At 41.7% G+C, this 56,855-nt stretch carries 62 protein-coding genes (2 of these 62 only partly in view); 31 read left to right on the plus strand and 31 right to left on the minus strand.

The features are described 5' to 3' along the window. Nucleotides 1-383: the 5' portion of an AEC family transporter gene (locus C3F34_RS04235; protein ID WP_044740066.1), read on the minus strand. It extends 496 nt beyond the left edge of the window; 383 of the gene's 879 nt are visible here — the first part of the coding sequence; its start codon is at nt 381-383; its stop codon lies off the left edge, out of view. Nucleotides 384-534: 151 nt separating this feature from the next. Between C3F34_RS04235 and tatA the strand changes: the two genes are divergently transcribed. The 4 genes from tatA to C3F34_RS04255 all read left to right on the plus strand — a co-directional run bounded on the left by tatA (nt 535) and on the right by C3F34_RS04255 (nt 4,347). Continuing rightward, nucleotides 535-753, plus strand: coding sequence for a Sec-independent protein translocase subunit TatA (gene tatA, locus C3F34_RS04240; RefSeq protein ID WP_016168241.1), 219 nt, complete (start codon nt 535-537; stop codon nt 751-753). A gap of 18 nt (nt 754-771) precedes the next feature. Then, nucleotides 772-1,236 (plus strand): Sec-independent protein translocase protein TatB, encoded by a 465-nt coding sequence (tatB, locus tag C3F34_RS04245; protein ID WP_044740067.1) that lies wholly within the window; start codon nt 772-774, stop codon nt 1,234-1,236. Beyond that, nucleotides 1,233-2,015 (plus strand): twin-arginine translocase subunit TatC, encoded by a 783-nt coding sequence (tatC, locus tag C3F34_RS04250; protein ID WP_044740068.1) that lies wholly within the window; start codon nt 1,233-1,235, stop codon nt 2,013-2,015. The genes tatB and tatC overlap by 4 nt, the downstream gene beginning before the upstream one ends. A 157-nt stretch (nt 2,016-2,172) precedes the next feature. Further along, nucleotides 2,173-4,347: a PhoX family protein gene (locus C3F34_RS04255; RefSeq protein WP_044740069.1), complete on the plus strand. Its 2,175-nt coding sequence runs from the start codon at nt 2,173-2,175 to the stop codon at nt 4,345-4,347. A 40-nt stretch (nt 4,348-4,387) separates the two neighbouring features. Here C3F34_RS04255 and C3F34_RS04260 read toward each other — a convergent pair whose 3' ends face one another. Beyond that, entirely contained in the window at nt 4,388-5,182 is a 795-nt protein-coding gene (locus C3F34_RS04260) for an NRDE family protein (RefSeq protein ID WP_044740070.1), read from the minus strand. Between the two features lie 93 nt (nt 5,183-5,275). Here C3F34_RS04260 and lgt point away from each other — a divergent pair, with 93 nt between their 5' ends. From lgt to C3F34_RS04275, 3 genes are all read left to right on the plus strand, one after another. After that, nucleotides 5,276-6,088, plus strand: a complete 813-nt coding sequence (gene lgt / locus C3F34_RS04265) for a prolipoprotein diacylglyceryl transferase (RefSeq protein WP_016168246.1) — start codon at nt 5,276-5,278, stop codon at nt 6,086-6,088. Nucleotides 6,089-6,180: 92 nt separating this feature from the next. Beyond that, nucleotides 6,181-6,555 carry a hypothetical protein gene (locus C3F34_RS04270; RefSeq protein WP_044740071.1) on the plus strand — a complete coding sequence of 125 codons (375 nt, stop codon included), beginning with the start codon at nt 6,181-6,183 and terminating at the stop codon, nt 6,553-6,555. Nucleotides 6,556-6,562: 7 nt separating this feature from the next. Continuing rightward, the gene (locus C3F34_RS04275) at nt 6,563-6,934 is read left to right on the plus strand and encodes a hypothetical protein (protein WP_044740072.1); all 372 of its coding nucleotides are present in this window, start codon (nt 6,563-6,565) and stop codon (nt 6,932-6,934) included. A 99-nt stretch (nt 6,935-7,033) separates the two neighbouring features. Here C3F34_RS04275 and C3F34_RS04280 read toward each other — a convergent pair whose 3' ends face one another. Next, complete coding sequence (locus C3F34_RS04280) at nt 7,034-7,543, minus strand: peptidoglycan amidohydrolase family protein (RefSeq protein WP_044740073.1); 510 nt, start codon at nt 7,541-7,543, stop codon at nt 7,034-7,036. Between the two features lie 410 nt (nt 7,544-7,953). Between C3F34_RS04280 and thyA the strand changes: the two genes are divergently transcribed. The 5 genes from thyA to msrA all read left to right on the plus strand — a co-directional run bounded on the left by thyA (nt 7,954) and on the right by msrA (nt 11,656). Continuing rightward, nucleotides 7,954-8,796, plus strand: a complete 843-nt coding sequence (thyA, locus tag C3F34_RS04285; RefSeq protein WP_044740074.1) for a thymidylate synthase — start codon at nt 7,954-7,956, stop codon at nt 8,794-8,796. Between the two features lie 68 nt (nt 8,797-8,864). Further along, entirely contained in the window at nt 8,865-9,377 is a 513-nt protein-coding gene (locus tag C3F34_RS04290) for a dihydrofolate reductase (protein ID WP_044740075.1), read from the plus strand. 24 nt (nt 9,378-9,401) lie between these two features. Then, nucleotides 9,402-10,439, plus strand: a complete 1,038-nt coding sequence (locus tag C3F34_RS04295) for a DUF4105 domain-containing protein (protein ID WP_104441120.1) — start codon at nt 9,402-9,404, stop codon at nt 10,437-10,439. Nucleotides 10,440-10,558: 119 nt separating this feature from the next. Beyond that, a complete protein-coding gene (locus C3F34_RS04300; RefSeq protein ID WP_016168253.1) occupies nt 10,559-11,014 on the plus strand; it encodes an META domain-containing protein in 456 nt (151 codons plus the stop codon). Nucleotides 11,015-11,131: 117 nt separating this feature from the next. Further along, the gene (gene msrA, locus C3F34_RS04305) at nt 11,132-11,656 is read left to right on the plus strand and encodes a peptide-methionine (S)-S-oxide reductase MsrA (protein ID WP_104441121.1); all 525 of its coding nucleotides are present in this window, start codon (nt 11,132-11,134) and stop codon (nt 11,654-11,656) included. Nucleotides 11,657-11,710: 54 nt separating this feature from the next. On the opposite strand, the gene C3F34_RS04310 is transcribed toward msrA, so the two are convergent. The 5 genes from C3F34_RS04310 to C3F34_RS04330 all read right to left on the minus strand — a co-directional run bounded on the left by C3F34_RS04310 (nt 11,711) and on the right by C3F34_RS04330 (nt 15,388). Then, on the minus strand, nt 11,711-12,115 hold the full coding sequence (locus C3F34_RS04310; protein WP_016168255.1) for an ExbD/TolR family protein: 405 nt from the start codon (nt 12,113-12,115) through the stop codon (nt 11,711-11,713). Continuing rightward, nucleotides 12,115-12,738 carry a MotA/TolQ/ExbB proton channel family protein gene (locus C3F34_RS04315; RefSeq protein WP_044740076.1) on the minus strand — a complete coding sequence of 208 codons (624 nt, stop codon included), beginning with the start codon at nt 12,736-12,738 and terminating at the stop codon, nt 12,115-12,117. The genes C3F34_RS04310 and C3F34_RS04315 overlap by 1 nt, the downstream gene beginning before the upstream one ends. Before the next feature lie 19 nt (nt 12,739-12,757). Continuing rightward, nucleotides 12,758-13,531: an energy transducer TonB family protein gene (locus C3F34_RS04320; RefSeq protein ID WP_044740077.1), complete on the minus strand. Its 774-nt coding sequence runs from the start codon at nt 13,529-13,531 to the stop codon at nt 12,758-12,760. 216 nt (nt 13,532-13,747) lie between these two features. Then, nucleotides 13,748-14,614: a formyltetrahydrofolate deformylase gene (gene purU, locus C3F34_RS04325; RefSeq protein WP_026440903.1), complete on the minus strand. Its 867-nt coding sequence runs from the start codon at nt 14,612-14,614 to the stop codon at nt 13,748-13,750. 81 nt (nt 14,615-14,695) lie between these two features. After that, nucleotides 14,696-15,388: a TetR/AcrR family transcriptional regulator gene (locus C3F34_RS04330; RefSeq protein ID WP_016168259.1), complete on the minus strand. Its 693-nt coding sequence runs from the start codon at nt 15,386-15,388 to the stop codon at nt 14,696-14,698. Nucleotides 15,389-15,504: 116 nt separating this feature from the next. On the opposite strand from C3F34_RS04330, the gene C3F34_RS04335 reads away from it, so the two are divergent. From C3F34_RS04335 to C3F34_RS04350, 4 genes are all read left to right on the plus strand, one after another. Continuing rightward, nucleotides 15,505-16,953, plus strand: coding sequence for a coniferyl aldehyde dehydrogenase (locus tag C3F34_RS04335; protein ID WP_104441122.1), 1,449 nt, complete (start codon nt 15,505-15,507; stop codon nt 16,951-16,953). A 165-nt stretch (nt 16,954-17,118) separates the two neighbouring features. Then, complete coding sequence (gene rpmB, locus C3F34_RS04340; RefSeq protein ID WP_000048256.1) at nt 17,119-17,355, plus strand: 50S ribosomal protein L28; 237 nt, start codon at nt 17,119-17,121, stop codon at nt 17,353-17,355. Nucleotides 17,356-17,371: 16 nt separating this feature from the next. Next, nucleotides 17,372-17,527 carry a 50S ribosomal protein L33 gene (gene rpmG, locus C3F34_RS04345; protein ID WP_003654787.1) on the plus strand — a complete coding sequence of 52 codons (156 nt, stop codon included), beginning with the start codon at nt 17,372-17,374 and terminating at the stop codon, nt 17,525-17,527. Nucleotides 17,528-17,672: 145 nt separating this feature from the next. Beyond that, nucleotides 17,673-19,391, plus strand: a complete 1,719-nt coding sequence (locus C3F34_RS04350; protein ID WP_104441123.1) for a cation:proton antiporter — start codon at nt 17,673-17,675, stop codon at nt 19,389-19,391. Between the two features lie 62 nt (nt 19,392-19,453). Here the strand turns inward: C3F34_RS04350 and C3F34_RS04355 are convergent, their stop codons facing one another. From C3F34_RS04355 to C3F34_RS04415, 13 genes are all read right to left on the minus strand, one after another. Next, entirely contained in the window at nt 19,454-19,732 is a 279-nt protein-coding gene (locus C3F34_RS04355) for a hypothetical protein (RefSeq protein WP_016168262.1), read from the minus strand. Between the two features lie 109 nt (nt 19,733-19,841). Further along, nucleotides 19,842-20,345, minus strand: coding sequence for a DUF6586 family protein (locus tag C3F34_RS04360; RefSeq protein WP_016168263.1), 504 nt, complete (start codon nt 20,343-20,345; stop codon nt 19,842-19,844). Nucleotides 20,346-20,420: 75 nt separating this feature from the next. Next, nucleotides 20,421-20,783 carry an ASCH domain-containing protein gene (locus C3F34_RS04365; protein WP_044740079.1) on the minus strand — a complete coding sequence of 121 codons (363 nt, stop codon included), beginning with the start codon at nt 20,781-20,783 and terminating at the stop codon, nt 20,421-20,423. Nucleotides 20,784-20,825: 42 nt separating this feature from the next. After that, nucleotides 20,826-21,086 (minus strand): RNA recognition motif domain-containing protein, encoded by a 261-nt coding sequence (locus C3F34_RS04370; RefSeq protein WP_044740080.1) that lies wholly within the window; start codon nt 21,084-21,086, stop codon nt 20,826-20,828. A gap of 98 nt (nt 21,087-21,184) precedes the next feature. Next, nucleotides 21,185-23,173: an ATP-dependent helicase gene (locus C3F34_RS04375; protein WP_044740081.1), complete on the minus strand. Its 1,989-nt coding sequence runs from the start codon at nt 23,171-23,173 to the stop codon at nt 21,185-21,187. 387 nt (nt 23,174-23,560) lie between these two features. Continuing rightward, entirely contained in the window at nt 23,561-24,703 is a 1,143-nt protein-coding gene (locus tag C3F34_RS04380) for a glycerate kinase (protein WP_044740082.1), read from the minus strand. A gap of 94 nt (nt 24,704-24,797) precedes the next feature. Beyond that, entirely contained in the window at nt 24,798-25,370 is a 573-nt protein-coding gene (locus tag C3F34_RS04385; RefSeq protein ID WP_104441124.1) for an HdeD family acid-resistance protein, read from the minus strand. Between the two features lie 134 nt (nt 25,371-25,504). Continuing rightward, nucleotides 25,505-26,263, minus strand: a complete 759-nt coding sequence (locus C3F34_RS04390; RefSeq protein ID WP_104441125.1) for a hypothetical protein — start codon at nt 26,261-26,263, stop codon at nt 25,505-25,507. A 5-nt stretch (nt 26,264-26,268) separates the two neighbouring features. Then, nucleotides 26,269-27,072, minus strand: coding sequence for an NYN domain-containing protein (locus C3F34_RS04395; protein ID WP_104441126.1), 804 nt, complete (start codon nt 27,070-27,072; stop codon nt 26,269-26,271). A 96-nt stretch (nt 27,073-27,168) separates the two neighbouring features. Then, complete coding sequence (gene topA, locus C3F34_RS04400) at nt 27,169-29,814, minus strand: type I DNA topoisomerase (protein WP_104441127.1); 2,646 nt, start codon at nt 29,812-29,814, stop codon at nt 27,169-27,171. A gap of 36 nt (nt 29,815-29,850) precedes the next feature. Beyond that, complete coding sequence (locus C3F34_RS04405) at nt 29,851-30,300, minus strand: ammonium transporter (protein WP_104441128.1); 450 nt, start codon at nt 30,298-30,300, stop codon at nt 29,851-29,853. A gap of 70 nt (nt 30,301-30,370) precedes the next feature. Beyond that, on the minus strand, nt 30,371-31,363 hold the full coding sequence (locus C3F34_RS04410) for a hypothetical protein (protein WP_104441129.1): 993 nt from the start codon (nt 31,361-31,363) through the stop codon (nt 30,371-30,373). A 132-nt stretch (nt 31,364-31,495) separates the two neighbouring features. Beyond that, nucleotides 31,496-31,741 carry a SlyX family protein gene (locus C3F34_RS04415; RefSeq protein WP_016168273.1) on the minus strand — a complete coding sequence of 82 codons (246 nt, stop codon included), beginning with the start codon at nt 31,739-31,741 and terminating at the stop codon, nt 31,496-31,498. Nucleotides 31,742-31,774: 33 nt separating this feature from the next. Between C3F34_RS04415 and C3F34_RS04420 the strand changes: the two genes are divergently transcribed. Then, nucleotides 31,775-33,685: an ATP-binding cassette domain-containing protein gene (locus C3F34_RS04420; RefSeq protein ID WP_104441130.1), complete on the plus strand. Its 1,911-nt coding sequence runs from the start codon at nt 31,775-31,777 to the stop codon at nt 33,683-33,685. Between the two features lie 114 nt (nt 33,686-33,799). Here the strand turns inward: C3F34_RS04420 and C3F34_RS04425 are convergent, their stop codons facing one another. Continuing rightward, entirely contained in the window at nt 33,800-34,771 is a 972-nt protein-coding gene (locus tag C3F34_RS04425; RefSeq protein WP_104441131.1) for an acyltransferase family protein, read from the minus strand. Between the two features lie 360 nt (nt 34,772-35,131). Here C3F34_RS04425 and C3F34_RS04430 point away from each other — a divergent pair, with 360 nt between their 5' ends. From C3F34_RS04430 to C3F34_RS04440, 3 genes are all read left to right on the plus strand, one after another. Beyond that, complete coding sequence (locus C3F34_RS04430) at nt 35,132-35,764, plus strand: LysE family translocator (RefSeq protein WP_104441132.1); 633 nt, start codon at nt 35,132-35,134, stop codon at nt 35,762-35,764. Nucleotides 35,765-35,894: 130 nt separating this feature from the next. Next, a complete protein-coding gene (gene lpxL / locus C3F34_RS04435) occupies nt 35,895-36,830 on the plus strand; it encodes an LpxL/LpxP family Kdo(2)-lipid IV(A) lauroyl/palmitoleoyl acyltransferase (RefSeq protein ID WP_044740092.1) in 936 nt (311 codons plus the stop codon). A 95-nt stretch (nt 36,831-36,925) separates the two neighbouring features. Then, nucleotides 36,926-38,032 carry a glycosyltransferase family 4 protein gene (locus C3F34_RS04440; RefSeq protein WP_044740093.1) on the plus strand — a complete coding sequence of 369 codons (1,107 nt, stop codon included), beginning with the start codon at nt 36,926-36,928 and terminating at the stop codon, nt 38,030-38,032. Between the two features lie 298 nt (nt 38,033-38,330). Here C3F34_RS04440 and C3F34_RS04450 read toward each other — a convergent pair whose 3' ends face one another. After that, entirely contained in the window at nt 38,331-39,449 is a 1,119-nt protein-coding gene (locus C3F34_RS04450) for an endonuclease/exonuclease/phosphatase family protein (RefSeq protein WP_044740094.1), read from the minus strand. 188 nt (nt 39,450-39,637) lie between these two features. Here C3F34_RS04450 and asd point away from each other — a divergent pair, with 188 nt between their 5' ends. The 5 genes from asd to truA all read left to right on the plus strand — a co-directional run bounded on the left by asd (nt 39,638) and on the right by truA (nt 45,558). Continuing rightward, on the plus strand, nt 39,638-40,756 hold the full coding sequence (asd, locus tag C3F34_RS04455) for an aspartate-semialdehyde dehydrogenase (protein WP_044740095.1): 1,119 nt from the start codon (nt 39,638-39,640) through the stop codon (nt 40,754-40,756). A gap of 120 nt (nt 40,757-40,876) precedes the next feature. Then, complete coding sequence (locus C3F34_RS04460) at nt 40,877-42,343, plus strand: hypothetical protein (protein WP_228155328.1); 1,467 nt, start codon at nt 40,877-40,879, stop codon at nt 42,341-42,343. Nucleotides 42,344-42,410: 67 nt separating this feature from the next. Next, nucleotides 42,411-43,724 (plus strand): hypothetical protein, encoded by a 1,314-nt coding sequence (locus C3F34_RS04465; protein ID WP_104441134.1) that lies wholly within the window; start codon nt 42,411-42,413, stop codon nt 43,722-43,724. A 46-nt stretch (nt 43,725-43,770) separates the two neighbouring features. Next, nucleotides 43,771-44,742: an asparaginase domain-containing protein gene (locus C3F34_RS04470; protein WP_104441135.1), complete on the plus strand. Its 972-nt coding sequence runs from the start codon at nt 43,771-43,773 to the stop codon at nt 44,740-44,742. Nucleotides 44,743-44,760: 18 nt separating this feature from the next. Next, nucleotides 44,761-45,558 carry a tRNA pseudouridine(38-40) synthase TruA gene (gene truA / locus C3F34_RS04475; RefSeq protein ID WP_104441136.1) on the plus strand — a complete coding sequence of 266 codons (798 nt, stop codon included), beginning with the start codon at nt 44,761-44,763 and terminating at the stop codon, nt 45,556-45,558. Nucleotides 45,559-45,611: 53 nt separating this feature from the next. Here the strand turns inward: truA and C3F34_RS04480 are convergent, their stop codons facing one another. Then, nucleotides 45,612-46,619 (minus strand): AraC family transcriptional regulator, encoded by a 1,008-nt coding sequence (locus C3F34_RS04480; RefSeq protein ID WP_044740099.1) that lies wholly within the window; start codon nt 46,617-46,619, stop codon nt 45,612-45,614. Nucleotides 46,620-46,848: 229 nt separating this feature from the next. On the opposite strand from C3F34_RS04480, the gene infA reads away from it, so the two are divergent. After that, complete coding sequence (infA, locus tag C3F34_RS04485) at nt 46,849-47,070, plus strand: translation initiation factor IF-1 (protein WP_001284370.1); 222 nt, start codon at nt 46,849-46,851, stop codon at nt 47,068-47,070. 141 nt (nt 47,071-47,211) lie between these two features. Beyond that, nucleotides 47,212-47,604, plus strand: coding sequence for a hypothetical protein (locus tag C3F34_RS04490; RefSeq protein ID WP_052662104.1), 393 nt, complete (start codon nt 47,212-47,214; stop codon nt 47,602-47,604). A 64-nt stretch (nt 47,605-47,668) separates the two neighbouring features. Here the strand turns inward: C3F34_RS04490 and leuB are convergent, their stop codons facing one another. The 4 genes from leuB to leuC form a co-directional block, all read right to left on the minus strand. After that, nucleotides 47,669-48,748 carry a 3-isopropylmalate dehydrogenase gene (gene leuB / locus C3F34_RS04495; protein WP_016168287.1) on the minus strand — a complete coding sequence of 360 codons (1,080 nt, stop codon included), beginning with the start codon at nt 48,746-48,748 and terminating at the stop codon, nt 47,669-47,671. Between the two features lie 42 nt (nt 48,749-48,790). Continuing rightward, a complete protein-coding gene (locus tag C3F34_RS04500; protein WP_104441137.1) occupies nt 48,791-49,354 on the minus strand; it encodes a hypothetical protein in 564 nt (187 codons plus the stop codon). A gap of 101 nt (nt 49,355-49,455) precedes the next feature. Beyond that, complete coding sequence (leuD, locus tag C3F34_RS04505; RefSeq protein WP_016168289.1) at nt 49,456-50,106, minus strand: 3-isopropylmalate dehydratase small subunit; 651 nt, start codon at nt 50,104-50,106, stop codon at nt 49,456-49,458. Between the two features lie 21 nt (nt 50,107-50,127). Next, nucleotides 50,128-51,546, minus strand: coding sequence for a 3-isopropylmalate dehydratase large subunit (gene leuC, locus C3F34_RS04510; RefSeq protein ID WP_104441138.1), 1,419 nt, complete (start codon nt 51,544-51,546; stop codon nt 50,128-50,130). Between the two features lie 227 nt (nt 51,547-51,773). Between leuC and C3F34_RS04515 the strand changes: the two genes are divergently transcribed. Then, entirely contained in the window at nt 51,774-52,016 is a 243-nt protein-coding gene (locus C3F34_RS04515; protein ID WP_104441139.1) for a DUF2061 domain-containing protein, read from the plus strand. A gap of 123 nt (nt 52,017-52,139) precedes the next feature. Continuing rightward, entirely contained in the window at nt 52,140-52,997 is an 858-nt protein-coding gene (locus C3F34_RS04520; protein WP_104441140.1) for a LysR family transcriptional regulator, read from the plus strand. Nucleotides 52,998-53,055: 58 nt separating this feature from the next. Here the strand turns inward: C3F34_RS04520 and C3F34_RS04525 are convergent, their stop codons facing one another. The 3 genes from C3F34_RS04525 to C3F34_RS04535 form a co-directional block, all read right to left on the minus strand. Next, nucleotides 53,056-53,562, minus strand: coding sequence for a DUF2628 domain-containing protein (locus tag C3F34_RS04525; RefSeq protein ID WP_104441141.1), 507 nt, complete (start codon nt 53,560-53,562; stop codon nt 53,056-53,058). A gap of 63 nt (nt 53,563-53,625) precedes the next feature. After that, nucleotides 53,626-53,880, minus strand: a complete 255-nt coding sequence (locus C3F34_RS04530) for a DUF2789 domain-containing protein (protein WP_016168294.1) — start codon at nt 53,878-53,880, stop codon at nt 53,626-53,628. A 151-nt stretch (nt 53,881-54,031) separates the two neighbouring features. Next, nucleotides 54,032-54,685 carry an HAD family hydrolase gene (locus C3F34_RS04535; RefSeq protein ID WP_104441142.1) on the minus strand — a complete coding sequence of 218 codons (654 nt, stop codon included), beginning with the start codon at nt 54,683-54,685 and terminating at the stop codon, nt 54,032-54,034. 182 nt (nt 54,686-54,867) lie between these two features. On the opposite strand from C3F34_RS04535, the gene C3F34_RS04540 reads away from it, so the two are divergent. Next, on the plus strand, nt 54,868-55,350 hold the full coding sequence (locus C3F34_RS04540) for an RNA pyrophosphohydrolase (RefSeq protein WP_016168296.1): 483 nt from the start codon (nt 54,868-54,870) through the stop codon (nt 55,348-55,350). Between the two features lie 83 nt (nt 55,351-55,433). After that, nucleotides 55,434-56,855, plus strand: partial view of a phosphoenolpyruvate--protein phosphotransferase gene (gene ptsP / locus C3F34_RS04545; protein ID WP_104441143.1) — the 5' portion only. The gene runs 876 nt beyond the window's last position; only the first 1,422 of its 2,298 coding nucleotides appear in the window; it begins with the start codon at nt 55,434-55,436; the stop codon falls past the right edge of the window.

Here is a 56,855-nt window from a genome sequence, read left to right on the forward strand (position 1 = left end):
ACAGCAGTGACTGCCCAAAGGTTACCAAAAATAGAACCACCGACATACAACGCCACCATAGCAGGGCTGATTTCTGTGCCGAATAGTGCAATCGCAAAAGGAAAGCCCAACCATGCCATGTTGACATAACTAAAACATAAGGCATTCAACTTATTCTTTGAAAAATAGAGGAAAAAATAAAACAATAGAACAGCGACGCAAAAGCTAAATAGCATCAAGCTAAGGCTACCTACCTGATAAAACACCATGTTGTAAATAATCACAATAGGAATAAAACACCGGGCCAATAAACTAGATAGTATTGTTTTTAATTGCGTAGCAACTGGCGTTGTGGCAAGAAGTAAACCTGTTAAAAATGCCAATAGCGGCAACAACAAAGCCACATCGATATTCCTTGAAATTTCACCTAATCATCATAACACTCATCGGTTTTTTTTCCAGAAAATCGACTGTCTTGAAATTGCAATCCTATCGTCACACCGCTGTCATGTTGAACTGTTGAGATATGGCATAAATAGAAAAGAGGAAAACAAGATGGCAGGTTTATCGATTTGGCATGTGCTAATTTTTGCAATTGTCGTGATCTTATTATTTGGTACGTCTAAACTAAAAAACTTAGGTAAAGATGTCGGCGGTGCCATTAAAGACTTTAAAAAGTCGGTTAAAGAAGATGAGACAACCTCATCACTCAATGAACCACGTACTTTAGAACACCAAAGTACCGCGGAAGTTAAAACGTCAACACGATCATAAGCCACAGGTATTTACCCAATGCTCAATATTGGAATGACTGAACTGTTGACCTTCGGCATCATTGCATTATTGGTGCTAGGACCAGATAAACTGCCTGAAGCGGCACGTTTTGCAGGTAAATGGTACGGCAAGTTCAAACGTATGATCAGCAATGTTCAAAATGACATAGATCGCGAATTACGCATGTCTGAGTTACGTGAACAAATGCAAAATGAGATGAAACGGATTCAAGAACTTGAGCTTAAAATGCAGGCTCAGATGCAAGAATTACAACAACAAAGTCATAGCGCGATCGAACAACAACAGCAAAACAGCGTTACTGAAAATAAAAATTTATTTTTGACTTATATTCCACTCACACAGCAAAAATATTCAATGCTATATCGACATCCATTACCTTCAGTAATGCCTTGTACGAATAAAATGGGGGCTGCTGTAGTGGATTGTCTTGAACAATTACCCGAATTAAAGGTGGCGGTATGAATATACCTATAGAATCCAGTCACTTGCCAAGTTCATTACAGCAAGAACAAGCACCACTAGAAGAAATGCCAATCACCAAACATCTAGTTGCATTAAGACAGCATTTGTTCAAAGTTGTTGGTTTATTGCTTGTGCTATTTTTTTGCCTACTGCCGTTTGCCAATCATACCTATCAACTCATGTCCGAGCCATTGCGTGCGCAGTTGCCTATTTCATCATCCATGATTGCGACAGATGTCACTGCGACTTTTATGGCCCCTTTTAAGCTGAACTTTTTTGTGGCGCTGATGTTGGCCATGCCATTTATTTTTTATCAAATCTGGGCCTTTATTAAACCTGCACTGTATGAAAAAGAAAAAACGCTCGCACTGCCCTTACTGGTCGGTAGCATTGGTTTATTCTATGCAGGAATTGCCTTTGCCTACTATGTGGCTTTGCCCTCAATCTTGCATTTCTTTATGAGTGTAACGCCTGAAACGGTTGCACCCATGACCGACATCAACAGCTATCTCACCTTTTGCTTAAAACTGTTTCTGGTCTTTGGTCTAACCTTTGAAATTCCAGTAATTACTTTATTGCTGATTTTGATTGGCTTGGTATCGACACAGCAGTTGGTGGAAAAACGGCGTTTTATTGTGGTCGGATGCTTTTTTATTTCCATGTTCATCACTCCACCCGATGCTTTATCCATGATTATGCTGGCAGTTCCCATGTGGATCCTGTTCGAACTGGGTTTGTTTTTTGGCAAACTGATTGAAAAGAAACGAAGTATTGCATAAAAACAATCGGTTTAACTCAGCAGACCTCGGTCTGCTTTTTTTTCATCAAAATGACTTCATTTTTTCACCAGATTTTCACTATTTGGTAAAAGTCTTGTCACATTAATTTCCTAAGTTAATGACGACTTTATAACTTATTGACGAATTAGGAAAAAACATGACCGAGCTGACGCCATATCATGAAGATCAGGAACTAGATAACAACACCTCTGATAATGTTCACTTCAGTGACATTTTAGAACAGCGTATGACACGCCGCAGTCTTATTGGTAAAACTGCAAGTGGTGCTGTAGCACTTGCATTAGCATCATCATTAACTGCGTGTAGTGATGATGATAACGATAATGCAACACCGCCAAGCAAACCTGTAGATTCTAATAAAAAACCAACAGAACTCACCTTCTCTGTAGTGAATAAAAACTTAGATGATATTGTGACTGTACCAGAAGGCTATCAAGCCACTGTACTGTATGCACTAGGTGACTCGATCAATCCAAGCTATGCCGATTGGGATGATAACAATATTCCTTCAGGCCCAAGCTTCCAGTTCCGTTCTGGAGATTGTCATGATGGTATGCACTATTTTGGTTTAAGTAGTAACAGCAAATTTGATGACACGGTGTCGACGGAAGGTTTGCTGGTGATGAACCACGAATATATCAACCAAACTTTCCTGCATCCTACAGGTGCCACTAAAGTTGATGGTCGTCGCCCAGAAGAAGAAGTCATTCGTGAAACCAATGCGCATGGCGTATCGGTTGTACATATTAAAAAAGACAGCGCTACGCAAAAAGTTGAGATCGTCAAAAATTCGCTTTTTAACCGTCGTATTACGGCATCAACGGTGATGGATTTTGCGGGTGCCGCAGCAAGTTCAGATTTGGTCAAAACCAAGTTCTCTCCTGCGGGCAAGCAAACTCGTGGTACGCATAACAACTGTGGTAATGGCTATACTCCTTGGGGTACTTATCTCACCACGGAAGAAAACTTCATTGGTTATTTTGCGCGCAGTGCAACGGATGATGCCAACCGCAGTGCAGCCGAAATTGTCGCACTAAAACGTTATGGTCTAAAAGCAGGTTCAAGCTCACGTTATGGTTGGGAAACTGCGCTCGGACAACTTGAATCGCAAGATCTATATGACCGTTGGAATGCCAGTGTTGTGGCTGATCAGGCAACAGCAGACTATCGTAATGGACCGAACACTTTTGGTTGGATGGTCGAAATTGATCCTTTTGACCGTGGTCAAAACCCTGTGAAACGTACATCTTTAGGTCGTTTTGCCCATGAAGATAGTGCTTGTCGTGCTGTACAAGGTGAACCTTTAGCCTTCTATATGGGCGATGACTCACGTGGTGAATATATCTATAAGTTTGTTTCCGCTGCCAACTGGGATAGCAAGGATGTTAACGGTGGTTATACCGCTGGTGACAAATACATGAATAACGGGACCTTATACGTCGCCAAATTCAATAGTGATGGTTCAGGTCAGTGGTTAGAACTGAGTTATGGTAAAAATGGTTTAGATACCTCAAACAGCATCTATCCATTTAGTTCACAAGCCGATGTCGTGACTTTTGCGCGACTTGCAGCAGATGCGGTGGGTGCAACCAAAATGGACCGCCCTGAGTGGGCAACGGTCAACCCTGTCAATGGTGAAGTTTATGTTACGCTGACCAACAACTCTAAGCGTGGACTTGACTACCCAACAGACGCTGCCAACCCGCGTAACTACGCTGATCCTGAAGGTGGCAAAGGAAACGTCAATGGTCACATTATCCGTTTTAAAGAAACAGATAATAAAACCACAGCAACAGCCTTTACGTGGGACATCTACCTATTTGGTTCTGAAGCCGCTATGGCAGCCAATATTAACTTGTCAGGCTTGACAGATAATAATGATTTGTCTTCACCTGATGGTATGTGGTTTGACCCACGTGGTGTACTGTGGATTCAAACCGATGATGGTGCCTATACAGACGTAACGAACTGCATGATGTTAGCAGCATTACCTGGACAAATTGGAGATGGTGCAGCAACCACAGCTATCAATGGTCAAGCCACCATTGCGGGTGCTCAAGTCACGGATAAAACCTTACGTCGTTTCTTAGTCGGACCTAAAGAGTGCGAAATTACAGGGATTGCCATGACACCTGATTACAAAGCCATCTTCATTAATGTACAGCACCCTGGTGAAGATTCAGCTAGCTATGATGCAGCAACTAGCCATTGGCCAGCCACACAGACGGATCCAAAGAACAGCACAGCGCGTCCACGTTCTGCAACGGTTGTCATTACCCGTAAAGACGGTGGCGTCATCGCAGGTGCATAATCTAGCATAATAAAAAATGCCGACTCCATGTCGGCATTTTTTATGTTTGATTGCTTACATACAAAGGCATTTGTACTTGCACAATCTGCCCTTGCAATTCACCTTGTTGTGACTTTTCCAACCAGTTCCAACTGTCACTACTCATTCTTAAGAAATTAGAGCAACGCGTACCATAGGCAGGACTCTGAATAAAGGTGGAAGACAAGAGTGCCTCCATCTCAGGGCTAATGCCCGTATCTGGTAAAAGTTCAGGAATAATTTTGCGTTCATCTTCCAAAATATCCCATACCGCATATTGCAGTTCCACTTCTGAACTTTCTCTACGCTGCAACATCGGCAATAATTCTTGGGTAAAGCGCTTACGCAAATGCCGAGTTTTTTCCCAATGCTCTGTCATCAAGCCATTCGACACCACATATACGCCTTTGGCGAGCACTTGCGGTGCTTCACCACGATTACTCATATAAATCGCTTGCTCCCGATCTCCCAAGAACAAATTAAAACCTGCATATTCGCGTTGTTGCTCTTCGAGCTGTTTTGCAAAGCGAATTGGTGCCAAATCTGATTCTAAAAATGCTTGTACCAAATGCCCACGTGAAGTTGGATAGCTTTGCAGATCTCGCCCGTCTCGAAAATTGGTCACAACCGCCCAACGACCTGTTGCTGTTACGCCCATCCAAGTCCCACCCGATTGCAGATCTTTGCCTGCGATGACGGGACTGTCTGACCATTGAAACAAGGCTTGTGTAGGACGATGATAGAACTCATCTCGGTTTGAAATTAGGCATAACGGCGTTTGCTCTAAAATATGCCATGCGAGTGCCACAATACACATAACTTTTGCTCTATATCTTTACACATTGAATGTACAACATTTTTCATTGTATTCCGCTAAAATCTCTACAAAACATAATGACTAGGAACAGGAATGCTCACCTATCCAAATATTGACCCGATTGCGATCTCATTGGGCCCCTTACAAGTCCATTGGTATGGACTGATGTATTTATTGGCTTTCCTTTTTGCATGGGGGCTCGCCACATATCGTGCCAAACTCAGAACGGGCTGGACTTCAGACATGGTCTCCGATCTGATTTTTTATGGCGCGCTTGGGGTCGTGATTGGTGGTCGTGTCGGTTATGTGTTCTTTTATGGCTTTGAACAATTTCTTGCCAATCCTTTATGGTTATTCCAAGTCTGGACGGGTGGAATGAGTTTCCACGGTGGTTTTCTTGGAGTGATGATTGCCATGTTACTTTGGTGTAAAAAGTACCAAATGACGTGGTTCCAAACCTTAGACTTTATTGCACCATGTGTCCCGACAGGCTTAATGTTTGGTCGTATTGGTAACTTCATTGGCGGTGAACTTTATGGTCGCCCTGTCTCTGACCCTAACTTTGCTTTAGGAATGATTTTTCCGACTGACCCGCTACAACTAGTTCGCCACCCCTCTCAGCTTTACCAAGCGCTATGTGAAGGACTGATTCTGTTTATTGTCCTGTGGTGGTTCAGCTCTAAACCTCGTCCTCGTATGGCGGTATCTGCACTGTTCCTGATTGGTTATGGCATTGCGCGCTTTGTGGTCGAGTTCTTCCGCGAACCTGACAATGGTCAATTATTTATTGCATGGATGAGTAAAGGACAATTCCTAACCATCCCAATGATTCTGATTGGCTTCTGGATGATGTGGTATGCCTATCAGAAGAAAGTCTACGACTGGGGACCCCTTAAAAATAATTAATTCTGTATGTCTTTGCCCTAGAGTACGATCCGTGCATCGTGCTCTAGCTTGTGCTAAAGTTTCAATTCTCTTGCTACCCCCTCTTAAAATTTATGCTCGAATTCTGGTTTGATCCTAAAATTGCAGTGTTCAAAAAACTGACACTGTTTGTACTGATTGGCTTGGTAACCGCTGGGCTGTATTGGATGCAACCTTTAACACTCGATGCCATTTTAATGTTCATGGGAACAGGAATTGTGTTTCTGATCTGCCGCTATTGCAAAACCCATTTTGCTAGTAGCAATCCTGCCGGGCTACTGTATCGTTTATTCACATGGATTCCATTGGCATTGCTTTTAGCACTGATCTTTATGCATTTAAAAACTGGAGACATTCTCATTCCTGGTGCACAGGGTATAGGCTTTATGGTGTTATCCATCTGTCTATTTTCGCCCCTATCCTTGCTCAACCAACATCAACAGGATTAACGCCAAAATGCTCGAATTTTGGTACTCAGAACGCTGCTCCCGTGAAATCAGACTCATTTGTAGTATTGGGGTATGCATCAGTATTTATTTCTGTTCTCGCATTGCGCAACTTGCACCACTATGGGTAGGATTAAGTCTGTTGTCGGGAATGCTGATGCATATCCTGTTTACACAATATCTCAAATTAGCAACTTCACATCCTTATCGAATCACGCTTCGTAATGGAATTTATATATTCCAATTGTTTGCACTTTTAAGCTTGATTTATCTATTACCAGAACCGCATAAATGGGTGCTGTGGTTACAATGCTTAGGCTTTCATGCACTAGGCTTATTCTTGGTTTCAATCTATCTCAACCGTGCCAAACGTTATGATTAGTATGATGAATAGTGATGGAACCTCATATTATCCCTATAAAAAAAGACCGTTTATCTCGATATAATAAACGGTCTTTTTTTATGCTTATCACGCTGTTATTTAGTGATCTAAGCGGTAATAACTATATTGCACATTGGCATTTTTATAAACGGCGTAACCCGTTTGTTTAAAGTCAGAGACCCAACCTGAACCTGAATAACCTGCAATATGCCCATAAGTATGACCTTTGGTGCGGTCAATAATATAGATATCGCCTTTTTTCGGTTGGTCAAACGATGGGCTAATACGACGGTAGCCTAATCGCTCGAGTGTATTGCCCCAATCCGCAGCAGCAACAGGATGACCCTGTACATTTGCACCCGCAGACTGTAATGCCAGACGAATACTCTTGGCACATTTCTGGGTGCTGGTACGGCGCGTGATACTGCTTAATTTCTGCGTGAATTTATCAATATCAACACGCTGAGCATTGCTTGACGTATAATTACGGCTGCGTTCTGTGTTTGAGCGTTTGTTATCTGGTCTTTGTTGCGCATTGGAACGAATAATGATTTGTGTTTCGGCAGGAGCATGAACATCACTCATACCCGTATTAACATCATAAATCATCCTTAAAACCTCAAACTTCTTACATCAAACACAAAAAACTGAGTGCTGATAGTAGCCCGTGAAACTTAATTTTTCACACGTAAAATGTAAAAAAATATAAACATGTAACTGAGCAACCGTTAACTTACTCTTTTTTTAGAAATTGCATGGCGGCTTTAGTCAATCTTTTTGAACAAAAAATAATCAACACTCTAATTTACTTCTCGCTCGAAACCGCTTGTAATCTGCTTGATTCAATACTTTTCACATAACTTTTTATCGGATTGGTCATCCTGAATGACCACACCAATCTTGGGTGCGTTCTAGTACACAATTCAGTATAATCATCCGCATATTTTAGAATTTATATTGGGAAGATTAAGCTAATCCGTGACAGATTTGCTTGCCCAAATGGCTTATTTGAGAGTTTTATGAAGACGTATTTAGACCTGCTACAACACATCCTCGATCACGGTGGTGATAAAGGCGACCGTACTGGTACAGGTACGCGCTCGGTATTTGGTCATCAAATGCGTTTTGACCTAAATCAAGGCTTCCCTTTACTGACCACCAAAAAAGTTCATTTCCGCTCGATTGTGATTGAACTGTTGTGGTTCCTTAAAGGCGACACCAATGTAAAATATTTACAAGACAACAAAGTCAGCATTTGGGATGAATGGTCAACCGCAGAACAAACGGCTCGTTTTGGTCGCCCTGAAGGTGAACTCGGTCCTGTCTATGGCCATCAATGGCGAAACTTTGGTGCAACCAAACTTGAAAATGGATTGTATGAGCAAGATGGTTTTGACCAAATTTCATGGTTGATCAATGAAATTAAAACCAATCCAAATTCACGTCGCTTAATTGTGTCTGGTTGGAATCCACAAGAAGCAGGACAAGTTGCGCTGCCGCCATGTCATACCTTGTTCCAGTTCTTTGTCCAAGATGGCAAATTGTCTTGTCAGTTATATCAACGTAGTGCCGATGTGTTTTTAGGCGTGCCTTTTAACATTGCCAGCTATGCCTTGCTGACGCATATGGTGGCGCAAGTGTGTGGTTTAGGTGTGGGTGATTTTGTTTGGACAGGTGGCGATACCCACCTCTATGCCAACCATTTTGAGCAAGCCAAACTACAACTGAGCCGTGAACCGCTCGGTCTGTGTCAATTAAAACTCAATCCTGAAATTCAAGATATTTTCGATTTTAAATTCGAAGATATTGAAATTGTCGGCTACGAATCGCATCCTGCAATTAAAGCCCCTGTTGCCGTTTAAGCTTCAGGACAGATGCTTTCTGCACAGAGAGCATCTTTTTTCCAAATATTTCCACAGGCTAGTGATTAATGACATTCCAGAATTTAGAAGTTGTGCATGTCGTGGCGATGGATCAGCAACGCTGTATCGGCAAAGCCAATGATTTACCTTGGCATATTCCTGCCGACCTTAAACACTTTAAAGCCATCACTCAAGGTGGCGTGGTGGTCATGGGGCGTAAAACCTTAGAGTCTATGGGACGCACCTTGCCTAAACGTGTTAATTGGGTCATTACCCGTGATCCAAACTGGTCTTTTGAAGGCACAAAGGTAGCCTATAGCATTGAGGAAGCACTCACACACGTGATAGCAGATGTACAAGCTTCAGAAAAGCCTGAAAGCATCTTTATTATTGGCGGTGGTGAAATTTTTAAACAAACCATGAATATTGCAGACCGTCTGGAATTGACCCACGTTGAACTTGATGTACAAGGTGATGCGTATTATCCTGAAATTCCGACTGAATTTAAAAAAGTAAGCTCGGAAAAACATCGAGATGAAAATACTGGGATCGTGTTTGAGTTTGCAACCTATACCAAATAACTATTCAAAAATGAGTGGCTGAGTATGCAGCAAAAAGGATCAGGTACATTGTTGTTCAAAACACTGCAATGGTTGATCCACTGTATTTTCAGCCTGTTTGTACTGTTATCTTCAATTTGGCTATGCCTTGCGCTCTGGATTCAACAACCTATTCATGCTGTTGTGACTTATACCCTCATTTTAGTGTGGGCCTGTTTTTCACTCAGTATCTTAGGCATTTATTTTAGTCAGCACCTCATCAGTCGCAATAAAGATATTCTGCTGTATCTTTTTGGCTTTGTATTGGCATTAGCATGGTACTTTGGCTTAGAAGCTCGACAAGACCGTGATTGGAATCCCGAAGTTTCTCGTTTGCTGAGTTATCAAATTAACGGGCATCAAGTCACTTTGCACAATGTTCGAGACTTTCACTGGCATGCCGATGGCAGTTATAGCGCTGCATGGCAAACGCGAGTTTTAGATTTAAATCAAATTACTGGGGTAAACATTATTACCTCGTACTGGACAGGCCCACAGATTGCCCATACTTTGGTCAGTTTTGATTTTGCCGATACCGCCCCGCTCACTTTTTCCATCGAAATTCGCAAGGAAAAAGGTGAAGAATTTTCCGCAATTGGCGGCTTTTTCCGTAAGTATGAACTGAATTTAGTTGCTGCCAATGAAACTGACATCATCTATACCCGTAGTAATATTCGGCATGAACAGGTCTATTTTTTCCCGATCAAGATGTCAAAAGCACAAAGCCAAGCTTTATTTCTCGAGTATCTGAATAAAGCCAGTGAACTGGCACAACAACCCAAATGGTATAATACGCTGAGCAGTAACTGCACCACGCTAGTATTTGACATGATTCAGGCCGTCACACAAAAACCACTGCCTGTAGATTACCGCCTATTGGCTTCGGGCTATTTGCCTAACTACCTCTACGACTTGAATGCAATTTCACACCATTACAGTATGCGTGAATGGTATCGTCAGGCACACGTCAATCCCAAGGTTCAATCTTTAGGGTCAATCCAAGACTATTCCAGAACCATTCGTCAAAGACTACCAACCCATTAGGTGCTGCGTTCTGTCTTCACAAGGTAAAAGTACAAGAAGAAATACGATAATCAACTAGAAATTTAAATCTGCTTTGTTTATAAAATAAAAAATAAAGTTAAAAAAATTGGAATTACAACATGTTAAAAAAGACCTTAAGTGTTGCCCTACTCGGCTCAGCATTACTATTCGCTGGCTGCCAGTCCACACCAAGCTCTTCTGCTGCCGAGGTCAATAACTTACAAACACTACAAAACCGTACGTGGATTGCAACTCAAATTGGTTCGCAAATGCTCAAAACCAATCCAAGCGCACGTAATATTCCCGCACTCCAGTTTGATGAAGCAACAAAACGTGTTTCTGGTGCCGATGGTTGTAACCGTTTGATGGGCACCTATCAAGCCACGGGCAATACCTTGGTACTTTCACAAATGGCATCTACTAAAATGGCATGTATTGATAATACCCTGCCGAATCAATTTAACACTGCACTAGCGAATGTGACCAACTATCAGGTGTATAACAACACCCTGAAATTACTGGATCGCAATGGCAACCTATTGGTTGAATTTAAGAGTGCAAAACAACCTCGTTAAAATTTTAAGATAAGGGTCTGTATTACAGACCTTTTTTCATTTATATAACAAACATTACATCTTGGTGCCACAATGTTCTCTTATAGTGGCGAGCAAGATTGAATTAAGGAAATTGTCATGCAACAAGCATTATTGGGTGGTGGCTGCTTTTGGTGTGTTGAAGCGGTATTTCTTCAATTAAAAGGGGTGACTCAGGTGGTCAGTGGGTATGCTGGTGGCACAACAGAAAATCCAAGCTATGAAGACATCTGCCGAGGCAATACAGGACATGCAGAGGTCATCCTGATTGATTTTGATGAAAGCCAAATTCAATACTCACAATTGCTTGAAGTATTTTTTGCAACGCATGACCCAACAACACTAAACCGTCAAGGCAATGATATTGGTACACAATATCGCTCAGTGATTTATTACTTCAACCCAGAGCAACAACAAGCGGCTGAACGAATCATTCAGGAATTAAAAGCCCAAGGCATCAATATTGTCACCGAAGTGACCCCTGCACCACAGTTTTACCCTGCCGAAGAGTATCACCAAAATTACTTTGCTCGGAACCCAGCCCAAGGTTACTGTAATTTCGCTATACCGCCAAAACTGCTGAAATTACACAGCAAGTTCCAATCACTGCTAAAAACTGAATAAGTCAGCAATAAAAAAAAGCGACCAATATGGTCGCTTTTCTCGCATCATCAATGCTTAATTTTCACTGACAAAAGCAATATCACTGAGTCCGGCTTCACTCGCACGTGACATCACTTGTGCAACAGTATCATAGCGTGATTCTTTATCTGCGCGTAATTGTACCGTTGGCTTCTGTGCGGCTTGACCTGCATCATTAAAACGAGTCTGTAACTCATCTAAACTAATAATTTGGTCATTCCACGCCACTTCACCATTGGCATTAATACTGACTGTAATTGCTTCAGGTGGTGGATCAACAATATCCGCAGTGGTTTTTGGCAAGGTTAATGGAATTGATGGGTTGGCAACGGTCGCAGTCACCAAGAAGATGATCATCAATACCAACATAATATCGATGAGCGGAATGAGATTCATCTCATTCATGCCCGAATCGTTGTCTTCCCCCAATTGAAAAGCCATTAAGCTTGACCTCCAACTAAACCTTGTTGTGTCGCTTTCACTTCAACTTTTTGTGTTGTTGTTTCTTGTTGCAACATGGTGTCGATCAATAAGCTGTGTGCTTGATCTTGCAGCTCATTAGACAAAGTACGGTTAGCACGTACACAAATGTTGTACGCCAATACTGCAGGAATCGCAACCGCCAAACCTAAACCCGTCATGATCAGTGCTTCACCCACAGGAGTTGCCACTTGAGCTAAACCTGCTTGTCCACTTTTACCTACAGCAACCAGAGCATGGAAAATACCCCAAACGGTACCAAACAAACCCACAAACGGTGCAATTGAGGCAATTGTACCTAAAACAGATACACCTTTTTCAGCATTGGCTTTTTCAACCGAAATTTGACGCAATAATGCTTGTTCTGCAACCGCTTTACGCTGTTCAAAACTTAAAGGTGCCAATTTTGCTTTCAGCTTAGTGAGTGCTGCTGCAAGTTGAGCATGTGCTTGTTGTTTAAGTTGGCGTGTGCCCATCAGACGTAAAATAAAAATCGTCCATGTTGCGATAGACATTGCCAATAATACGAAATACAGGGTTTTACTCACCGCATCCGCATGTTGCCAATAAACTGAAAAGTTCATACTCGAACTCCTGAAATAGTTAGCCGTTAGGATTCAATGTCAATTCAAATGGTTGCTCTGCTCGAATAGGGTAAGCAACACCATTTTCCTTGTACGGTTTGAATTTTGCATTACGCACAGAGCGTAAAATCTTTTCATCTAAAGCGGAAACACCTGTCGACTTGGTCACACGCGCATTAGTAATTTTCCCCTTTTCATCGGCCTCAATGAGGATGATGATGCTACGTGTTTCACCCTTTAAGTCACTATTGCTATAACTTGGCTTTGGCGAACGACTCCATTGCACCCCTGAACCACCAATTGAAACACTTCTGGTTGTTGGTGTTGGCGCAGGTCTTTCCACCACTGGTTGAGCTACAGGTGCAGGTCTACTCACCACTCTGGTTTCAACCGCTGGAGTACTCACCACAGCTGGTTTCTGCGGCTGTACGGTAGGCTGTGTAACAGGTTTAACAGTTTCTGCTTTTTTAACTTGTTGAACTTTTTCCACCTTCTTCGGAGGTTGTGGCTGAGGTTTTTCCACCACTTTGACCTCTTTTACTTCCTTTGGCTTGGGCTGTTCTTTTTTCGGTTCAGCTTTTGGCTTTGGCGGTAAAGGTTTCGGTTGTTCTTGAATTTTGACAAATCGTACTTTTAATGGTTCTTTTTCCACTTTAGGAAGTTCAGGCGCTTTCATTTGGCTGACCGCCCACAATACCCCAACATGCCCAATGGCAACCGCAATTAAGGCTGAGATGATTTTCTTTTTCATCGGATTAGGAGCTTGCATAGAGGGGGTAGAAAGTTGACTCATTAGAATCTATGACCTAAAAGAAGCGACTGCTCACGACAGTTTAATCGTGGATTTAACAATCAAGCTCATCGGTTAGTACAATTAAAGTATCGCAATAATAAATGAGAAGTGTTTTCATTTGCAACTATTAATTTCACTGTTTTAATGAGTTTTTTGAATCAAAATAAAAAAAGGACCGTTAAAAAACTGGTCCTTTTTCGCATAGGCTAAAAATAGTTATTGGAAAACAACTGTTTTATTGCCATCAACAATAATACGGTCTTCTAAATGCCATTTTACTGCACGCGCCAAAACATTACGTTCAACGTCTTGACCCAATTCACGCAATTGCTCAACAGTAAAGTCGTGATTCACACGCTCAACATCCTGCTCAATAATTGGACCTTGGTCTAAATCTGCCGTTACGTAATGCGCCGTAGCACCAATCAGTTTCACGCCTTTCTCATGTGCTTGTTTGTATGGATTTGCCCCGACAAAAGCAGGTAGGAAAGAATGGTGAATATTGATGATTTTCATTTCCCAATGCTTCACAAACTCTTCATCCAGAATTTGCATATAACGCGCTAAAACAAGCAAATCGTTGCCCTGCATCAATTCATCAATTTTTGCATAGGCCTCACGTTTGTTTTCTTTGGTCACAGGAACCACTTCAAACGGGATACCGAAGTTCTCTACTGCTTCACGTAAATCAGGATGATTGGAAACTACCTTCGTGATTTCACATGGTAAACCACCACGCGCATGACGCCATAAGAGTTCAAGCAAAGCATGGTCAACTTTAGAGACCAAAATACCTACTTTTTTCACATCGCTAACCAAGGTCAAGCGCCATTGCATAGCGTAGCGTTCTGCAACATTTACCGCAAAAGTCTGGATCAAACTTTCTTTACGTGTTTGCAAATGGTCTAATTCAAACTCAACACGCATGAAATAACGCCCGCCAGAAGCTTCCGTTGCGTACTGATCAAGTGCGGTAATATTTGCTCCCTGATGATACAAAAAGCTCGATACAGCCTGCACGATCCCTGGCTTATCTTCACAAGTAATCAGTAAGCGTGCTGTGTTGGCAGTTGTCATGTTCATGTTGGTTCTTGTTACACCTAATTTAAATAAGCCGAGTATTCTAGCGCGTTTTACACGCTGACTAAATAGCTGGTTTCAGCTTCAATTGTTTTTCACATGTGAGAGACTGGCAAATAGCTCAGAAGGGCCAAAACTTTCCAGTAATCGCTCATAGGTTTCACGGCTTTCACCACGTAAATAGGCCCCTTCAAGGAACACCATTTGACGTAAAGCTTGCCACACCCACTTTTCTTCCAAATGGTTAGAGTCACTGATGTGCCCAGACATATATAAGAAGTTGGTCCAGTTGGTCAGTACAATCCACAAGTTAATGACCAAGGCTTCAATTTCTGAAGACGTCATTTGCATTAAACCTGCATCCACAAAGGCCTGATAAATTTTCTGACCTTGTTGCATGACTTGTCCCGCAAAACGAGGATACATTTTTCGAAAATCTTCATTGTTTTCAACCAAATGATAAACATCACGGTGCAAAAAGCGATAAGCCCACAACTGGTTGCTTAAGACTTGAAAATAACTAATTTTGTCATTCACATCCAAAGCACGGTCATCGGGTAGCGCGAGCATTTCCAGCGTTTCTTTCTGGTACTGCTCCATCAACTCTTTAATAATTTCATTTTTATTGCGAAAGTGGTAATACAAATTGCCTGGACTCATGCCCAATTCAGCAGCAATATGATTGGTTGTGACCGAGCGTTCACCACGTTCATTAAACAACTGCAAACTCAATTGCAAAATGCGTTCTTTGGTTTTCACCGTTTTGGAGTGAGACATCCTAAAGTAACCATATATTCAATGGGTTAGAAAACTAACACAGTAAGTGACTTGACTATTTAGAGTATTTGCTCTAAAAAATTAATTATCCGCTTTAATGTAACTGGTAGTGCGTCATGAACAGTCAAACAAAAACAACAGCAATGACACCGCATGCTTTTGATCTTCAATACTTACACGACGTACTTGAACAACAAAAGCATGCTTACCAACGTTATCCTTTACCAACAGCAAAGGAACGTATAGATCGTTTAGCACGGCTTAAGCGTATCTTGGTTAAGTACCAAGATCAATTCGCAGAAGCAATCGACCTCGATTATGGTAACCGTTCTATTGCCGAAACCAAAATCGGTGAATTACTCACCTGTCTTGAACAGATTAAGTATTATAGCAAGCATTTAGCAAAATGGATGAAGCCCTCCAAGCGACACGTCGGAATCATCCATCAACCTGCTAAAGCTTGGGTGCAATATCAACCTTTAGGTATCATTGGTATTATTGCGCCTTGGAACTATCCTTTATTGCTCTCGGTTGGTCCTCTCATTTGTGCTTTAGCTGCGGGCAACCATGCCATGATTAAAGTCTCAAGCTCATCCTCTAACTTTGGACGTGTACTTGAACTGGCTTTATCTGAAATCTTCCCACAAGAGTTGGTGGCTGTCATAAATGGCGGTGGTGCCATTTCAGATGCCTTTAGTCATCTGGCTTTTGATAAAATTGTATTTACTGGCTCCACCAATGTTGGCAAAACTGTGATGGCAGCCGCTTCAGAAAATTTAGTTCCCGTGATTCTTGAACTGGGCGGTAAATCACCTGTATTGGTACACCCGTCTATTGACTTAGAAGATGTCGCACAGCGCGTTGCCGTCGGCAAACTGTGGAATGCAGGTCAAACTTGCGTTGCACCTGACTTTATGTTTCTACCAAAAGGCAAAACCCAAGAGTTTATTGAAAAGTTTCAAGCTTGCGTTTTAGAGATGTACCCACATTTCAAAGATAATCAGGATTACACTTCTATTATTAATGATAAGCAATACCGACGTATTCAAGGTTATTTAGAAGATGCTCAAGCGCATGGCGCACGAATTATTGCGATTAACCCATTGCATGAAGATTTACACGAAGTACGTAAAATTGCACCAACCATTGTCGCAGGCGTGACGCCAGACATGCAGATTATGCAGAATGAGATCTTTGGTCCTCTATTACCAATCATGGAATATGATCAAATTGATGATGTAATCGACTTTATTAATAGCCGTCCTCGCCCACTTGCTTTATACTACTTCGACTTTGATCAGGCGCGTGCGGATTATGTCGCACAGCGTACCCATTCAGGGCATTTTGGACAAAACACGGTATTAACCCATGTTGCACAAGACGATTTACCATTTGGTGGCGTTGGTGCATCAGGAATGGGTAAGTATCATGGTCCAGAAGGTTTCTTCAGTTTGTCGCATGAACGGTCTATGATGTCGAATCCAAAGCTGTACAGCTTTAAATACATTCTCCCACCGTTTAATAAGCCGATTCACAAATTGATTTTGAAAACTCTTCTTCGCTAAGTGATCAAGGCATGATCTATCGCATTGGGTCATGTCCCGTTTTATCAAAAATCGCTTGTCTTTTAAGCGCATTTTTGATATAAAACGCCCCTTGAATGAATTCAATCCGTTTATTTTTGACTGGCCATACAGATTTGCTGTTGGCTAAATCAATGGAGTTACACCATGTCTAAGGTTTGCCAAGTTACCGGCAAGCGTCCAGTCGTTGGTAACAACGTCTCACACGCCAACAACAAAACTAAGCGCCGGTTCGAGCCGAACCTGCATCACCACCGTTTCTGGTTAGAAAGTGAAAAACGTTTCGTACGTCTTCGTTTAACCACTAAAGGTATGCGTATTATCGACAAATTGGGCATTGAAAAGGTTGTTGCTGACCTTCGTGCTCAAGGTCAAAAGATCTAAGTAAGGAGTCAGGACAATGCGTGATAAGATTCGCTTAGTTTCTACAGCTGGTACAGGTTATTTCTATACCACTACTAAAAACAAACGTACTATGCCGGAAAAAATGGAAATCAAAAAATTTGATCCAAAAATCCGTCAACACGTAATTTTTAAAGAAGCTAAAATCAAATAATTTTGGTTTCTTAAAAGAAAACGACCTAATCTTAGGTCGTTTTTTTTTGCATTTTTTTTATGCATCTTGATAAACTTAAATAAATTTTTGGCATTCTTTGTGCTTATTTCTTTTCACCCTTAACTTTCTGTTTAAGGAGTTTTTAGTGCCACATAATGTAGACCTCATCATATTACTGGCTTTTGGATTTGGACTTGCACTTGTTTTTGGTTACCTTGCGGCTCGTTTACGCCTCCCTCCGCTGATTGGGTATTTAATTGCAGGTATTATTATTAGTCCGAACACCCCAGGAATTGTTGCGGACATTCAACTTGCCAACCAACTTGCCGAACTGGGTGTCATGTTCCTGATGTTTGGGGTCGGCATGCACTTTTCACTAAATGATCTCCTACAAGTCCGACGCATCGCACTGCCTGGTGCCATTTTACAAATTGCAGTCGCAACACTGTTAGGCATTGGGGTTTCCATGCTTTGGGGATGGAGCTTTGGTTCCGCACTGGTGTTTGGTCTGAGTTTATCTTGTGCCAGTACAGTCGTATTACTCAAAGCCTTGGGGGATCGAGGTCTACTCAATTCGGTCAATGGTAAAATTGCAGTAGGCTGGCTCTTGGTTGAAGATCTGGTCATGGTCTTGGTGTTGGTGTTACTGCCTGCAACAGCAGTATTGCTGGGTGGCGAATCAATGACTACTCATGGTGGCAACGATAACATTTGGCTCACCTTAGGGCTGACGTTATTAAAAGTTGCAGGCTTCATCGCCTTTATGCTGATTGTGGGTAAACGTCTTGTCCCGTTGATTATGCAGTTTGTTGCCCGTTTAGGCTCACGTGAGTTGTTTACCCTCACCGTGGTTGCTGCGGCTGTTTCGATTGCTTTTGGTGCCTATAAAGTCTTTGGCGTTTCTATGGCACTTGGTGCATTCTTTGCAGGTATGGTCGTTAAAGAATCCGACTTTAGCCACCGTGCCGAAGAGGAAACTCTACCTTTACGTGAAATCTTCTCGATTCTATTTTTCGTTTCGGTTGGTATGCTGTTTGATCCGCGTATTTTATGGGAACAGCCTGAACATGTCTTGGCGGTCGTTGCAATTATCATGATTGGTAAAACCATTGCAGCGATGGCACTGGTACTGTTTTTCCGCTACCCGATCAATACAGCCCTGACTGTGGGTGCAAGTTTGGCACAAATTGGAGAATTCTCCTTTATTCTTGCCACTTTGGGACTGTCCTTAAAACTCCTTTCCCTCGAAGGGCAGAATTTGATTCTGGCAGGGGCACTCATCTCCATTACCTTAAACTCCTTTATTTTCTCTGCAATCGAACCCCTTCAAAACTGGATTCGCGAGCGCTCTTCACTGGCACGTTTGCTAGAACGTAGTGGCGATCCGCTTGCGATGTTACCTGATGAAGTTTCACAAGATTATCTGCGTGATCAAGTCGTGATTGTCGGACATGGCGAAGTCGGACGTCGCATCACCAAAACCCTGATGGCAGAAGACATTAAAGTGGTGATTGCGGAAGAAAACCGAGAAATCGTAGAAAACCTACGTGAAAAAGGTATCGCTGCTGTCTCTGGTGTTGCGACTGAACCAGGCGTACTGATTCAAGCCCATATTCAACATGCACGATTATTGGTGCTATCCCCTATGGATATTATTGATATCCATAAAATTGTTGGTATTGCTAAAACCTTAAATCCGCAAATTCAGGTCTTGATTTGTGCTGAAAGCAAACAAGAAGCCGAAGTGATCCGTAAGGAAAACATCGGCGACGTCTATTTTGCCAAAGAAGAAATGGCGAAAAATATGAGCAATCATATTCTTAATCAAATTGAAATTGCTCATCATCAAGCACCTAGCCATTAAGCTACCACTTCATTCTAAACATAAAAAAGCGCACCTCATGTGCGCTTTTTAGCCAATATGGATTAGCTCATAAACTGTGGTTTTTCGTCCACAACCTCGGCTTGCCATTCATTCACTTGTTTTTCAAGCAAGCCAAATAAAGCTGCCTGAATCATGTGCTGTGCAATCACGGCTGTTTGGTCACCCAATAACGCTTTAACTTCATCGTTAAACTGAATTTTGACCAAAGGTTCTTTTTCTGAGCCTGCATTTCGCAACGCCAACTCACCACCTTCAAGTTGAACCAACTCTAGAACCGCTTCCTGATTCCCAAATAACTCTTTCAATTGCTCTATAGACATATGTTTCTCCATGTTCAACATGGTGGCAAAGACCTGTTGCACTTTGCATTGCTTAGACTAATTAATATCGGGTCAAAAAACTAAACTTCAAGCGCACGCCATCTTTTCCTTAAAATTCGACCATTTCGTTACGAAAGCCATCAATCAATTGGGTTAAATCACGATGCCACTCACGTAGAATTTTGGTATCTGGCAACCATGCCTGAGGGGTCTGGGTAACCTTAATAATCAAATTAGACGATGTTTCATCTTCTGGTTCTGGTGCACTGGGTTCTGGTGCGTACTGGCACATGCGATAGGCGCGTTTCAGCTCTGCAATAAAGCCATCTTTAGAGAGCTGCTGCATAACCACCACCTCAGGAGAAACCTGCCCCTTGGCAGCCATTTGTTCTTCAATTGACTTTAACGTCGGCTGTAAGTCATTTAAACGGTAATAACGCACCAACTCCTGCAAGAACGCAAGCACTGCCCCATGCAAATGAAAAACCGCAGCTTCACGGTAAGCTTGGGCTTGTTGAATATGATCGATTTGCTCTGCTTGCTGACACGACAAACGTGCAAAATATAATTTCTGGTTGGTTCGGTCGGCATGAAAGCGAGCTACACGAGACATACAATTTTCCTAATTTCTTGGCATGTGTTACAGGCTTAAGATTAAACTTAATTGAATTCAATGCACAATAAAAAATTACACCGCATCCAATTCTACCCAATAAATTTTTCTTCGAGCTGGTATATCCACAGGAGGATGAATAGGCCTAACATTTTCAATGACCCAAGCCCAATAGCCATCTTCCCAATAGTTTGCTTTAGCCTGCTCAATCTCACTTTTCTGCCAAGCATGAACAGATGAAATATCCACCCATGCAACCGCTCGACCTAATTCCTCATCTCCATCCTGATTCAGATAATGTGCATTTTCAACAATAACTAAATCTTTAAGAGGAAGCTCATTGGGGCGCCATGAACGTATTTCCAAGGTTTTTATCCCTTCAGCAATATAGCTTCCCGATGGCGCAACAATCGATATAGCAGGATAAATTCTTCTCATGATTTTCCCATAAAAAAAGGAGCATCAATTGCTCCTCTTTACTTATGCTTCTGGCTTCTCAGGCTTATTTTCGGCCTGTTTTACACGAATACCTGTCCCATGTAGACGTAAGGTATTTAAACCTTTAATCGCTTTCACAGCTTCACGACCATGTGGCATCTCCACAAAAGCAAAGCCTTTAGATTTACCTGTTTCGGCATCTAAAACCAATTGGCAGGTTTCTACTGTGCCATATTGTTGAAACAGTTTCAGTAACTCAGCTTCTGTGACAGTACGTTCTAAATTACGAACTAAAATTTTCATTTAACAACCTTCAAAAATAGGCAAAATCATCAAAAAGCAATCGCCTACGCTACTTTCTGAACATTGCACATCAACCACCACAATGTAATTCGCTTAGTTTAATCGAGATTAATCCCAAAATCTAAATTAATCGACTGTCGTTCAATTAAGGCGCTTTTTACCGTTTGCTGGCGGGGTTTATGATGCGTTTCCAAGGTGCATAAATTGCGGGTGAGATCATTTAAGAAATAACTTTCAACTTTACGCCCTTGTTCATCCACTACATCTCGCGCCCACAGATTCAGATTTTGCTTGGTAAGAATAAGTTCATTCTGTGCACGAGTCAGCGCAACATAGAGCACCCGACGTTCTTCCTCGACCGCGTCAAAGTCCCCCTGAGCACGCGCATGTGGGTACTGACCAGCCGTCACATTTGCAACGTAACACACTTTCTGCTCCGTACCTTTGGCAGAGTGAATGGTAATTAATGTGACTACATCTGTATCCGACTGACGTTCAATTTCAGAAATGGAAACAGGGTCAAGTACATATTCCTCAAGAAATTCGCTTAATTGTCCATGTTTGGATGCCAATTGTTTAACCAACTCAAAGTCACCTTGGCGACGGTTCCAGTCTTTTTTATAGTTCTCGGCCAATTGTGCTTCAATTGCTTGAATACCCAAACTAACACACGCTTGTACTTCCTGCTTCAGCACCATCATCTGTTTCATCATCAATAAGGTTTCAACAGGAATACGTCCAAATTGTTCTAATTGATTAAAAATCAGTTCGAATTCAGGTTGAAGTAACAACTGTTGTGCCAGACGACTTGCCCCCACATCACCCACCCCATTCCATAGGGTAAGAAAGCGCATCCATGCAATATCATCCAAAGGATTGGCAATCACACGCAATAAACTGAGTAAATCTTTTACATGTGCTGTTTCAAGCAGTTTCATCCCCCCAATAAAGCGATACGGGACATTGGCTGCAATACATGCCGCTTCAATATGCCGCGCAGCAAAGCTAGAACGGACCAAGACCATATGATCCGACCAGTTATGCCCCTGCAAATAATGACGCTCTTTAATATCAATTGCGATCCATTTGGCTTCATCAAACTCATTCGGGAAAATATGCATGCGCGGCTTAATTCCCTCACCTCGATAGGCATCAAGACGCTTGTCATATTGAATTTCAGATTGATCGAGCAACCAATTGGAGAGGTCTAAAATTTCTTGCGTGGAACGATAGTTTTGCTCAAGTTTAAACACTTGGGCATTCGGCACACGCTCTTTAAAATGATGAATATTTTCAAAATCGGCACCGCGGAAACCATAAATGGACTGCGCATCATCGCCAACACAGAACAGACTCACTTGATCTTTCAAGGGTTCAAGCAATGCCCACTGTAAGGGATTGGTGTCTTGCATCTCATCCACCAACATGTGCTTACAAATCGATGCGACATAATCAACCAAGCCTTCAGATTGATCGAGTGCTGAGGCCACAATCGCCAAAATATCATCATAGTCCAGAAAGCTACGTGCACGCTTGCGTGTCTCATACTCTTGCATGATCTTGGCGATTTGATCCTTAAATGCCAAATATTCAGGATGTTGCTTTTCTAAAGCATCACTCAATTTCTGGCGGGTATTACGCGCAAAAGAATACAAATCACACAGCTCTTGTGGCTTTGGAAGTTGATTTGGATTCTTCTTATCATCTTTACCGCGAATCAGGCGGAACATCATCAGTTGATCATCCCGATCAATAATCGAGAATTGCTCTAAACCAAAGGCTTTTGGTACACGGCGCAGCAGGTACATACAAAAAGTATGAAAAGTCGATGCGCGGAGTCCTTTGGCTTGCTCCCCCAAAGCCAACTCTACTCGGGCTACGATTTCACTGGCTGAACGACGAGTAAAAGTTAAAATCTGAATTTGGTTGGCGGGGATGCCTTGATCAATCAGGTACGCAGCACGTGCCACAATGGTTTTCGTTTTGCCACAGCCAGCCCCTGCGAGCACCAGACTGTGTTGCGACGCAGTCGTGGCAGCTTGTTTTTGTTGCGGGTTTAATTCATCAATTAGGCTGGCTAAACTCATAATGTCTCATCGTGCTGGGGAGATGGGTAGTTTAACAGAGCTATAGATGAATTATGAATTTTAGCCTGATGATCACGGCATCGTTTAATCTATAAAAAATGAGCCGATCAAAATAAATCATTACAGATCAATAATAACCATGACAATGGAATAAGCATTTTTAAATCAACAAAAATATCTGGATTTAATTTATAAAATTTGTCCCGACTGATACGCCAATTTTTAATTTCAAAAAAAAATTTGATACGAGACAAAACGGCATGGATGCCGTTCGTTGGATTGAGGTATAAGGATATATCCTCAATCCAACAAAGGATTTTTGTTACTTTTCATCCTTGAAAAGTAAGGTATTCCCTACACAAAAAGTATTTAAATTTATTGTGATTATTACGGCGTTAGGGCTAAAATCCTAGCAACATTCTGACAGGTTCTTTCCAAATTCTTCTCAGCATTTTCTAAAGCGGTTTGCAAATCACATGCCCGATCTACAATGCCGAAAATTGCAGTAAAACCTTCTGCATAGAGCTCCTCTATGCCCTCACCCACATAACCCGCACAAGCAATCACAGGCGTATTCAATCTTTTGGCAACTTGTGCGACACCATACGGTGTTTTACCAAATTTGGTCTGGAAATCTATCCCACCCTCTCCAGTAAAAACAAAATCGGCCTGTTCGATTTTTTCAGCCAATCGTGTCTCTTCAATCACAATTTCCACGCCAGAACGAAGGGTTGCTCCTGCAAATACCATTAAGCCAAAACCCAAACCACCTGCGGCACCCGCACCAGCAACATGAGCATAATCCACTTGAAGTTGCGATTTAACCAAACCAGCAAAATACTTTAGGTTCTGATCCAATTGCTCCACCATGGTTGGATTTGCCCCTTTTTGTGGAGCAAATACGTAAGCCGCACCGTGTTCACCATAGAGCGGATTATTCACATCACTGGCAATCAGCATCTCAACGTGTGCCAATCGAGTATCTAAATTCGATAAATCAATCTGGCTAATCTGATGTAATTGCCCGCCACCCTGAACCACCTCTTGTCCAGCAATATCTAAAAATCGGACACCAAGTGCTTGAGCCATACCCACGCCTGCATCATTGGTAACACTGCCACCGAGTCCAATAATGATTTTTGTCACGCCATGATCAAGAGCCAGTTGAATCATTTCCCCCGTTCCAAAGGTCGATGTTAAAGCAGGGTTTCGCTCCGAAGGCTCCAGTAAATGAATGCCATTGGCTTTCGCCATTTCAATCACAGCCGTTTGCCCTTCATCAATCAAGCCAAAATATGTCTCGACTTTCTGTTCAATGAAAGGACCCGACACACTACAGCTCACCATCTCGCCATCCGCAGCAGCAACCAAAGCATCCACTGTTCCCTCACCGCCATCTGCCATCGGGACATGGAGATATTGAGCATCTGGAAAAATACGTTGTAAGCCACGTTGCATGGCTTGGCAAGCCTGTTGTGCAGTCATACTTTCTTTAAAAGAGTCTGGAGCAAGTACAAAGGTTTTAGGCATCGCAATTGTGCTTTTTAAGATGGATTATCCTCAATCATACTCAATAAAAAAGAGTGCATATAGCACTCTTGATCCACTTAATCAGCTGTAATAATTACACATCAGCCGAACTTTTTGGCACCTCATGCTTAATATAAGAGGCCAAAGTTAAATAGTTAATGCCTTGGAATAGAATATCTATCGCCAAAAACATACCCAGCACCCAAAATGGCGCTGTTGGTGACATTAAGATAATTACCCCTGTCATACAGGTAAGAACTCCTGAGAACAGCGTCCAACCCCAACCAGCCAAAGGCCTGAAGATAAAAGCATTAATACTTCGTACAATCCCTGCAATCACCAAAAAAATAGCCAAGAAACTGGTCAATACAATTGCAGTTTTCACTGGTGTGGTAAAAGCATAATAACCCGCGATCAGATAGAAAATAGCAAAAGCAGCCCAAAGCCAGCGATAACCACCTTCAAAGATTTTAAAAGCTGCAATAAAGTGGAGTGCCCCACCAATCATCATCAAAATACCAAACAAATAAACTGCAGATAGGGTGGCAAATGGTAAAGATGCCAATAAGATCAGACCAAATAAAGTCAGGAGCACCCCTAAAACCAAGTACCATTTCCGATTTTCATGTAATTGATGACGGACAAGATCATTTCCAACTGTTTTCATAATTTTTCTCAAGTACTTACAATGGAATACAATTATTGTGGTCTTTTTTTCCGTAACTGTCTGTTATCAATCTGCATCTTTTTTATCCACATTAGTCTTCCCTTCTGTGGATAAAAAAGCACTTATACACAGCTTTATTTGATCCAACCAATTTCCAGCGCTGTAATTTCGTTGAGTAATGTATCTTGTAAACGATCTGGCATTTTACTTTTATCGGCAGAAACAGGAATATGCCCCGCCATTAACTCTGCTTTGGCTTGTGGAAATAAAGGCTGTTGTTTCGGATAAGCATAGCCTTGAGGATAGAGCGGTTGTCCTGTCGCAGCGTCATATTTATCGGTTGCACCAAAGGCATGTAATAGCTCATGTACCAAAACAATTTGATTCTGCTCATTTTGTTTTTTACTGGCATACAAATTCACTGCACCAATACGGCCTTTTTCCAAAGCAGTAGAGTGTTTTAATTCACGCGTACGTTCAGGATCGTAATAATTTAAATACAGCGTGACTGCAGAACTACCATCACTGCGCTCGTGCTGTTGCCAATCATAAAAGCGGAATTTTAGACTCCACAATATGATATCGAGCATGTTCGCCTGCTCTGGTACCTTTGGTGGTTTTTGGGTTAATTCACGTCCTAAATTTAAATAAACGTGTATAGGTTGACCACGATAATGTGCTGACATTTGCTGGAGATAAGGCTGCACAGCCGCAAGATCACTTAAAGATAATTGTTGAATATACTGTTGTGTACTGGCTTGATCATCGGCATTAATAGGATGCAGCAATACAATAATCGGTTTATCCCAGTTCTGATTTTGATCACGCCAAGCGTTTACCGCCACAATTAGCAAAATCAGCAATAAGCACAAGATTCTAATTTTTTTCCACATTTCTTTTAAGCACTCTGCTTCTTCATTTTTCTTAAATACATTTGACTCATTTCTACTTTTGTTTCAAAAAGATTTAATGTTTTAATTAAACCTGAGAGTTTTGCTCTACCATAATTGCGAGAATCAAAATCTGGTTTCACCGCACTAATATATAGCCCAACCATACCTAAATTTGCCCACCCATTCTCATCGGCATTGTCTTTTACTGCTTTATAAATCAGGTTCAAAGTGCCACGATCCATAACATCTATCACGATATTATCTTTCAATTGATTCGCAAGTTTTGAATCAGATGTTTTACTAGAATCGAATATTTTTCTGACCTGTGCGTTCGTTACTTCTTCATCTTCTGAATTTTTAAGTTCATTTTCCGAAATCAAATTTTCAATAAAAATAAATTTATCACAAGCCTTTCTAAAGGCTTCTGGTGTAGATTTTTTACCAAAGCCATAAACGCTTAAACCATTTTCACGAATACGCGATGCTAAAGGTGTAAAGTCACTGTCACTAGATACAATGCAAAAACCATCTAATGCACCTGCATACAGTAAGTCCATTGCATCAATAATTAAAATCATATCCGTCGCATCTTTACCTTTTGTATAAGCAAATTGCTGAACGGGAGTAATTGCATGAGGTAATAAAACATCTCTCCATTTCTTCAGCGTTTCATTACTCCAATCCCCATAGACTCGCTTAACACTCGCAATCCCATATTTAGCGACTTCTTCCAAAACAGATGAAATGGCACTAATAGATGAATTATCTGCATCAATTAATACGGCAAACTTTTTCGTTTGAATGTCCACAACTCCCCCAAAAAATAATATTACTTTCTTATATAAATCATTGTGACATAAAAAATGCCCACCAAAGTGAGCATTTCTATTCAAGTATTGATGTGATTAAGCTTCAACCCACTTCCCATCTTGGAAAACCAACGACCATTTGGTCTGTTTTCCTTCAGGCGTTTCCGAACCAATATATTGTGCTTGGTTCTTACGGCTAAATTTTACCAAGGTTGGATTGCCTTCTGGGTCAACATCGGGCGCTTGCAAAATAAATTGGTATTTTGGATCAAGTTGATCAGCAACAGAACGTAACTCGGACACTTTTGGCGCACGCGTTTCACGGATTTTCGGGAATTTGCTCGCTGCTAAAAATAGACCTGCTGCCCCATCACGTAATACAAAGAAATCATCGTGCTTGGCGGAACGCAAGTGTTCCATTTTGATTGGATCGACACGCGGTGGCGCAGGCTGACCGCTTTTCAATACCTTTCGGGTATTGTCACAACTCATGCAAGCAAAGTACGGTCCAAAACGACCTGTCTTGAGTTGCATTTCGCCATCACATTTGTCACATGGAATGGTTGGACCATCATAACCTTTGATTTTGAACTCACCTTCTTCTAGTTCAAAACCAGTACAATCAGGGTTATTACCGCAAATATGCAGTTTACGACCACCATCAATCACGTAACTGTCCATTGCAGTGCCACAAATCGGGCAGCGTTTTTTCGACATCAAATCTGCTGTTTCTGCAGAATCATCATCAGAAAGTGCAGCCAAAGATTCCACAGGCGTTAAGTTCAGTGTACCTTTACAGCGTTCTTTCGGTGGCAAGTTATAGCCTGAACAGCCCAAGAAGACACCTGTCGTGCCTGTACGAATCTGCATTGGTCGAGAACATTCTGGACAATGTACTGCATCCACTTCTACAGGTTGATTGCGGCGCATACCACTTTCACCTTGTGCATTGGTCAGACGCGTTTTGAAATCGCCATAGAAGCTGTCAAGTAACTCTTTCCAATTACGTTCACCATCAGCTACTTTATCCAGCTGACCTTCCAAGTCCGCAGTAAAGTCATAGTTCATGAGGTTATTGAAACTTTCATCCAAGCGATCAGTAACAATCTCACCCATTTTTTCTGCATATAGACGACGGTTTTCCAGTTTCACATAACCACGGTCTTGAATAGTCGAAATAATTGCAGCATAAGTTGATGGTCGCCCAATACCCTTTTTCTCAAGCTCTTTCACCAACGACGCTTCAGTAAAACGCGCAGGTGGCTTAGTAAAATGCTGTGAAGGATCGAGTTTTTCTAGATTCAATACCTCACCCACTTTCACCGCAGGCAAGAGCACATCATCATCAGATTTATTTTGACCACGAACTTTGGTAAAGCCATCAAACACCAAGGTACGACCTTTGGCTTTCAGTTCAACACCATTGGCATCGACCAAAATTGTGGAAGATAAATATTCAGCAGGTGTCATCTGACATGCCACAAACTGACGCCAGATCAGATCATACAAACGCTGTGCATCACGCTCTACACCCACCAAACTATCGCCTTTTAAACCGACATTGGATGGACGAATCGCTTCATGCGCTTCTTGTGCACCCGCTTTATTGCCATAACGATTTGGTTTCGCAGGAAGGTATTTTCCGCCAAACTCAGTTTCAATATGGTGACGCACCATATTCACCGCATCGTCACTTAAAAAAGTAGAGTCCGTACGCATATAGGTAATAAAACCTGCTTCATACAAACGCTGCGCCAACATCATGGTTTTCTTGACTGAAAAACCTAAACGCGTGCTGGCTGCTTGCTGTAAAGTCGAGGTGATATAGGGCGCACTTGGATTGACCTTGGTCGGTTTATCTTCACGTGCTGAAACTTTATAATCGGCATCTTTCAAAATTTTCAATAAAGCATCAGTTTCTGCTTTATTGCGTAATTTGAGCGTCTTACCTGCTTGCTTCACCGCTTCTAAACGAATTTCATCGCTTGAAGATTTGGTGTCTGCAAACACCTGCCAATATTCTTCAGGAACAAAGGCACGAATTTCACGCTCACGTTCTACCACCAGTTTGACGGCTACAGACTGAACGCGTCCTGCAGATAAACCACGGGCAATTTTCTCCCACAATAAAGGAGAAATCATAAAGCCAACCACACGGTCAAGGAAACGACGCGCCTGTTGTGCATTGACTTTATTGGTGTCTAAACGTGCTGGATGCTTAAAGGCTTCTTGAATGGCATTTTTGGTAATCTCGTTAAATACCACACGCTGATAACGCGAATCATCACCGCCAATCACTTCTTTTAAATGCCAAGCAATCGCTTCTCCTTCACGGTCCAAGTCCGTTGCGAGATAAACTTCATCGACTTGCGATGCCAGTTTTTTTAATTCAGCGACCACATTTTCTTTGCCTGGTAGCACTTCATAATGTGCCTTCCAGTCATGTTCAGGATCAACCCCCATACGGTTAACCAAAGCTTGTTGTGCTTTCTCCGCTTTTTGTGCTTCGGTCAATTTGGTGCGAGTTGCTGTGGTTTTTTTATCCGCAGTTTTACCTGAACCACCCGTAGGCAAGTCACGTACATGACCTACAGAGGATTTTACAATGTAATTTGAACCTAAATATTTGTTGATTGTTTTCGCTTTTGCAGGCGACTCCACAATCACTAAGGCACGTTTATTCCCAGCATCAGAAGCTTTTGCTGTTGTGCTTTTGGATGTGGATCGAGGAGCATTCGCCATAGTTAACCGTTTTTCCTATTTCAGTAAATCTTAAAATTAAAGTTCAGCCAAAGCATGTAAATATGCTTTGATATCTTCTAATTGGGTTGCTTTTAAATCAGCTTCTTCATCCCAATAGAGTCCTACACAGTTTGCCTGCATATCAATAGCATAAATGCCCTTTAATGCAATTGGAAAATTATTAAATTTTTCATCACCATGCACTAACTTGAGCTGTTGATCTTCAACACGGGCACGCATCAGCGGCAAACGTGCATCTGGAATCAGGACACTATAATACGCGACCATACTGGCACGATTTGAAGATGCCAACGGAATTTTAGTCCAATCTGGTGCTGCCACTAAACGTGGGTGTAACCCCATTTTTCGTGCCCTTTCGCGCATTATGCCCAATGCTTTTTCTCTAGGGCTAACACGGAGTCCTAAAATTGACCCGAGCACAAATACCATAATGACAACAGCAACCCAAATTCCTGTATTTTCCATAGCAAAACCTTTTTTGTCTTTTATTAGAGTTGCATAAGCACAATATAAAACGCAAGTTGGAACGATGAAATTAATTTAGGAACATTTCATGACTATATAAGACTTCATGTCCGTTCCAATAAATATAACCTTTCTCAATCAACTCTTTGAGTAACAAACGTACATCCGCTTTGGGAAACATTTGCTCTAATAAATCACGTAAGGCGTAGATGTCTTTCGGCTTATCATTTTTCAATTCGCGTAGCTTTTTCGCCACTTCAAGCTGTACAGGGTCAATTTTTCCAAAATCTTTAAACAAAGCATCTTGTGCCTTTTGCAAATCTGGTTCCGCAGAGGGTAATTCGGCCGAAATCTGTAACTGCTCTACTGCTTGCGCTAGGTTGGTTGAGGGCACCAACTCTGCTTGGTCTTGTTCAAGATGTAGCTGCGCCCACTGCTTTAATACTTTCTTACGAAAGTTAATCTGCTCATCATAACGTTTGACGATTTTCAGGTTAATCAACATACCGACCACGTGCTGCGCTTTCTCTGGCACTAGCTGAAGAATGTTCATGACAGAATTTTTTAATGCATCCACTGTATTGGGTTTGCCTGACATGTTTGCCAAAGCATCACAATACTGCTTCACCATTTTTAAGTACGGTTTACGTTGAATGACATCTAAGCTTGGAATTTTATATTTGGGTTTGCTAATTTCAGCTGCATCTTGAATTAGAGTCAAGCTACAAGTCAGTGCCGACCCGCGCATTAATTCAATTAAAATAGCACTGGTTTTTGCTGCCGAAATGACTTCTACATGGGTGTCGGGTTCGAGTAAAGCCATTAACTGCCCAACGACTACCGCATATTCAAACTCTTTCTCTTTAGCTTGAGCGGTGTCTAAAATCACCACTTGCCCTGTATTGACCCACATCGCAAATTCAGTCAGATCTTCCAGCGTATACGCAAACTGCCCTTTGCAATTAAACAAATACAACGTCGGATAATGCTGCACCAAATCGCGTAGCATTTTTGCCGTTGGCATATTATTTTCTAGATCGAACAAAACCGCTTTAGCAGACATAAATACAAAATCATGAGAGATAAGCAAAGAGCGTGCATTAGAACGGGAAGCGGGCAAAAGGTCAAGCCTAGCCCATCTCTCTCTTGTTGGAGATACAAGAATAAACCATGCCAATCAAGCGTCCCAACTAGATCAATAGTGCGGTGGTCTATTGCTTAAAGGGTCAAAAGCTTCGATCCCTTCAGATAAATCAGCAGATTCTACCCGTTGATAAAGAAGCTGCATTTGTTTTTTTAAATCAGCGATTTCGGCATTTTGGCGAATCACTTGTTCATTTAACTGTTCAACTAAATCATCTAAAAATGCAATTCGGACTTGCAAATCTTCAATGGGTGCGGAAAATGACGCGTGATTATCTAGATTTTGTTGTTTAGTCATTTAAAGTCCTCATTTGAGATTTCAGGAAACATTATGGCCTATATTACGTTAAGGGATGTCCAACTTGCATTTGGTGGACCTGCCCTACTCGACGGCGCGAATTTTAACCTAGAACGTGGCGAACGAGTGTGTTTGATTGGCCGTAATGGTGAAGGTAAGTCGACGCTACTTAAACTGATTGAAGGCAGTTTACTTCCCGATTCTGGCGAAGTCTCCATTCAGAATGGTTTGACCGTGTCCATGTTGGCACAAGACGTTCCTATGGACTCTGGCAAAGTTGCAGACATCGTAGCAGAGGGTGCAGGTGAAGCTGCGACTGTGCTTAAAGCATACCATGAAGCGAGTGATGCCTGCATCTTAGGTGATATGAACGCTTGTGATCACATGGGCAATTTGCAACACAAGTTAGATCAACTTGATGGTTGGGCGTTAGAAAATAAAGTTAATTCTATTCTAAGCAAAATGGGACTTGACCCAAATGCAGATTTGGCTGATTTATCGGGTGGACGTAAGCGTCGTGTCCTATTAGCACGTGCCTTACTTACTCAGCCCGATGTCTTACTTCTAGACGAACCGACCAACCATCTAGATGTGGAAAGCATTGAATGGTTAGAGAAATTCTTACTCGATCAAAACAATTTAACTTTATTGTTTATTTCGCATGACCGCTCATTTGTAGACAGTATTGCCACCCGTATTGTCGAACTAGATCGTGGCACATTACGCAGCTACGAAGGTAACTACTCACGCTACCTCGATCTTAAAGCACAGCAAATGGAAGCCGAAGAAAAGCAAAATGCTTTATTTGATAAACGCTTAGCAGAAGAAGAAGCATGGATTCGCCAAGGCATTAAGGCGCGTCGTACGCGTAATGAAGGTCGTGTTCGTGCCTTAAAAGCGCTGCGTGAAGAATCTAAAGCGCGTCGCTTCCAGCAAGGCAAAGTCAGCATGGCCACCCAAGATGCTAATCGTTCTGGAAAACTGGTCTTTGATATTAAACACCTCAGTGTTTCTTACGATGCCAAACCGCTGATCAAGGATTTCTCGGCACTGGTCATGCGTGGGGATCGTATCGGTTTAGTTGGTGATAACGGGGTCGGAAAAACCACCTTGATCAAAGCCATTTTAGGTGAAATTGAACATGGGGGTTCTGTCAAAACAGGAACCCAGCTTGAGATTGCCTATTTTGACCAATTACGTAACGCACTTGACCTTGAAAAAACCGTCATGGCAAACGTGTCGGAAGGTTCTGATTTTGTCGATGTGAATGGTAACCGTCGTCATATCTACAGTTATTTACAAGACTTTTTATTCTCACCTGAACGTGCCCGTACGCCAGTTAAAGCACTTTCAGGTGGTGAAAGAAACCGCATTCTATTAGCCAAATTGTTACTAAAACCATCCAATTTAATCGTGATGGATGAGCCAACCAATGATTTGGATATGGTGACTTTAGAACTGTTAGAAGAAATGTTGTCTGAATATAAAGGCACTTTACTGTTGATCTCACATGACCGTGCCTTTATGGATAACGTTGTGACTTCAACTTGGGTGTTTGACGGCAAAGGTAACATTGATGAATACATTGGCGGATATCAAGATTACTTGGAACAGCGCCCTGATCAAAAAGTAGTTGATCAAAAAAGCGATGTAAAAAAAGCACAGGCCAAAGCTGAAGCGGCTGCCGCAGCGGCAACGTCTGCACCGAAAAAGGTGAAGTTGAGCTATAAAGATCAACGAGAGTTAGAACAACTCCCCGCTGAGATTGAAAAACTCGAGATGGAACAAACCCAACTTTCAGACAAGTTAGCAGACGGTTCTTGGTTTGTTTCAGATGCCAATGCCGCAACTCAAGCGTCACAGCGTCTGGCTGAAATTGAAGAACAGTTACTTGAAAAACTGGAACGTTGGGATGAATTAGAAAACCTCAGCAAAGGGAACTAATTTAACTTTCAATCGCCCGATTGGTTGAGTCATTCAGCCAATCGGGCTTTTTTTATATTCTCTGTTTGTACCAACAACACTTGAAATTCAATCAAGCAACAGTCGACGACTCGGTTATTTCTGCCACAATTTACCTGTAGGTCGCAGCAACCACTGTGATAATTGGCGGATCGTCTGATCAAAAATCCGTTGTTGTAGCAACCAACAGGTCAAAATTGACAGCACCACACAAATCAATATTTCCACTGCCACAGGCAAATTGAGCTGAATCATTCGTGCCAGCCAAATCACCACAAAACCATGTAACAAATACACAGGCAAAGTATTTTGTCCCAAGCGCATGAAACGTGTTCCCAAATCCTGAAATAATGCCAACAGCGTCAGCACCCCCCAACTGGATAACATAAAGCACATCAGACGAATTACACTTCCCTGCCATAGCTCAACTTTGAGTTGGGTATAACTTAAACTGCCGTACCACCAGAATTGACTTAAATGGGTCCAATACAAGATACACATCATAAAAGCGAGGCTCAGACTTGCCCACAACAGCGCATGACTTTGCTGTTGTAACTTTTGCATGATGGACTGACCATATCGGTAACCTAAAACGAAAAAAGGCAAAAAGACACAGATTCGTCCAATTGAGTAGGCATAGTTATTCCACGGGGAAAAACCAATCCCTAAAGCAATCAGTACCGCAAGTACAAGCACAAAATGGTTTGCATGGAACACATGCATAAATAGCGTCCAAACCATCATCCCCACCAGATACCACATCAGCCAATAGGGTCGTTCAAACAGGCTAATGTGCCATTGTCCAGACATCAAAGCATCCGATGCCAAATACAACAGTTGGAAGGGGACATAGAGTGCAATAAAAAAGAGGATGTTTTTCGACCAATTTTTATCTTTATACAACATACCTGAAATAAAAATAAAAGCAGGCATATGTATGGCATAAATGGTTTCAAGCAATAACTGGCTAGTTGCTTGTGACCAACCAATCATCCGCTCTAGAAAGTGCCCCAACACCACCAGAAAAATTAGACCTGCTTTTGCAGTATCAATCGCATGGCTTCTCATCTATAAATGCCATCAATCAGAAATATATCCCTAGTCTAACACCACCGTTTTAAGTTGCTTCACATCCATAAGCTTTAATCATTGGGGATAAAGTAGATTCCTTTTTTTCCATCGCACAACCCATTAAGACTAAGCCAAATTTCAAGAGAATAGCTCAGCAAAAAAAGTACAGGTCCCCCAATTGGATTCACCTCATTCAGTAAAAATAGAAAATCTAAAGGTAGAAAATATTAAATTTATAATCTTTTACGGTCTTCATGAAAATTGAAGCTGTTAAAGCAAACCTTTCGCTGCTCAAATCAGATTTATCAACAGCAATATGCTATACCTATCAACATAAGAATAACTGGGCCTTTGATCATGTTGGATTTGTCACAAATTTTCGCATTTGCTTTGGTGAGCCTCGCAATGGTCCTCACCCCTGGCCCGAATATGATTTACCTCATTTCACGTTCAATTTCTCAAGGAAAAACAGCAGGTTTCATTTCTTTAGGCGGCGTAGCACTGGGCTTTGTCTTATACATGCTCTGTGCTTCTTTTGGGATCACAGCGCTCATTGTGGCAGTTCCATATGCTTATGACACGATTCGTATTGTAGGGGCTGTCTATTTACTCTGGTTGGCATGGAAAGCTTTACGCCCTAATGCAGCTCCTGTTTTTAGTCTCAAAGATTTATCTTTCGATTCCCCGTTAAAATTATTTTTAATGGGCTTTTTCACCAGTTTGCTGAATCCTAAAATTGCGATTATGTATTTGTCTTTATTGCCACAGTTTATTCACCCACAGCAAGGCAGTATTTTAGCGCAGTCTATTCAACTCGGTACGATCCAAATTTTTGTCAGTGTTTCAGTAAATGCCGTTATTGTTTTTTCTGCTGGCAGCATTGCACTTTTTCTACAGCGAAAACCACTTTGGGCAAATGTTCAGCGTTGGCTCATGGGCACAGTTCTCGCTGGGCTTGCAGTACGCATTCTTCTGGAAAGTCGTCGTTAGACTGCCATACCCAAACCAGCAGATGGTGACGGACAAGGTTGATCCTGATTTTTAGCGTGGATAACCTTGACCAAATCAGTTCATGCTACACTTTGCACAGTCTTCACTTTTTCAAACTAATTATATCGTTATGAGCCAAGCACAGACCTATACACCGGGTGAATTTCAATGGTCATTCCTCCATCCTAAATATTGGGGAATTTGGCTTGGCATCGTTTTCTTAATGATACTGGCAATTTTGCCGTGGGCAATTCAATATCGCTTAGCCACTTTTCTTGGAAATCTAGCATTTACTAAACTGAAATCCCGCCGTAAAACTACGCTGCGCAATTTAGAAGTCTGTTTTCCAGAATGGAGTCCAGAACAAGTCCAAGACAATGCTCGTCAGGTCTTTGTTGATCAAATGCTTGGGGTTTTTGAAACACTAAATGCTTGGTACTGCCCACAATGGTTTAAAAATCGAGTCACTATTGAAGGTTTAGAGCATATCCAAACCGCACAAGCAGCGGGTAAAGGCGTCTTACTGCTCGGCACTCATTCCACCTTATTAGATGCAGGTGGTTATTTATGTGCACAATATTTTGAACCCGATGTGGTGTATCGTCCACAAAATAACCCTTTGTTAGACATGCTGATTTATCGTTGTCGTGCCACGATTTATGCCAATCAAATTGACCATGATGATATGCGCGGTCTGATTCGCAACTTAAAAAATGGACATGCCATTTGGTATAGTCCAGACCAAGATTTTGGTTTAAAACAAGGGGTTATGGCTCCCTTTTTTGGGGTGCCCGCCGCAACTGTTACAGCACATCGACGTTTATTAAAAATCTCTAAAGCCGTTGCTGTGCCCCTATATTTCTACCGTCATGGTGATGTGGCCAATCCCAAATATCATCTATTAATTGAACCTATGGTGGACAACTTGCCAAGTGAAGATGAAGTGGACGATGCAACACGCGTTAATCAAATTATTGAACGTCAGCTTCGAATTGCACCGACCCAATACATGTGGTTTCACCGTCGTTTTAAAACCCGCCCAGAAGGCTATGAAAAAATTTATTGATAGTTGATCTTGGCTAGAAATGTTATTTCCTGCTCTAAATTTTATTTTATACGTGACTCGAACGGCACAACAGAACACATAAGGATAAAAACTCAATGAAAGTGATGCAGCTTCTTCCTGAACTGAATAGTGGTGGTGTTGAACGTGGCACACTCGAAATTGCTAAAGCGCTCATTCAGCAAGGGCATGAATCATTAGTCGTTTCCAATGGTGGGCGAATGGTGGCACAGCTTGAAGCGGAGGGTTCTACCCATTTAACCCTGCCGATTCACAAAAAATCACTATCAAGTCTGTGGCAGATTCGTCCATTACGCCAACTTATTCAACAGCACCGCCCCGATATTGTGCATGTCCGCTCACGCGTTCCTGCATGGTTGACGCATTTTGCTTTAAAAGGCATTCCTGCTTCACAACGCCCGCATCTGATTAGCACTGTACACGGTTTCTATTCGATTAATCGTTATAGTGCAATTATGACGCAAGCAGAGAAAGTCATTGCGGTTTCGGACAGTGTGGTGCAATACATCACAGAACATTATAAAAATTGTCCCCCACAAGATATTGTGCGTATTTACCGTGGTATCGACTCCAAAGCATTCCCGCATGGGTATCAACCATCAGTACAGTGGATTCAACAAACTTTAAAAGACTTTCCTCAGCTCGAGCATAAGTTTCTCTTATGTTTACCTGGTCGTATTACGCGGCTGAAAGGACATGAAACATTAATTGAATTGATACAACAATTACATACTCAGTTTCCCTATCTCCATGCAATTGTGGTTGGCGGAGCTGACCCTAAAAAAGCAGCTTATTTAGATGAATTGCAACGCAATATACAAAGTCGGGGCTTAGAACATCAGATTACCTTTGTTGGTCATCGCTCCGATATTCGTGAATGGCTTGCTTACAGCGATGTAGTCTTGTCTTTGTCTAATCAGGCAGAAACCTTTGGACGTACAGCTTTAGAAGCTTTGTCAGTAGGCACACCCGTGATTGGCTGGAAAAGAGGTGGAGTTGCTGAAATTTTATCTTCGGTATATCCACAAGGCCTTATTCCTGTAGATGACCAAGCTGAACTTATTCGTGTCGTCCAACATCACATTGAACAGCCTCAACATGTGGCTCCTGTCACGCAATTTAGCTTACAAGACATGTGTGATCAGACTTTAGCACTCTATCAACGTATAGTAAGTTCGTCATAATTTTTAAATAAATTTCGAGTATCTTAAAACACATAACCCGAGTTCTGCTTCCTGCAAAACTCGGGTATATGAGGTTGTGCTTTCAATCATAATTTTTGTTTTAGTGTTTGGTCATCCTAACCAGCCATCATTTCCGTGATGATTTTCCTTCAGCGTCGTCTTCCTTAGCGGGATGTTCCGTTCCCTGTTCCTTGTGCTGATGGAGTAAGAATAAAAGAATTCTGAAAGTTCTACCATTCGTCAGAGACCGAAACCTTTGTAAGCAATTTCGTACACAATTTTTTATTTAGTTTGCCTACTATTTCTCATTTTTATAATCCTGTGCAATTTCATCTGTCACTATTTTTTCTTCACGCTCCGCTTTTTCAATTCCTTCTTGTATTGCAGCCTGAGCTTCTTGTTCATCTGCATCCGTTTGCTCCAATTCCTCTTGCTGTTGCTCAAATACACGCCCCGTTTGTAATTTGACATAGATTGGAAAATGATCTGAACCTATATGCGGTAAACGCTGCATTTGAATGAGAGCAAAATCGGTACTGTGAAATACATGATCTAGAGACCAGCGTAAAAAAGGATAATCGGCATGAAAAGTATTCACATAATGTCGTCCAACTCGCGGATCGAGTAAGCCACTGATTCGTTGAAATAGACGTGTCGTTCGTGACCAAGCCACATCGTTCAAATCCCCCATGACAATACAACTTTGATCCAGTTCTTTAATTTGATCACCCACAATCAACAATTCAGCATCTCTTAACGTTGAATCTTTGGCTTCCGTCGGACTAGGTGGTTTAGGGTGTAAACAATACAACTGTACTGGCTGTCCCGAAGGCAGTAGTACCGTGGTATGAATTGAAGGAATTTCATCACTTAAAATAAATTTGACTTCTGTATCAATGAGTTTCAAGCGACTATACAAATGCATCCCATACAAATTATCCAACGGAATCGGGACACAATAGGGGTAACTCTCTTCAAGCACCTGTAGCGCCCGTTGCCAATGCTGATCTGTTTCCAAAGTCAAAATCAGATCGGGCTTAAATTTGCTAATTTGTTCAATGAGTAAATGATGTTGAGTATTGGGTGTGAGTACATTCGAAACCAATAATGAAATTTGTCGTTCTGGCTGCAATTGCTCGTGAGAAACAGTCTGAACCTGTTTTTTCCACACAAAAGTATAAGGCAATACCATTTTTAACTGATATGCCAAAGCTGCGATTAACGCAACCAAAATCAACTCACGCTGTAAATCCCAAGGATTAGGCCAAAAAATCAGTAAAATAAAGGCTAAAAGCCCCAGTACTAAAATTTGCAGTCGTGGAAAATCTGCTCCGCGAATCCACCATTCATCACGCGGAATCAATGACCAAAACGTCAGCATCACCACCGTGATTGCCAAGATTTCCACCCAAATCATGTTGTTTTTCTCAATCTTTTCCGTTTGATAAACTAAGTCTGGACAAACTTTATCAATTTTGTATGTATCATAAACAAGTTATTTCGTTCAATTATAGTGATGTTTTACTTATGTAGTGCTTGCAGTTGTGGTCGCTTTTGATACACTCAAACCCCTTTTAAATTTTTAACGCACCGAGGCAAAATGACATGAAAGTAGGTCTGGTCGGTTGGCGCGGGATGGTTGGTTCCGTCCTTATGCAACGTATGGTTGAAGAGAATGACTTTGCTCACTTTGAGCCATTCTATTTTTCTACCAGTAATGCAGGTGGTGAAGCCCCTGCATTTGGTGGTAAGACTGCCCCAGCACTTATGGATGCATCAGACATTAATAGTCTGAAGCAAATGGATGTCATTATTACCTGTCAAGGTGGTGACTATACCTCTGAAGTCTTTCCAAAATTAAAAGCTGAAGGCTGGAAAGGCTATTGGATTGATGCTGCATCGACCTTGCGTATGGAAGATGAAGCCATCATCGTGCTTGATCCTGTCAACATGAACGTGATTAAAGATGGTTTAGTGAATAGCACTAAAACATTTGTTGGCGGTAACTGTACTGTTTCGCTCATGCTCATGGGCTTAGGCGGCTTATTCCAAAATAACCTTGTGGAATGGGCAACCTCGATGACTTATCAAGCTGCTTCTGGTGCTGGCGCGCAAAATATGCGTGAACTCATCACAGGTATGGGCTACTTGTATAACAATACCAAAGATTTATTAGATGACCCACGCTCTCCAATTTTAGACATCGACTCTAAAATTGCTGAATTACAACGTGGTGAAGGTTTCCCATCTGCAAACTTTGGCGTACCGTTAGCGGGTTCTCTCATTCCGTATATCGATAAACAGCTTGAAAGCGGTCAATCGAAAGAAGAATGGAAAGGCCAAGTTGAAACCAACAAAATCTTAGGCAATCAGCAGATTGTTCCGATTGATGGTCACTGCGTCCGTATTGGTGCAATGCGTTGTCACTCACAGGCACTTACGTTGAAATTGAAAAAAGACGTACCGCTGGATGAGATTGAAGATATATTACGTAGCGCGAACCAATGGGCGAAAGTCGTTCCAAATACGCGTGAAGCATCAATGACTGATCTGACTCCTGTTGCAGTAACAGGCACACTTAGCGTTCCTGTAGGCCGTTTACGTAAACTGAATATGGGTAAAGAGTACCTCGGTGCATTCACTGTGGGTGATCAATTGCTTTGGGGTGCTGCAGAGCCACTACGTCGCATGCTCCGTATTCTGATTGATTTTAAAAATGCATAAGCATTTTTAGATTTTCAAACAAAAGCCGATCAATTATGATCGGCTTTTTATGTAACTCGAATGTTATCCATTTACAATTCCTCAACATCTCGGTAATGTATAATTCTCTCGTTGCAATATATGACCAGAGTCAAAACTAAGATGACTGTATATAACAAATTAAAAATTGCTATTCTTGCCATTATTGCATCGCAAAACCTTCATGCAATTAGTATTGATCCATTGCAAATCCAGTCTGCGCCTGGGGAGTTGCTGTACGCAGAAATTCCGTTTCATCATGCAAAAACCGATGAGCCTGTTCAAGTCAGTCTAGCTACACCAGAAGATATCAATACCTTAGGTGTTGTTCATCAACCTCCAGGGCATCTTAATTTCTTTTCTCGACAAAACAGTTCAGGTGAAGGCGTTATTACAATTACTTCATCGCGTCCATTGACCGAATCTGAGCTGAATATCGTGGTACGTATTCAAGAAGGCAGTGCAGTACATTTACGTCATATTCGCACGCCCATTCAGCGTACAGCTGCGCCAAAACCAATGTTTAGTGCCAAAGCCAACGAAAAAGTGCTCAGCCCGATCATGATCGTGAGTGAAAAGGATATTGCACTCAACTTGCCTACCAGCACTCAATTTAAGCCAGCTGAAGCAGCTCAACTAAATCCAGTGTCCGATTCGGCTGATTCGCTTAAACTTAAAACGATACAACCGCCAAAATTGGCAGCGGTAACGGAGTCAAATGAAGCCCCTATTGTCGTTTCTAGTGTCAATACAGCAAGTGCACCAGTACAAAAAGCCAAGGGAATTGAGCAAACTAAAACTGAATCGACAGCTCCAGCGAAAACGATTGTAAAAAATGCCGTAAATGCAACAGCAAAACAGTCATCTGACCCTCAAGTTCAGCAGTATCAGAACCGTGTAAAAGAGGATAAAAGTGCTGTTACAACGGCTAAAGCAGCAACTCCGTCAACACCAAAGTTACCTGCTGAGCCTAAACCCCAAGCCATCAAACCGACTCCCGCGGCAACAACAGCTGAGGTGAAAAAGGCTCAACCAAATCAACATATCGTACAAAATAATGAATCACTTTGGGCAATTGCACAACGAGTTGCTTCTGAGCAAAATCGACCAATTGGCGAAGTAATGCAGCAAATTAAAACTCAAAATTCACACGCCTTTATTCAAGGTGATATCAATCGATTACGTCGTGGAGTCACTTTAAATTTACAAACCAATACTAGCAATAAATCCCAACAAAAAATTGTGGCTCCACCCAACACAATGACAAAACAATCTGGAAAAGCAAAATATCGTCTGAATCAAGCAGAAATGAGTTTGGTGGCAGAAAAGCATCCTGATACAACCAATGGAACGGCGAAGCAGAAAGCTGAGAATGAGCAAATATCAAATGAATTGTCATTAAAAGTTATGACATCTCGGGAAAAAACCGTTAAATTACAGAGAAACGTAACTCAGCTGGAATTGGCTCTACGTCAAAAGGACAAAAGACTTCAATTATTAAATGCTCGTCTTGCACAATTGCAACAACAGTTGAAAGCACAACAAGCACAGAAAAAGCCAAACAGCTAAATTGTTATATAATTTTGATATTAGAATCAATGAATTAAACATACATTTGATTCATAAGGGGTAAAACATGCTGATTTATGTGATTCCGTTTATACTTTTGTTAGTCGTGGCAATTGTTTTAAAAAAACGCGAAGCTAGTAAAGAAGCCGATACGGCACCAAAAAAGACGGCAACGGCTCGCAATAAAGCCAAAACTCCTGTAAATAAACGGAAAGCCCCTCAAAAAGCTCAAGTGGTAGAAGACCCTGTTATTGAAAAGAAACAGGAAACTCCACTCAGTGAAGAATTACGTAGCCAAATTCAAGGGCAAATTCGTGATCGTAATTTCTTTGCAGCAGAAGCTCAAATTAATCAGGCACTGAATAAAGATAATTCGCAACACGAACTTTATTTATTGTTATTGGATATTCATCTTGAACAAAAAGATGAATTTGCGATTAGCCAACTCTTCAACCATCTTCGTTCACTTGAACTTGAAGAAACGCTAGCACAAGCAGAACAGAAAAAAGCTGAATACGAAAAAGAGCATCTTTCATCGGTAGATACAATCGACTTTCAGCCACAAACGCTTTCAAACTATGCTGAACCAAGCACTGCTACACAAAACGCATCAGATTTTGATGCACTCATTGAAAATAAAGTCACAACATCAAATTCTTTTGATTTGTTGCAGGCGGAAACACCTAGCACCACTCCTGTTGAAGAAAAGCCGTTAGAGTTTAAGTCTTTCAATGTAAGCCCTGAAATCATTGAACCTACCATAGAAGCGACGCCAGAATCAGATGCTCCTTCTCTGAAATTTGATGATTTAGTTGAGCTGAAACCCCAAGTTGAAGAACCTGCTCAAGTTCAAGATAAAAATGAACTACCCGTTACTGAGCTTAAAGATTTAGAGTTTTCTTTTAATCTCGATCCAGCCCCAGTAACCGAAGCAGTTGTTGAAACTGTTACGGCACCAATAGCAGAGAAATCTGAAGATCAACCAGAATTCAAATTTTCTTTTGATCTTGAACAATCGAATGCCGATAAATCAACATCACAGATCGAGGTTCAATCTGAAGCGCCAGCAATTTCCTTTGATTTAGAATCACCAAAGACTGATCTTGCAACAGCACATTCAATTCCTCAAGACATTACAGAAACAACTGAGTTTACGACTCCTGCTTTACAAGCAGATGTTCATCTACAAGACCCACTGGTTCAGTCTTTCCCTGAACTCGGTCAAATCAGTGAAACCACGCTAGATCTCGATTTAGCCGAGCAATATATCCAATTTGGTTCTTATGAGGCTGCCCGCCAACTCTTGGCTGCAAATTCGGATAAATTTTCGACGGAACAACAACATCGCGCGGAACAGTTACTGAATCAAATAGCATCTTAAAGCATTTCCCTCTACTATAAAGCAGTCATACTTGACTGCTTTTTTTATGATGAAAAAAATTGCTTTGATTTATATGGGTGGTACCTTTGGCTGTGTAGGTGAACCCCTTAGCCCAATGCCTGCAGCAGCGTTTCTGCCACAGCTAGAGAAGGTTTTACCACTAGATCTGTCTATTGAATGCATGGTTGCACCTGTCATTAAAGACAGTAGTGCCTGTACACCTGCTGATTGGTTGCAATTGGTTCAATTTATACAACAACTGCAATTACAACAATTCCAGCATTTTGTCATTATTCATGGTACGGACACTCTCAGCTACGCCAGTGCAATTCTCTCCAGATTTTTAGGTCAATCTGCACATGTCGTACTCACAGGTAGTCAATACCCTTTACTCAATGTTGAGGGCAGCGACACACGTGAATTTACTGATGCTATCGACAACCTGAATTTCGCACTGCATGCGGTTCACACCCAACCTGTTGGCGTGTATCTTGCCTTCCATCAACAGCTGTTACATGGACGCAGTGTATTAAAGCAACACACCACGGAATTAGATGCCTTTGCTGGTTTAAATAGCCAACAGGAACTTTCTCACCCCAGCCCAGCGTATTTAGTAAAAGCAGAAGATCTAATCAAAGCAGATCAGTTCAATTGTCTAAATTTAATGATGCAGCCAATTGCTCTAGATCAGCAATTACTGAATCTACAAACTATCGCGCAGCATCCTCCTCAGTTTCTTATTTTGCAAGGGTTTGGTACGGGCAATCTGGCAGTCAATGCCGCATGTATAGCACTCTTTCAACAGCTTCGCCAGCAAGGATGTATGGTGTTACTTACCACTCAGGTCAGCTTTGGCAAAACCGACCAACGCTATGCGATTAGCAGTTGGATTCAGGAAGCAGGCGTGATGGTGAGTGATTGTATCAGCCATGCTGATTTATATGCCAAAGCACTGTTGATGTATCTGAAGCATGATTCCATTGATCAATGCTTTAGCCACTGGCATGACTCGGTTTAATCAAAGGTAAATAGATCTATGCAACGCTTTGCCATTGGCATCGAATTTTCAGGCGCACGTTATCGAGGTTGGCAAACCCAACAAGCGGGTGTAATTAGTGTGCAAGAAACGCTTGAAACTGTCTTGAGTAAAATCGCAGCCGAACCGATTTTGCTACATGGTGCAGGCCGTACCGATGCAGGTGTACATGCAACCAATATGGTGGCGCATTTCGATACGCATGCCATTAGACCCTTACGCGGCTGGCTCATGGGTGCCAATAGTCAACTGCCTAAAGATATTGCCATCCAGTGGATTAAGGAGATGGATCATGAGTTTCATGCCCGTTTCAAGGCTCAAGCGCGTCGTTATCGCTATGTGGTCTATAACCATCCACAACGCCCAGCTTTACTGCATAAACAAGTGACTCATGCTCACTACACACTCGATGTAGACAAGATGATTGCGGCTGCAAAAAAGTTTGAAGGTACGCATAATTTTGAGAGTTTTCGTGCTGCGGCTTGTCAGTCCAATCAACCTGTGCGCCATGTGAGTCATTGTCGCTTAGTTCGACATGGTGCTTATTTAGTGCTTGATATTCAAGCCGATGGCTTCTTACACCATATGGTGCGTAATATTATGGGCTGTTTGCTGGAAATTGGACAAGGTATGTACCATATTGACCATATTGACCAAATTTTTGCGGCACAAGATCGTAAAGCGGCAGGCGTAACAGCCCCACCCGATGGTTTATATTTTATTCATGCCGACTATCCAGCGCAGTTCGATTTACCCAAAGTGCCTTTAGGTCCGCATTGGTTAAACATGCCAGATTAATGTGACACGCATAATAAAAAAACCTCCACATGGGAGGTTTTTTAACTTTTAGATTAACGTTGTTTACGCTTGCGATATTCAACAGGCGTTTCATTGGTCCAACGCTTAAATGCACGATAAAACGTGCTCGGCTCTGAAAAACCTGTTAAATAGACAATTCGCTCTACACTTTCACTGGTATTTGCTAACAATTTCTTAGCCAAGCGGCATCGATAATCAGAAAGAATCTGCTGAAAACTGGTATTCGCTTCGCTCAGTTGAGTGCGTAAACGACGTGGCGTAATATTTAAATGTGCTGCAACCGTTTCTAAAGTCGTTTCACCGCTTTCTAACGTTGAACCAATCGCACGGCGCACTTCGCCTACCAAGTCATAACGTGCTAGCTCTTGTAGTTTTTCAATTGCCAGTTGCTCATGCAATTGCAATAACTCAGGCTCAGCTTGCCACAACGGATAATCCAAAATCGCTGGATCAAAATACAGCCGCGTTTCTTTTTGCCCCAAGCTCACAGGGCATTCAAAGACACGGAAATATTCGTCATCTGGCGCACCTTGAGAAAAGTTAAAGTCGATATACAACGGCTGAAAACGCCCTTCTGTAATAAACTTAAAGAAGCGCAGGATCCCTGACATGGCACATTCAGAGAAATGACGATTAATTAAATTTTCTGCCCACGGTTGTTCACCATTGGTCAAATAACAACGATCGTCTTCAACAATCAAACGGGCATGAAAGGCATCGCTAATTAAACGCTGATAGGCCAGAGCACGCTTAAGTCCTTCACCAAAATTTTCACTGCTAATAAATAAGTGTTCAATCACCTGCCCACGATATAAAGGCAAATGCTCACCCAAATGCAAACCGATATCAGGGTCCTTACTGACATCTTCGGCTGCTGTCCAAAAAGCAAACTGTGCATTTAATGGGGTACGATCATTGGCCTGAACTTGATTTAAGGCCACCCCCGCTTTTGTTAAAATTTCTTCGGTTGGTAATCCTGAACGACGAATCGCCTGATAGCCCAATCGTAGTACAACCGATGCATCCGTTAGCTGACCCACGCAATGACCTTCCTTGTATGTGATTCATTTATACCTAAAACAATAAATTTAGATTAACTGCGATTGACCAAACTGACAACATCTATAGTCAAATTTTTCAGGAATTTTTTGAAACCACCAGTTCGCTTAATTTACTGCCAGCTAACTCACTCGCAGGGGTTTGATTCTTGATTTTTTATAAAAAATTGACTATAATTTGCCCCTTTCCAATTTGATCATCAGGTAGGCTATGGCCAATAAAGAGGAACTCATTGAGTTCGAAGGCGTTGTCACCGAAACGCTTCCTAATACGATGTTCCGTGTACGTTTAGAAAACGGTCACGAAGTAATTGCCCACATTTCTGGTAAAATGCGTAAACACTATATCCGCATTTTGACTGGCGACAGTGTGAAGGTAGAAATGACCCCTTATGACCTCACTAAAGGTCGTATCACGTACCGTGCACGCTAATTAGTGAATGCAAATGAAGCCACACATGATGTGGCTTTTTTGTTGTCTAAATGCAGGTAAGATGCCATTTATCGAGTTCTGCAATTTCATCAACCATGTATGCTTATAATAAAAAGATGATCAACCGCATAGGATAGACCTATGAAGCTGATGCGACACACTCTAATGAGTCTCTGCTTCTTTCTAGCAGCCTGCACAACATCCCTACCCTCAAACGTACAACTTGAACAGTATTTACAGCACTACATCGGGCAATCTAGCCAAAGCATTCAACAAACACTTGATCTGAGCGCTTTAGGTTACACCCCAGCTCAACTAATCAAACACGATCAAAATGTCCTGATCTATCGTATTCCTCGCAAAATGAGCATTCCTCTTCCAATCCCTCAAGCTCCGAATAACTCAGGGCAAGCGCCAATTTACGTTCCTAGTAACAGTTCACAGCAATATTCCACCGAGCTTTCCTGCATAATCCGCTTTCAACTGAAAGAGAACAGAGCAACTTCTGTACAAGTTAGCCAAGGTACGTGTTAGATGAATTCCGATTACCCCATAAAAAACGCAGCGATGGCTGCGTTTTTTTTACATGATAGGGAGATTATGCGAGTGCAGCAACTACCGCTTGTCCCATTTCAACTGTACCTACCTTATTCATCCCGTCTGACATAATGTCAGCAGTACGTAAACCCTGATCCAAAACTTGCCCTACTGCGTCTTCAATGGCTTGTGCAGCCGCTTCTTCACGGAAGGTATAGCGCAACATCATGGCAACCGACAAAATAGTTGCCAATGGGTTCGCGACGTTCTGACCAGCGATATCTGGTGCCGAACCATGACATGGCTCATACATACCCTTACCATTTTCATCTAAGGAAGCAGATGGCAACATACCGATTGAACCAGTTAACATTGCGGCTTCATCAGAAAGGATATCACCGAACAAGTTGCCCGTTACAATCACATCAAACTGCTTAGGCGCACGTACCAACTGCATGGCTGCATTGTCGACATACATGTGTGACAAATTAATCTCAGGGTATTGCTCTTCTTTTAATGCAGTAACGGTTTGCTTCCAAAGTTCAGTCACTTCAAGTACGTTGGCTTTATCCACTGAACAAACTTTACCACCGCGTAAACCTGCCAATTCAAAAGCAACTTTAGCAATACGCTTAATTTCTGACTCTGAATATACATCAGTGTTAAAGCCTTGCTTCTCACCATTTTCGAGTTCACGAATACCACGTGGCTGACCAAAATAGATACCACCCGTTAATTCACGCACGATTAAGATATCTAAACCTGCCACAATTTCAGGTTTTAAGCTCGATGCATCTGCCAATTGTGGGTAAAGAATCGCAGGACGTAAATTTGCAAATAAATTCAATTCACTACGGATTTTTAATAAACCGCGTTCTGGACGTATTGAGCGCTCAATTGTATCCCATTTTGGACCGCCCACAGCACCTAACAAAATTGCATCGGCTTTTTTTGCTTGTTCCGCAGTTACCGCTGGGTATGGTTCACCATGCGCATCAATTGCTGCACCACCCAATAGGCCATGTTCCCATGTGAGACCTAAATTAAATTTTTCATTGACTCGATCGAGTACATGCTCCGCGGCCTTGACAATTTCAGGACCGATACCATCACCCGCCAAAATCAAAATTTGTTTAGACATGAGAACTTCCATTATTTCATCAGTACTAGGACTGTTTAGAGATTAAATTTTTTGCTCTACAAACTCACCTAACCCTGTTTGCGGGTCATAGGGTCTGCAAAAGCGACGAATTGTTTTTTGTTCTTGCTGCAAATCGACACATAGCGGATCTGGAGCAGAAGCATTTAATAAACTGACATGTTGCCGAGTCCGATTGCGATACATTTTAAAGGTATAAGTTTGTTTGGCTTTAAAGGCATGAATCACATGTAAAGTTTCTGCCCGATCGGGTGAAATCGGATAAAATCGAATCACCAACTCTTGTTGTTTCGCAGGTGCAGATAAATACAAAGCATTCGGCTTATTCAAGGTTTTTGCCTGCAAACGCACTAGACCTTTATTAATTGCCTCAGGATTGACCCGATGGGTTCGCTCATCGACAATAAAAATATTGCCTAAACGCTCGAATTCACAATTGTGTGTTCCAGAACAATAAATCAAAGCATTTGATGATGGGCTTTCGGTATATTCCACTTGCTTAATACGTGCACTATCTACCCACTGACATGCACTCAGTGCGCTGCACAACAATCCCGCAACGACACATTGACCGAAAACTTTCGTCATTTTGCTAGCCCAACCTTGCGTAATAAAGCATTTATCATGTTGATGATGCCCCTGATGTTAGCAAGAGTTGGGCGGTGTTGTCATGACTAAATATGCAACCTTTAGCCTTGAATTTCTTGAAAAACCCAAGGTCGTGATTGTTTAGTTTTCGCTTCATAAGCACGGATGTCCTCTTGTGCTTGTAAAGTTAAACCAATGTCATCCAAACCATTCAATAAGCAATGCTTACGGAAAGGATCAACTTCAAATTTGAACGCTTCACCTGAAGGTGTACGAACTTCTTGTGCATCTAAATCAATCGTGAGCTGGTAGCCTTCGGTCGCAAAACATTCTTTAAATAACTGATCCACAATCTCTTCAGAGAGAATCACAGGTAACATGCCATTTTTAAAGCTGTTATTAAAGAAAATGTCAGCATAACTTGGTGCGATCACGGTACGGAAACCATATTCTTCCAATGCCCAAGGTGCATGCTCACGGCTAGACCCACAACCAAAATTGGCACGTGAAATGAGAACCGAAGCACCTTGGTAACGCGGTTGATTTAAGATGAAATCTGGGTTTTTCGGACGTTTAGAATTGTCTTGTCCTGGATAGCCTTCATCTAAATAACGTAATTCATCAAATAAATTATCACCAAAACCTGTGCGTTTAATTGATTTTAAAAACTGCTTTGGAATAATTAAATCTGTATCGACATTGGCACGGTCTAATGGTGCAACAATACCTTGTTCAACGGTATAAGCTTTCATGTTTTGCTCCCCTTAGTCCAATTAGAATGTACGAACATCAACAAAATGACCTGCAATTGCCGCAGCGGCTGCCATTGCTGGACTCACCAAGTGCGTACGACCGCCATTGCCCTGACGACCTTCAAAGTTTCGGTTTGAAGTCGAAGCACAGTGTTCACCCGGCTGTAATTTATCAGCATTCATCGCCAAACACATTGAGCAACCTGGTTCACGCCATTCAAAACCTGCCTCAAGAAAAACCTGATCTAAACCTTCTTCTTCAGCTTGTTTTTTGACTAAACCAGAACCCGGAACCACCATCGCTTGTTTAATGCTAGCAGCAACTTTACGACCTTTTACCACTTCTGCCGCTGCACGAATGTCTTCAATTCGTGAATTGGTGCATGAACCAATAAATACACGATCCACTTGAATATCAGACAATGCTTGACCTGCTTCTAAGCCCATGTAGTTATAAGCGCGTGTCCAGTCATTGCGCTGCACATCATCTTTCGCTTGTGCCAAAGTTGGTACCGCTTGTGATACTGGAATCACCATTTCTGGAGAAGTTCCCCAAGACACTTGTGGCTCAATCTCTTCGCCTTGCAATACCACGACGGTATCAAATTCGGCATCGGGATCAGAATGTAAAGTATTCCAATACTCAACCGCAGCATCCCACTGTTCCGCTTTTGGTGCATAAGGACGGTCTTTCACATAGGCAATGGTTTTGTCATCAACAGCAACCATACCCACACGTGCACCCGCCTCAATCGCCATGTTACACACGGTCATACGGCCTTCAATCGACATGTCACGGAATACCTGACCACCAAATTCAATCGCGTAACCTGTACCACCCGCTGTGCCAATTTTACCAATGATCGCTAACACCACATCTTTTGGTGTAACACCTTGGCCTAAAGTACCATCCACGCGAACCAACATGTTCTTCATTTTCTTTTGAACCAAGCATTGGGTTGCCAATACATGTTCAACTTCTGAAGTGCCAATCCCATGTGCCAAACAGCCAAAAGCACCATGTGTTGCCGTATGTGAATCTCCACATACCACCGTCATACCGGGTAAAGTTAAACCTTGTTCGGGTCCAACGACATGTGCAATCCCTTGACGGATATCATTAATTTTAAATTCAACAATATTAAAAGCTTCACAGTTATCATCCAAAGTTTGCACTTGAATCCGTGAAGTGTCATCTTCAATCCCTGCAATACCTTGCTCACGCTCTTTCTTTGAGGTGGGTACATTATGATCAGGAGTCGCGACATTCGCACTTAAACGCCAAGGTTGACGCCCAGCAAGTTGTAAACCTTCAAAGGCTTGCGGTGAAGTCACTTCATGCAATAAATGACGGTCGATATAAAGTAAGCACGAACCATCATCACGTTGTTTTACTAAGTGGTCATCCCACAATTTGTCATATAAGGTTTTGCCTGCCATGTCGACGCGCTCCATAGAACTGGGTAATTGCTTTACTTTAGGTGATTATAACGCTGAAATAATATAAATCTAATTTATCATTTTTATAAATTTAAAAACTTTTTGGAATAATTTAAATGTCGACTCATCATCTAATTATTCGATTAATTTAAAAAATATATTCGTTTTTACTGATTTAATAAATATCATTATCATTCAAACAAACCTCGCAGCTCAAGGCACGACTTATGGCACATCTTTATCATTTTGTTCAACACAACCAACGCACTTTAAAGAAAACCCTTAGTTACTACATTATGCATATAAGTGTCGCGATGTTGGTCGGATACTTTGTGACTGGTAGCCTGATCATGGCCATCACTTTAAGTTTACTCGAACCAACGGTTCAAGCATTTGCCTTTTTCTTCCACGAAAAAGTCTGGGATAAAAGTGACGATCAAAGCACACTAGTTCCAAAAAATTCAGTCTAATTTATATGAACTTGAGCATGCTTCCCTCTTTGCACTCGGACTACGGGTGCTTTTTTTATTTGATAAATTCTAAAAGTTTCTAAATAATAGATTACATATAAAAAAACTTTATGGATTATTTCTATGAATCTGGCTGCCTTTGAAGCATTTGTAAAAGTCATGGAAACAGGTTCAATTTCTTTGGCAGCAGACCAACTGTTCATTACCCAACCTGCGGTCACCAAACGTATTCATAGTTTAGAAGATTATTTTGGGGTGAAATTATTTGAATCGGCAGGACGTGGCGTTCAAGCGACCCATGCCGCACATTCTTTATTACCGAAAGTTAAAAACTGGCTAAATGAACTCGGCGATATTCACCATACCCTGAGCCATGAACAACGACAGGTACAAGGTAAACTCAAGATTGGCACCAGTCACCATATTGGTCTGCATCATCTCCCTCATCATTTACGCAATTATGTACAACAATTTCCACAAGTCACCTTGGATGTACATTTTGTCGATTCTGAACAAGCACATGAACAAGTCCTTGCAGGTGATTTAGAACTGGCTTTTCTGACACTGCCTCCACAAGGTGATGATCGACTCAATTATGTCACCATTTGGAATGATCCTCTGGTGTTTGTTGCTGCCCCCTTTCATCCTTTGGCTCAAAAGAAAAATCTGAAATTGGAAGATTTGATTGCCTATCCTAGTCTTTTGCCCTCTGCCCAAACTTATACTAGCCAAATAACCTTGGCTGAATTTGAAAAACAGGGGTTAAAGCCTAAAATTACCATGAGCAATAACCCACTAGAATCTATTCGAATGTTGGTTTCAATTGGTCTGGGGTGGTCTGTCTTACCACAAACTTTACTCAATCAAGATTTACAGCAACTCGACATTCGTTTTGAAATGAATCGTCAATTGGGTATGGTTTGGCACCCTGGGCGGACACAGTCAAAAGCAGTGTTAGAACTGATTGAAATGATGAAATAAAATTCTAAAATGATAAAAAGCCATCTTTAAGGATGGCTTTTTTTATCTTAACCCTGTATTAAGATGCAAAGATTTGAAGCGCAATCAGCCCCAGTACCATCAAAAACAGAATTAAACCAGCAATGAAATTGGTTCCACCACGGTTTTCTAATTCAGTGCTGATGTCAGCGTTGCCTAACTGTCGTATCTTGGCAATCTGCTTATCCACATAATACTTATACAAAGTATTTCCAAACATACCGAATGCCACACTTAAGCCAATCGTTGAACCAGAACCTTCAATCCCCAAGAGTGTTTCGATCACCCCAATCGCAAGAATCAAAGCGATTGCCATAAAGCCATAGCTATACATTTTTCGGTAAAATAACCAAATCACCCCCAAGAAAAAGGCCGCAATATTAAAACCTGCATACTGTTTCTTTGGGGTGATTTTTTCAAACTTTTTTTGATAATAAGATTGATATTTCGCACCAACAAACATGGCTCGATCTTGCTCGAGTTGATAGATTGAATTCGAATTATCTAAGGATGCCGAGGGTAAAACAAATTGTTGATCTAAAGACATATGTTTCTTCTTAATTTATTCATTTATTGTGTGGCGTAAAGAATTTTCATCGCCACAACTTAATTATATCTTATTTTTTATCACCGACTCTTCATGCAAGGATTCATTCAACTGATCCACGACAATCGCCCATTCGCCATCAGACTGAATTTTTTCTTCTAAAAATTGACGTTGCGCTTCGCTCCAATAATCTGCCTGTACAATATGTGTCTGTGCATTTAGTTGATGGGTCACTATAAATAACGCTATTGCGTCTTCACTCGCATCTAAACCGAGTTGTTCAAATAAATGTGTCATTCTTGGTCGAACTTGATTCATGTTCATGTCCTTAAATTTTCTTATTTTCTAGACCAGCATAACAACTTAAACAGCTTAAAACTGTTAAATATCTTTAACATGAATACAAAAAAAGCAGAGGCAGATTTCAGTCAACCGCTGCTGTTTAGCATCAATGTCTGATGATAATGATTTAGACAATCGACCAGTCTTGAATATCCCAACCCAGTTCTTTCGCCAAGACTTCTAAGCGATCATCTGGATTGACGGCAATGGCGTGGTCTGCATATTCCAATAAAAAACGGTCATTGATGGAGTCTGAATAAGCCCAAGACTCACTCACCTCACGACCTGCCAACCATAAATCTAGACGCGCCAATTTGCCTTTTTGGTAGCAAGGAATATTAATCACTTTACCTGTGTACTTCCCATCAACCACTTCTGCATTGGTGGCAATAATTTCAGTAATACCAAATTCACGAAAAATCGGTGCAGTAATAAAATCTGAAGTGGCAGTAATTCCGACCAAGGCATGGCCTGCTTCACGATGCTTTTCAATAGCAGCGAAACCCTCAGGGCGCATTTGAGGACGAATCACTTTCTGCATGAACAATTCATGTAATTCGGTCAAATACGGATTGTCATGTTGGGTCAAAAATTCAAATACAAATTCATTGTAAGCTATCGGGTCTAATTGCCCTGCCTTATAGTCTTCATAAAATTTGTCGTTCATTTGACGATGGCGGATGGGGTCGACCAGTCCTTCATTGACTAAAAACTCTCCCCAAGAATGATCTGAATCGGTATTCAGTAAGGTGTGATCGAGATCAAATAGCGCCAATTTCATGAAAATACTCGTAAAAACTGAAATTTAAGAAAAAAATTGTAAATCTATCTCCGCTAGTCGATAGAAATTCGTTAAGATCATAGCAATTTTAACATTTTAGCTTTGTTTTAGTTCGAGTTGGATAAAGAAATAACACTCCCCGAACGCGAAGCCACAATATTACACAAAATTTAGGTAGCCAAATGATCGACTCTGAAGGTTTCCGACCCAATGTCGGGATCATTTTGGCAAACGACTTTGGACAGGTTTTATGGGCAAAACGCATTGGACACAATGCTTGGCAATTTCCACAAGGAGGTATCCAATATGGAGAAACCCCTGAACAGGCACTTTATCGTGAGCTGAGAGAAGAAGTTGGCTTACTGCCCGAACACGTCGAAATCATAGCGCAAACTAAAGGGTGGTTGCGCTATCGTTTGCCACATCGGTATATACGTGCGGATTCAGACCCCGTGTGTATAGGTCAAAAACAAAAGTGGTTTTTACTCAAGTTAACCGCTTCGGTACAGCATATTCAATTGAATTTGTCCGATCCACCTGAGTTCGACCAATGGCAATGGGTTAGCTATTGGTATCCTTTAGGACAGGTGGTGAATTTCAAGCGAGATGTTTACCGTAAAGCTATGGTGGAATTGTGCAATCAATTACCGATTAAAAAACCTTAAAAAAATTGTATAAATATGCAGATTTTTTAAGACACTATTGCTATAAATAAAACTAATTTACACTTTTTTTGGGAGCAGACTCTATGTCGAACATGCAACTGGATACCCTTAGACGTATTGTTCAAGAAATCAATGCGTCCACCAGTATGCATGAATCACTCGACATTATGGTCAATCAGGTCGCTGAAGCGATGCATGTAGATGTCTGCTCGATCTACCTTTTAGATGAACGTAACCAACGTTACCTACTCATGGCCTCTAAAGGTCTAAACCCAGAATCTGTTGGACATGTCTCTTTACATACAGGTGAAGGTTTGGTGGGTCTGGTAGGACAACGTGAAGAAATCGTAAACTTAGATGATGCACCCAAGCATGAACGCTTTATGTACCTGCCAGAAACTGGGGAAGAAATCTATAATTCTTTCCTTGGTGTACCTGTCATGTACCGCCGCAAGGTGATGGGTGTATTGGTAGTCCAAAATAAAGATAAGCAAGATTTTAGTGAAGCGGCTGAATCCTTTCTTGTCACCCTCTGTGCACAGCTTTCAGGCGTAATTGCACACGCACATGCTGTTGGCAATATTGATGTCTTCCGTAAACCAAGCAACCTGCCTGCTTATAAAACCTTCCAAGGGGTGTCTGGCTCAGGCGGAATTGCCTTAGGTCGTGCTGTCATTTTATATCCTCCTGCCGATTTATCGGCAGTACCTGACCGTGAAGCAGATGACATCAGCGAAGAATTGGCTTTACTAGATAGTGCACTCAAATCTGTTCGAGAAGAAATTCAATCGCTAGACGATAAAATGCAAGATGCCTTAATGGCAGAAGAACGTGCATTGTTTAGCGTATTCTTGCGCATGTTGGACGAAAATGCCCTTCCTGCTGAAATTAAATCGGAAATTCGTGATGGTAATTGGGCACAAGGTGCCGTCCGTATTGTAATTGAAAACCATATTGCGCTATTTGCACAAATGGAAGATGACTATTTACGTGAACGTGTGGCGGATCTGAAAGATTTAGGCCGACGTATTTTGGCATTTTTACAAGAAGCCGATTCTAGCCACCGTGAACTGACAGATGAAAGCATCTTAATTGGTGAGGAAATCTCGACCGCTGCACTGGTTGAACTACCTGTCGACAAAATTGCGGCTATCGTAACCAGTGAAGGGGCCATGAATTCACACATGGTTATTGTGGCACGTGCACTGGGAATTCCAACCGTAGTTGGGGTAACTGAACTACCAATTAATACCCTTGATGATGCTGAAATGATAGTCGATGCACATCAGGGTCGTGTATTTATTAATCCGCCACGTCGTTTACGTACCCGCTATAAAGAAATTCAAAAAGAAGAAGAGCAAATTGCCAAAGATCTCAAACAATATGAGACCAAAGATGCGATGACGCCTGATGGTGTTGCTGTACCTCTTTATGTGAATACAGGTCTGATGATTGATGTCGTGCGTGGTGTACAACGTGGTGCCAAAGGCGTAGGTTTATATCGC

The sequence above is a fragment of the Acinetobacter sp. ACNIH2 genome, assembly GCF_002934965.1.
Taxonomy (GTDB): Bacteria; Pseudomonadota; Gammaproteobacteria; order Pseudomonadales; family Moraxellaceae; genus Acinetobacter; species Acinetobacter tandoii.

Bases quoted from the DNA above. Each gene is read 5' to 3' on its own strand.
- tatA (WP_016168241.1), top strand. From the start codon at position 535: ATGGCAGGTTTATCGATTTGGCATGTGCTAATTTTTGCAATTGTCGTG.
- tatB (WP_044740067.1), top strand. From the start codon at position 772: ATGCTCAATATTGGAATGACTGAACTGTTGACCTTCGGCATCATTGCA.
- tatC (WP_044740068.1), top strand. From the start codon at position 1,233: ATGAATATACCTATAGAATCCAGTCACTTGCCAAGTTCATTACAGCAA.
- C3F34_RS04255 (WP_044740069.1), top strand. From the start codon at position 2,173: ATGACCGAGCTGACGCCATATCATGAAGATCAGGAACTAGATAACAAC.
- C3F34_RS04260 (WP_044740070.1), bottom strand. From the start codon at position 5,182: ATGTGTATTGTGGCACTCGCATGGCATATTTTAGAGCAAACGCCGTTA.
- lgt (WP_016168246.1), top strand. From the start codon at position 5,276: ATGCTCACCTATCCAAATATTGACCCGATTGCGATCTCATTGGGCCCC.
- C3F34_RS04270 (WP_044740071.1), top strand. From the start codon at position 6,181: ATGCTCGAATTCTGGTTTGATCCTAAAATTGCAGTGTTCAAAAAACTG.
- C3F34_RS04275 (WP_044740072.1), top strand. From the start codon at position 6,563: ATGCTCGAATTTTGGTACTCAGAACGCTGCTCCCGTGAAATCAGACTC.
- C3F34_RS04280 (WP_044740073.1), bottom strand. From the start codon at position 7,543: ATGATTTATGATGTTAATACGGGTATGAGTGATGTTCATGCTCCTGCC.
- thyA (WP_044740074.1), top strand. From the start codon at position 7,954: ATGAAGACGTATTTAGACCTGCTACAACACATCCTCGATCACGGTGGT.
- C3F34_RS04290 (WP_044740075.1), top strand. From the start codon at position 8,865: ATGACATTCCAGAATTTAGAAGTTGTGCATGTCGTGGCGATGGATCAG.
- C3F34_RS04295 (WP_104441120.1), top strand. From the start codon at position 9,402: ATGCAGCAAAAAGGATCAGGTACATTGTTGTTCAAAACACTGCAATGG.
- C3F34_RS04300 (WP_016168253.1), top strand. From the start codon at position 10,559: ATGTTAAAAAAGACCTTAAGTGTTGCCCTACTCGGCTCAGCATTACTA.
- msrA (WP_104441121.1), top strand. From the start codon at position 11,132: ATGCAACAAGCATTATTGGGTGGTGGCTGCTTTTGGTGTGTTGAAGCG.
- C3F34_RS04310 (WP_016168255.1), bottom strand. From the start codon at position 12,115: ATGGCTTTTCAATTGGGGGAAGACAACGATTCGGGCATGAATGAGATG.
- C3F34_RS04315 (WP_044740076.1), bottom strand. From the start codon at position 12,738: ATGAACTTTTCAGTTTATTGGCAACATGCGGATGCGGTGAGTAAAACC.
- C3F34_RS04320 (WP_044740077.1), bottom strand. From the start codon at position 13,531: ATGAGTCAACTTTCTACCCCCTCTATGCAAGCTCCTAATCCGATGAAA.
- purU (WP_026440903.1), bottom strand. From the start codon at position 14,614: ATGAACATGACAACTGCCAACACAGCACGCTTACTGATTACTTGTGAA.
- C3F34_RS04330 (WP_016168259.1), bottom strand. From the start codon at position 15,388: ATGTCTCACTCCAAAACGGTGAAAACCAAAGAACGCATTTTGCAATTG.
- C3F34_RS04335 (WP_104441122.1), top strand. From the start codon at position 15,505: ATGAACAGTCAAACAAAAACAACAGCAATGACACCGCATGCTTTTGAT.
- rpmB (WP_000048256.1), top strand. From the start codon at position 17,119: ATGTCTAAGGTTTGCCAAGTTACCGGCAAGCGTCCAGTCGTTGGTAAC.
- rpmG (WP_003654787.1), top strand. From the start codon at position 17,372: ATGCGTGATAAGATTCGCTTAGTTTCTACAGCTGGTACAGGTTATTTC.
- C3F34_RS04355 (WP_016168262.1), bottom strand. From the start codon at position 19,732: ATGTCTATAGAGCAATTGAAAGAGTTATTTGGGAATCAGGAAGCGGTT.
- C3F34_RS04360 (WP_016168263.1), bottom strand. From the start codon at position 20,345: ATGTCTCGTGTAGCTCGCTTTCATGCCGACCGAACCAACCAGAAATTA.
- C3F34_RS04365 (WP_044740079.1), bottom strand. From the start codon at position 20,783: ATGAGAAGAATTTATCCTGCTATATCGATTGTTGCGCCATCGGGAAGC.
- C3F34_RS04370 (WP_044740080.1), bottom strand. From the start codon at position 21,086: ATGAAAATTTTAGTTCGTAATTTAGAACGTACTGTCACAGAAGCTGAG.
- C3F34_RS04375 (WP_044740081.1), bottom strand. From the start codon at position 23,173: ATGAGTTTAGCCAGCCTAATTGATGAATTAAACCCGCAACAAAAACAA.
- C3F34_RS04380 (WP_044740082.1), bottom strand. From the start codon at position 24,703: ATGCCTAAAACCTTTGTACTTGCTCCAGACTCTTTTAAAGAAAGTATG.
- C3F34_RS04385 (WP_104441124.1), bottom strand. From the start codon at position 25,370: ATGAAAACAGTTGGAAATGATCTTGTCCGTCATCAATTACATGAAAAT.
- C3F34_RS04390 (WP_104441125.1), bottom strand. From the start codon at position 26,263: ATGTGGAAAAAAATTAGAATCTTGTGCTTATTGCTGATTTTGCTAATT.
- topA (WP_104441127.1), bottom strand. From the start codon at position 29,814: ATGGCGAATGCTCCTCGATCCACATCCAAAAGCACAACAGCAAAAGCT.
- C3F34_RS04405 (WP_104441128.1), bottom strand. From the start codon at position 30,300: ATGGAAAATACAGGAATTTGGGTTGCTGTTGTCATTATGGTATTTGTG.
- C3F34_RS04410 (WP_104441129.1), bottom strand. From the start codon at position 31,363: ATGTCTGCTAAAGCGGTTTTGTTCGATCTAGAAAATAATATGCCAACG.
- C3F34_RS04415 (WP_016168273.1), bottom strand. From the start codon at position 31,741: ATGACTAAACAACAAAATCTAGATAATCACGCGTCATTTTCCGCACCC.
- C3F34_RS04420 (WP_104441130.1), top strand. From the start codon at position 31,775: ATGGCCTATATTACGTTAAGGGATGTCCAACTTGCATTTGGTGGACCT.
- C3F34_RS04425 (WP_104441131.1), bottom strand. From the start codon at position 34,771: ATGAGAAGCCATGCGATTGATACTGCAAAAGCAGGTCTAATTTTTCTG.
- C3F34_RS04430 (WP_104441132.1), top strand. From the start codon at position 35,132: ATGTTGGATTTGTCACAAATTTTCGCATTTGCTTTGGTGAGCCTCGCA.
- lpxL (WP_044740092.1), top strand. From the start codon at position 35,895: ATGAGCCAAGCACAGACCTATACACCGGGTGAATTTCAATGGTCATTC.
- C3F34_RS04440 (WP_044740093.1), top strand. From the start codon at position 36,926: ATGAAAGTGATGCAGCTTCTTCCTGAACTGAATAGTGGTGGTGTTGAA.
- C3F34_RS04450 (WP_044740094.1), bottom strand. From the start codon at position 39,449: ATGATTTGGGTGGAAATCTTGGCAATCACGGTGGTGATGCTGACGTTT.
- asd (WP_044740095.1), top strand. From the start codon at position 39,638: ATGAAAGTAGGTCTGGTCGGTTGGCGCGGGATGGTTGGTTCCGTCCTT.
- C3F34_RS04460 (WP_228155328.1), top strand. From the start codon at position 40,877: ATGACCAGAGTCAAAACTAAGATGACTGTATATAACAAATTAAAAATT.
- C3F34_RS04465 (WP_104441134.1), top strand. From the start codon at position 42,411: ATGCTGATTTATGTGATTCCGTTTATACTTTTGTTAGTCGTGGCAATT.
- C3F34_RS04470 (WP_104441135.1), top strand. From the start codon at position 43,771: ATGATGAAAAAAATTGCTTTGATTTATATGGGTGGTACCTTTGGCTGT.
- truA (WP_104441136.1), top strand. From the start codon at position 44,761: ATGCAACGCTTTGCCATTGGCATCGAATTTTCAGGCGCACGTTATCGA.
- infA (WP_001284370.1), top strand. From the start codon at position 46,849: ATGGCCAATAAAGAGGAACTCATTGAGTTCGAAGGCGTTGTCACCGAA.
- C3F34_RS04490 (WP_052662104.1), top strand. From the start codon at position 47,212: ATGAAGCTGATGCGACACACTCTAATGAGTCTCTGCTTCTTTCTAGCA.
- leuB (WP_016168287.1), bottom strand. From the start codon at position 48,748: ATGTCTAAACAAATTTTGATTTTGGCGGGTGATGGTATCGGTCCTGAA.
- C3F34_RS04500 (WP_104441137.1), bottom strand. From the start codon at position 49,354: ATGACGAAAGTTTTCGGTCAATGTGTCGTTGCGGGATTGTTGTGCAGC.
- leuD (WP_016168289.1), bottom strand. From the start codon at position 50,106: ATGAAAGCTTATACCGTTGAACAAGGTATTGTTGCACCATTAGACCGT.
- leuC (WP_104441138.1), bottom strand. From the start codon at position 51,546: ATGGCAGGCAAAACCTTATATGACAAATTGTGGGATGACCACTTAGTA.
- C3F34_RS04515 (WP_104441139.1), top strand. From the start codon at position 51,774: ATGGCACATCTTTATCATTTTGTTCAACACAACCAACGCACTTTAAAG.
- C3F34_RS04520 (WP_104441140.1), top strand. From the start codon at position 52,140: ATGAATCTGGCTGCCTTTGAAGCATTTGTAAAAGTCATGGAAACAGGT.
- C3F34_RS04525 (WP_104441141.1), bottom strand. From the start codon at position 53,562: ATGTCTTTAGATCAACAATTTGTTTTACCCTCGGCATCCTTAGATAAT.
- C3F34_RS04530 (WP_016168294.1), bottom strand. From the start codon at position 53,880: ATGAATCAAGTTCGACCAAGAATGACACATTTATTTGAACAACTCGGT.
- C3F34_RS04535 (WP_104441142.1), bottom strand. From the start codon at position 54,685: ATGAAATTGGCGCTATTTGATCTCGATCACACCTTACTGAATACCGAT.
- C3F34_RS04540 (WP_016168296.1), top strand. From the start codon at position 54,868: ATGATCGACTCTGAAGGTTTCCGACCCAATGTCGGGATCATTTTGGCA.